Raw genomic sequence first — 57671 nt, forward strand, 5'->3', positions numbered from 1 at the left:
CAATGTTAAGAAAAAATCCTTGCCTTACATATCGTGGTCAAAAGGTACCTGCCAAGGGTCACGATATTGATTGGAATGAAGTGGCATCTAAATACCATAGCTACATCCTTGGGCCTTTTGCAAAAGAAATGGTTTGTAAAGATAAGAAGATAGGTAAGATTAGAAATGAACTATTGAATTATCTTAGTTCAATACCGGATGAGAAACTTAAGGGAATGGAGATTGCCGATTTCGGTTGCGGGCCTGGAAATATTATTGAACATTTAAAAGGCAGGGTTTCAAGGCTAACGGGAATAGACAAAAGCGGGGCCGCGTTGAAAATAGCGTCAACCAGCGCTCGAAAGAACGGCATTGTATTTACTGCGTGCCGCAATGATCTCAAGAAAGTAAAATTGAATCGGCAATTCGATCTAATAATTTCGGTTAATTCAATTTTGCCTAAAGAGCGAAAAGACGTTGTACCAATACTTGAAGGGATTAGAGAACACCTCAAATCTGACGGGGAACTCTTAGCTATACTCCCTTCTTACGACACAACAAAGTATCTCAGAAAGTTATTGAAAAAGTATTATGTCAGCTTTTATAAAGATAAAAGGCAGGCAGAAGAAACCCTTCGCACTTTCGCTAAAATGAAGAAGGTAGATGATACTAAATGCGCGTATGCTGATGATGGTAAGATTCAACAATGCTACCACACTCCAAAAACTATAAAGCACGAATTCAAGAAGGCGGGCCTTAAAATAATTGGAGAACCAAAAAAGGTTTACTATCCATGGGATTTGACTAGAAAATTCGATTACGGATATTTCCCGGAGGCTAAGGAAGAGATATGGGATTGGTTTGTTGTAGCAAAAAGAGCTGAGAAAAGTTAGCAGCTATTACTTTTTTAAGCCCACCTGATTCCCCACAGCCTTAGAAGGAAACCTACCTGAGATTACCTGAATCTATTCATACAAAATTTCTATAAACAAGTAGCCTGTCTCTGGAATTTCATTGCATATACGGGGATGTATGTCTAGAATGATGCCATGTTGGGTAGTGTCCTAATTTGAAGCCCTCATACATTTTGTATTGAAATTATCTCAAGACCCTCTATGTTGTAAGTCGTGTGATTGTTATAAGACATGCACTTATCTGTTGAATTTTCTCTTGACAAGTCATAAGGGTGTGGTATATTACTATTGGGCCTGGGAAGGATAACAAAGCCATCGTCTTGGGCCTGTTCGGCGGGCTCTGTCGCCTGTGGGTGACACCTCGCCATTTTTATTTTAACCCACCTATTAAATATTCCTTAACAGAGAGGTGGTTTGGGTTATGCACCTCTATATAATCTTCACAACCTTCCTTCGGCACAAATGTTTTTAGGTTAACCTTCTCTTTTATAAATACTAAAAGGTCTAATTTGTTTTCATCTCGAGCTTCTCCCCTTCCCCGTTCTTTTCGAAAATCATAGCATATTGCACCTGTAAGAACGTCCACCATTTGGAGAAACACGGACTTCTGAGATTTGAGCATTTCGGCTTTTATGACTGTATGCACATTACCCATCTGCTCCTCATAAGATGTATCCCCTTCTGGTTTCGTGTCTGCATCTGCAATTATATATATCCGTTCACTTTTACTAACATGCTTTTTTATTAACCTCCTAGAATGTTCAAAATAAGTATGATAAGCTCCCCAGCTCTTGTGTAAATCTTTGCCGTGTTTATCGTATATCAAGGCATGAAAACTGTTGTTGTAGATAACAAACTTCTCAATAAATTCTTTGTAATAATCTATATTGCTTAACCCGACCTTATACCACTTAAATTCAAAATTCTTCCTTGTTTGACCAAGTTTATTTCTTGCCCTCTCTCTGATTTTTTCTAATTCTTCCCGTAAGAGATGATAATCGACAACAGACGTTAATTTCAAGAAACCATGACCAAAAACAGTCTGTGTGTCATGTGTTATATTGCCACTGCCGTCAATAAATCCTAAGCACTTTCTCATAGTCAAAATTGGGTAGTACTTTAATTGGCCCCAAAAGATAAAAGCTCCTCCCACGTCCACACGTGGTTACTTATACCTGCTTTCATTGCGGGAGTCATGCCCAAAGTTCTATGAACCCTCATAAAATTGTAATAAGCGAAGTGTAGAGATAGGGCAGCCTTAAGGTTCTCTAGCTTCTTTGAAAAGGCGTTTGTCAACCGTGTGAACCTACGCATCTGCATACGCATGGTAAGATTTTGCCGTTCAATATAGCTTGTAGAGACAAATCTGGCATCAGGATTCCCATTGATTATCGTGGATAACACCCCCCATACTTTTGGTGGGGAATACCTCCCATAGCCAGGAGTTGTAGGCCCAAAAATCTTAGATAACTGCGCATAGTCAACATCATGTCCAAATGCTTCTCTCACTGCCCAACGATACGAGCGGAAAGCATCTGTGGTTATTTGGATTCTCCCATTGCCAGCGAGCCGGTATTTTAACTCTCTCATAAACTTGATTGCTGTCTGCCCGTTTCGTTTACCGATAGTAAATGCAGGAACTAGCTTTGTTTCAGCATCCAGGCCCACAAATACGAATTGGTCTCCAAGTTCAAGATTCGTTTGTTCTTCGGGGGTCAACCGTCTTTCCTTCTTACGAACAAACGTCCAGATTTCGTCAACCTGGATAAGTTTACTATGAAAGCCATGCACGTATTTGTCTAATACCTTTCTCTGGCAATCGTCTCCTGTTTTAACTAACAGCCGCATTACCGTATCCCTATGAGTGCCGGTCATACGCTCAATAGAACGTATAGAATTGCCCTCAACCAAAGCCTTCAAAACTTGTATCTTTCGCTCCATAGGTAAGGTGTTCATTTCGGTCTCCTTGACGGAGACCCTGAAAGGAGTATAATTGAGTTGGGCCTAACGGCCTCGACCTGGTGACTCTTTCAGGGCTTCCAGGTTGGGCCTAGCTGGTGTTAGCGCACCAGCTGGGCCATTAAATTAAGAAGGAAAAACATCGTTGCAGTTTAAACTTGATTTTTGGTGGGCCTCTAGCTACTATACGTAAGAAGCCCCAAGCCGTGAAAACGGTAAACATCTGAGCCTCCAAGTTTGGGTGTTTGGCTTCATACGGCATGCTGAGTTGCAGCTCAGCATGCCGTTTTAATTTGATTCCGCTCTCTTTTCCCCTTTTGTCCTTTTCATTTGAGGTTCCACCTCAGGCTGTGCTTTTTCTTTTACCTTCTTTTTCGACTCAGCCGGATACCATTTTCTCAAACCCCACAAGGTTTCATTCTTACTCTTCTTCACAACGAGTTTGAGTGCTGGGCTTGTGGCGAGACTCGTATACAAATCCTTCTTGGGCGTATAACCGCTCTGTTGCATCAGGTCTGAGATTTCCTCGGTTGTTAAGGGCTTTCTATCTGTTCTTCCTAAAAGGATTGCTGCAACTTGGGCACCCCGCTTCCTCCCAATAAATTCTCCAGGTGTAACGCCCGGTAAAGTAACCCTTCTACTTGCTGTTGATTCTAAAGGTGCAACATTTTCACCGTTATCATCTACCGGCAACTCCAACTCCTTCATAATGCCAGCTATAATAACGTCTATCTCTGCCCTTTTCCTTCTAAACACTTCTAGCGCCGCCTCCAAGGCCTCTTTGTCAGCCATATTGATTTACCTCCGATTGTGTATAAAACAGCAACTTAACTTCACAGAGTGTATCAACTAGCCTGCCACTTGTCAAGTATTATTTTGGATAGTTATCTTAAAACAAGTAAGAAACATCCTAAGTGATGGTGAAACCGTATGTTAGGGTGGCACAAAAACACTTCACTGTGGCTTGCATAGAATGACAGTTAATTGACAGCAACAATTAACAGTGGGTATCAAGGTAAATTTGCGGTGGGTATTTTCTTAGATTCAAGAGTGCTCGTTCTGGGTAGGTCGAGAAGGCTAGAGTTCAAATTAGGACACTACCCCATGTTGCTATATATATGTTGTCACAGTGTGTCATTATGTGGTAATTGGGGCAACTGTGCTGTGGTGCGGTGATGACCGAAGTCCACCGAGTCGAATCCAGCCGTTTTCACCTCGCAGCCTGCCTTATAATCATCATTGCCGGGCTCATCGTCTACTCGAACACCATCCACTCCAGCTTCCAGTTTGACGACTATGAATATATCGTCGACAATCCGTTAATAAGGGATCTTCACAACGTACCAGAATTCTTTCAGAAAAACGGTATTTCATTCGCATCGCGCGGTGTGGTTACGACGAGTTTTGCCATCAATCATTATTTCTCAGGACTGTCTGTCGAAAGCTACCACTGGGTAAATATCTCCATCCACCTGGTGAACGGTATGCTGGTTTACTTCCTCGCGATAATCATCCTGAAACAGTTCTTCCCTTGTGGGAGCGGGGCCGGGAACGGCGGTGGTGGCAGCAGTGTACGTATCCTTGCCCTGTTTGTGGCCCTGTTTTTTGTTACCAGTCCTATCCAGACCCATCAGGTTACTTATATTTTTCAAAGGAACGGCTTGACGGCATCGTTCTTTTATCTCTCGTCGCTTCTGCTGTTTATTAAGGCCGTCAACAGGCCGGGCATAAGGGTCTACCTATATGGAATGAGCGTGGTGAGCTTTCTTTTTGGCATATGGTCCAAGGAGATGGCCTGCACGGCGCCGGTTATTATGTTTTTGTACTATCAATGCTTCATCACCAGAGATTGGCGGTCACCCCGCAGGGGAATTAAGCTGATATTGCCATATATTATGGTATGGGCGGTCTCATTTTATTTTGGCGTGGTGAGGAACGTCACCCTGGAGCAAATCTCCGACTGGACCTTTTGGGAATATCTAGTTACTCAATCCAATGTCCTCATTGCATACATTAAACTACTCCTGTTGCCCCTTCCAGGCAGGTTTAACGTGGACGTCGACTTCCCGCTGGCAGGCACATTATGGGAGTTCCCTACACTGCTCTCAGCGGTGTCTATTGTTGCGATACTCATCACGGCCGTTCTGTATCTAGAGAGGGCGAGGCCGATGGCCTTCTGTATCCTGTGGTTTTTTGTGATATTGGCTCCTACAAGCGGTCTCGTTCCCGTTATGGACATTATGGTCTCGTATCGCCTGTATCTCCCTGGGCTGGGCTTTTACCTGCTCATGGTCGTGGGTATCCATAAGGCACTCTGTTACGCAGGCGAAAAGAACGGATTAGAACCGAAGCTTATTCGTCTTGTGGAGCTGGCAGTATTTATAACCATAGTCCTGTTTTATGGCGTGAGCGCGCACGAGCGGAACAAGGTATGGCAGACGGAGATCACACTATGGACGGACGCAGTGCAGAAATCTCCCGATAAGATAAGACCCCACTTCAACCTTGGCCGCTGCTACCAGAAGGAAGGGCAGACCATGAAGGCGTGGAAACAGTACTTTATATGTAAGACAATCCACGCGAAGATGCCTGAAATAAGGAACGGTAACGAGCTGCGTTGCGCCAGCGCGGCGTGCAACAACCTGGCGATGATTTACTTTGATGCGGGACTGCATGACACGGCCGTAACGATATTAAAAGAAGCCATAAGGATTTATCCGAAAAGTACAAAGGCCCATCGAAATCTGGGTGACGCCTACGTCTATACCGGCAGGTTGGACGAGGCGGAGGCCGAGTATAAGCTGGACATACGCCTGGACCCGCGACACTCGCGTTCGTACTCCGGACTTGGCGTGGTGTATGAGAACAAGGGTATGCTGAACGAGGCGGTAGATGCCTATACAAAGGCCCTCAAGACCGAATCCGATAATACGGAGGTGCGCATCAGGCTGGGTGAACTGTGGCTGAACCACAAAAGGAATCCCGGCAAGGCCATGCGGCATCTGCAGGAGGCGCTGACGCAGAGTACTAACACAGAAGAAAGAAAAGAGATTCTGGGCATGATTGTGTCTATCCGGGATACCAGATCCAACACCCCACCCTAGGGGGTTGATAGTTCCCTCCGGACAAGGTAGATTGGGCATATATGATGACGAGGTGGGGGGAGCTATCTATGGGTTTGAGTGTATCGGACAGAGGGGAGAGACGCTTCCATGGCCTGGCATGCCTTGCCATAGTCCTTACCGGGCTTGTCGTCTACTCGAACACCATCCATTCCAGCTTCCACTTTGACGACTATCATAGTATTGTAGATAATGCCGCAATAAAGGACGTTCGCAACATACCACAGTTTTTGTTTACGCAGCGCGGGGTGGTTCAAGCCAGTTTTGCGCTCAATTATTATTTATCGGGATTGTCTGTAGAGGGCTACCACTGGACAAACATCTGCATCCACCTGCTGAATGGTGTGTTGGTGTACTTCCTTGCGATAATTATCCTCAATCAATACATATCGGAAACTCGCATCAGAGGCACTTCTCGAGTGCCTGTCCTTGCTCTGTTTGTTGCCCTTTTGTTTATTACATCCCCTGTACAGACGCACACAGTTAATTATGTAGTGGAGAGAAATGGTGAGCTGGCCTCAACTTTTTATCTCTTATCCTTTGTATTCTTTGCAAGAGCTGTTTCTATAAGCAGTGTCAGCATACCATTCTACGTGTTGAGCATTGTTTTCTTCCTTATCAGTACCTACTGCAAGGAGTTTGCATATACGAGCTTTATAATGATGTTTTTGTTTTACCTATGCTTTGTGTCGAGGGACTGGCATGGTTGGCCACGTAGTCTTAAATTGGTGCTTCCATATATTGCCTGGGCTTATATGCGCACAAACGGGATGGAGACAATTCCACCGCCGCTTGGTCTAAAAGCAGCTAAAGTAGCTGACGTAGATACGACAACTGCTGCTATAGGGCAACCCTGGGAGTACCTGTTAACTCAGACAGTTGTTATTATGGAATATATTAAACTACTTGCGTGGCCACTGCCTAGCAAGCTGAACATAGATTACGACGTTACGCTGGTAACCACCATCTGGGAGCCCTCCACGGCAATCTCCGCAGTGGTCACTATCGGCCTATTATGTTTTGCGTTTATATTTCTCAATAGAGCAAGGCTTCTGGCATTCTCTATACTCTGGTTTTTAGTGGTATTATTACCCAACAGCGGCTTCTTCCCACAGGGCGTGCGGGAGCTTATGGTCTGTTACAGGCTGTATCTTCCGAGCCTTGCATTTTATCTACTTCTTGTTGTGGGTGTTCATAAGGTATTTCGTTACGTGGGTGAATGGAAGGGAGTAGAACCAAGACGGCTTTATCTGGCAGAACTGGCAACACTTATCGCCATAGTCTTTTTCTACGGCATCTGCACATACGGACATAATAAAGTGTGGAAGACAGAGGTTTCACTGTGGGAGGATACGGTAAGAAAATCTCCCAATAAGATAAGGCCTCGCTATAATCTCGGCAAGGCCTACGAGTTGGATGAACTGCTGGATAAGGCCGAGGTAGAGTACATGAGATGTATAGAGATGTTTAAAGCGACTCCACGTTCTAGGCGACATTTAGGCATGGGGTCTTATTACCATGCCAGCCTTGCCCTGGCGGGTATTTATTCGCAGGGAGGCAAACATACCGAGGCCATAGACCTGTACAGGGAGTGCCTAAAAACTGTTTATTGGAAAGCCGACGGGCATAATAACCTGGGTCTCACCTACTACCGGGCGGGACTTTTAGAGGAAGCAGAAAGGGAATTCAGACTTGCTATAGAGCTTGACCCAGGGCTTAGTATTGCATACGAAAATCTAGGTGCGTTGTGCGAGGTAAAAGGGGAGATGAATGCGGCCCTGGCGGCCTTTACGGAGGCTGTAATGGCCGGCCCCAAAAATGCAAAGGCGCACATAAGATTAGGGCAGCTATGGTGGAATTACAAAAAGAGGCCCGACATGGCACTCATGCACCTGAACGCCGCCCTAAAGTCGGACTTAGACAAAGAGACCTTGAAAAGGGTCTTGCTAGCGATAGATATTATAAAGAAACAAGCATCACAACTACTTAGACCTCACACAGAAAAGGACCCTTGGTAGAAGGTCGTTCGTCTTTGCGAGTTAATATGCTTCCATGACTGGATGCCGGACCCGGCGTGGTGTATGAGAACAAGGGTATGCTGAGCGAGGCGGTAGATGCCTATACAAAGGCCCTCAAGACTGAACCCGATAATACGGAGGTGCGCATCAGGCTGGGCGAACTGTGGCTGAACCACAAAAGGAATCCCGGCAAGGCCATGCACTACCTCCGGGAGGCCCTGAAGGTCAGCGGCGACCGGGAGACCACTGAAAGGATTAAAGAGACCATACGGACTGTAGAGAAACATGGGTTGCCACGCCGTCCCGGTGATATGGTAAAAAACCATTGACATGGCTGCAAGGGTTCTACGGCTGTCTCGCCTCTAATCAAATGTTTATGCCTGTCCCGTCCCGTCAACTTTAGACTTTACATTCTCGATTAATTATTTATTCTAGTTGAGATTGAAAGGAGGCTTTTAGGCCGCCGGTAAGAGGGTGCAATCAGCGGTAGCTGCCGGCTCTGTCCCTTTACATTAAGGAAATAGAAAGATGTCAACTACCAGGACTGTTTTGATGGCACTGGCCGTCATTGCCTGCACCGTATATCCCTATGTTCCCGTTTACGCGGACTGGCAGAGTACCGTAAAGCAGGGAGATGAGCTATACGCAAAGAGGTCTGACAAGGACGGAAGGAAGGAACTCGAAGCGGCAATAAAGCAATATGAAGCGGCCGTAAAGGAAATTCCGGAGAAAGACGAGAAGGCGCGCGCCGGGGTGTACGTTAAGCTTTCCCGCGCCTATTACAAGATTGCGCAGTATTTTTCACAGAGTGATGACGACCGCTCGAACATGTCCGACAAGGGACAGAAGTGGGCCGAAAAAGCGATAGACATAGAGCCGAAAAACGCGGAGGCGCATTATTACATGGGTACGAACCTGGGCTTGTGGAGGAGCATACACAAGGCATCCTTCAGGGGCGGGCTGACGGGTGGCGGCATAAAGAAGGAGTTCCAGAAGGCGGCGGACCTCGACCCGAAGGGCCTCTACGGACAGCCCGACATGCGCACTGCCGAGTATCTGCTGGCCCGGGGTGATTCACAGAAGGCACTGGGTTATGCCAAGAAGGCCGTTGAGATACAGCCAAAACTGCTGATGAACAAGCTTATACTGGCGCAGGCCATGTGGGTGACCAACGACCAGATGGGCTCAAGGAAGGTTCTCGCGGAAATAGCCGCTCAGAGCGATGATATCATACCGTCGGAAATCCTGGAAAACAGAGATACCATTAAAGAGGCAAAACAGATCCAGGGGAATATAGCGAATAACAACGAACCGGACTGGTAGACCGTCCGTACACCGGATTGCTGTAGGCATACAAACGGGGCCTGAAAGCGGTATACCGCCATCTATTATCTTCTAGACAAAGGGGGTTCATAACGATATCATCACGCAATTAAACAGAGAATCTTTTTGAGATGGCAATTACGATACTGCGGAAGAAGAAGAGACGTAGGCCCACGGGAACGAAGTATCCCATTGTGCTGGCTCCGGGTCTCTTTGGTTTTGACAGCAAGGTCATTTCTTACTTCCTGGGCATATCCAAGTATATAACATCGCTCGGCTGCAAGGTTACAACCACTACATCAGAAACCGCCCGAATTGACAAGAGGGCCGCCCTGCTCAAGGCCCAGATTCGCGATTTCATCCAGAAGACCGGGGAAGATAAGGTAAACATCGTTGCCCACAGCATGGGGGGGCTCGACTCCCGGTACGCCATATCCAGCCTGGGCATGCACGACACGGTAGCTTCACTTACCACAATAGCTACACCGCACCACGGAACACCGGCAGCCGACTGGTGCGCAAAGAGGCTGTCAGGGCTGGCCGTCCTGGTGGAAAAATATGTAGGGACGGACGCCAGTAGCTTCCATGACCTCACTACGGATAGTTGCAAGAGGTTCAATGAGGAGGTTAAGAACGTTGAGGGTATAAAGTATTTTACCTACAGCGGGTCTAAGGAAAAGACAAAGGTCTCGCCCCTCCTGTGGCCGCTCTTTGACGTGATAATGAAAAAGGAGGGAGAAAACGACGGCCTGGTATCCGTGCGCTCCGCCAGATGGCAGGACGGCAGCAACGGCGTCAAATACATGGGTAACTCTAATGCCGATCATCTAAACTTCATCGGCTGGAGGTTTGACCTCGAATTCATCGCTAATTTCGACAAGAGACGGTTCTACCGCAGTATCGTAGAAAACCTGAAGAGGAACGAACTGTAACGCCGACGTTTTAGCTCCGTGGAGTTGTTCCAACCGGAAACTGCCTCTGTCGCCGGCACACCTTGCATCTCAGTCCCCGGCGGCCCTTCATCGGCTCACGACCCCTGTGCGGGTGTTTTCTTCCTTAAGTGAATTCAGGATATCCAGACAAAAATCCGTGAGTGTGTCATCGCGCGCGCCCATAACCAGTACGACGTCCCCCGGTACCGCCTCCGAAAGTATGTGCCCTGCGATTTCCCATCGTGCCGGGACGAAGTGCGCTCTGATCCCGTTGGCCGATATGGAGTCAATTATTTCTTTGGATGATATGTCCTTTTTGGCGGTGCCACCGGCATAGAATATCTCCGGCATGTACAGTGCGTCGTCCGCGCACAGCGACTCCGAGAATGTCTGTACAAGCTCCTCCCTGAGAAAGCGTGTGGGACGGTAGCCATGGGGCTGGTATATCGCCAGTATCCTGCGGGAAATGGGCCGCACGGATTCGATAGACGTCCTTATCTTCACCGGGTTGTGGGCAAAGTCGTCTATGACCTTAATGCCGCGTGTTTCCCCTATTACGTCGAGCCTGCGTTTTATACCCCGAAAATCCCTCAACGCCTCCGCCGAGACCTCCAGCGGTATGTCCAGAAGGTGGGCGGTAGATATCGCCGCCAGGGCGTTCATGACGTTGTGCCTGCCGGGGAGGTTCAGCTCAAAGGGTACGCCGCTAACCTTGAATGAAGAGCACAATTCCCTGCTGTCCGTGTCTATGCCGGTGGCAGTGATAAGCGCGCCCCTGTTAAAACCGAAAGTAACGGTCTCAACCGGCAGCGGTTTAATTCTGCCCACCAGGGGGCAGTCGGAGTTGACGGCTAATTTCGAACAACTCGCGACATAGGTGGAAAATAGCTTAAGTAGCTCATCTATGGGCTTATGGTCCTTGGTGATATTCGTGATGACTCCAACCTTTGGCCGGTAGTATATAAGACTGCCGTCGCTTTCATCCGCCTCTATAACGCAGACGTCGGAATGGCCCAGGCGGACGTTGCCCAGCCCGGGGGCCTCAACATAATTTTTCATTATGCCGCCTGCCGTCACGGTGGGGTCGATACCGGTAGTGTCCAGTATCCATCCGACCATGCCGGTTACCGTAGTCTTGCCGTTTGTTCCGGCGACGGCGACACCCCGGAGGTCGTTAAAAAGAACGGCAAGCAGGGCCGCGCGGTTAACTATGGGGATGCCCCTCTCACGCGCCGTCTTGATGTCGGGGTTGGATTCTTCTATCGCTGAGGATACGACGGCTATGTCAACGCCGTTTTCGAGGCCTGAACCGTTCTGAGGATGGCAGCTAATGCCAAGTTGGGAGAGCTTCTGGAAGGTGGCGGCGTTCAACCCTTTATCCAGGCTCCTGTCGGAGCCGCTTACTCTGTGGCCCCTCGCCCGCAGTACCTGGGCAAGGGCACTCATGCCGCTACCGCCGAGCCCTACGAAGTGATAGCTCAAGGAGCCGTTTGTCGTCTTCATTCCCTGGGTTGTATATATCCATGTGCCCCCCTCGCTGAGCGAGTTAATGGCAAAGGTATAACGCAAGTTTAACCCGTTGTCAAGGATTAAGCTTGCTGTGATTCAGACTGCCTTGTGAGATGTTTCTCGGGACGCACCACGCGGGCTCTAGCCATCCAGCTTCTCAACCTCAAACACAAGCAGCGTCTTCGGGTCGGGACAGGCGAATGCGGCCTTGTGGGGGTCATCCGACCAGGGGAAAGAACCGCCGTATCTAAATATATCTATGGCGGGAAACAGGACGTGCATCATCATAGGACAGATCTTACCGCGCTCCGTGTCAAAGTCGAACGTCTCGCCCACCTTGTGCCCCCTGTGACAGGGCGCGGGCCGCACCTGCTCCGTTATGGTAATCTTTATCTTTGGTCTTCTTGCCATATTATTTGAGAATTATATCACATAAATTTAAGGTTCAAGCCGTGAATCTCTCAGCTGCAGGACGCCGCCACAGCCCGTCCATGATATCAAACCTGACCTCGTACATGTTGACTCTTGGGCTTGCTTTCCACCGTGGCGAGGTATATAATTAGTGTTTTATTATATTGTGGAACGTACTTAAGCCGTGATTACTCCCAAAGTTAGGGGCCTTACTTACACAGAAGAGGTATATCCGGTCAATTCTTCTGGCACCTTCGTTCATCCGCAAGCCGGGGAGCGGGACGATGCCGTTAGTGAGCGCAGGGCCCGGTGTGTGAGGGGGCCGGCTTAGATTCATCGGGGGATTTCCGGGAAAATGTCTAGACCTGCCATATCGGTCTGTATAATAACACATAATGAGGAGTCCAAGATTCGCCCTTGTCTGGAGAGTGTAAAATGGGCCGAGGAGATAGTGGTGGTAGATTCCGGCAGTACCGATAACACGGTGGAGATATGCAGGGAGTACACGGACAAGGTTTTTCATAAGCCATTTCCCGGCCATATAGAGCAGAAGAACAATGCCCTGGACCTTGCCAGTCATGATTGGGTCCTGTGTGTCGACGCCGACGAGCGTGTCTCGCCCGAACTCGCAACGGAGATCCAGGAAGAGCTTTCTAAGGATAAGAGTGTCTACGACGGCTACCTGTTGCCCAGACACACGTACTTTATGGGCAGGTGGATAAACCATACCGGCTGGTATCCTGATTACAAGCTGCGGCTTTTTAGAAGAAACCTGGGCAGATGGGGCGGGGTCAACCCGCACGACAGGGTCACACTTGAAAGGGGGCTTATAAAGAACCTGACCGGAGACCTGCAGCACTTTAGCTATGACAATATTTCCGGACAGCTGGCCACCGTAGACAAGTTTACCACCATCTTTGCCGAAGAGATGCAAAAGCAGGGGGTCAGGTTCGGCCTCTTTCACGTGATATTCAGGCCCGTTGGCCGTTTTTTTTCCATGTATTTCTTAAAGCTGGGGTTTCTGGACGGCGTGGCGGGTCTGGTCATATCCGTCATGGGCTCAATGTACTCGTTTCTTAAGTATGCAAAGTGCTGGGAGATGCAAAACACTAAGGACAAAGGCGATGGGCAGGGCGGCGACCATTAGAGATTCTTTTTGTGGGAGTGATTGCCCGTTATAACGGCGATTAGTTTTGCGGGGTGGTGGACATGGAACCGGAATTCTACACGTTTGAGCACAATGACATCAAGTGGACGGCGGCGAGCAAGTACAGCCGCATCATGGAGAGCCGCGTACTGAGGCGGATAGAACAGCTTCCTTCTCTTGAGAAGTGCAGGCTTGTGAAGCGGAATATGTATCGCACGACTTACATGTACAAGCCGGTCCATCCGGCCGCGGCCGGGGTATATATAAAGAGATATCAGATTAGAAACTGGCGGGAAAGATTCCTGACAAAGCTTCGCCAATCGCAGGCCTACAGGGAATGGAAGATGATGATTGTGATGAGGCAGAAGGGTTTTCCTGTGCCGGCGCCCGTCGCACTGGGGGAGAGATGGAACAAAAAAACCATTGAAAACTATCTGGTAAGCCTTGAAATCCTCGGTGCCGTGCCTTTTAGAGAGGCTGGCGGCGTAGATGCAGAGAAGGAGAAGCTCCTGGCCGCTCTCGCTTCGCTGGCCAACGGCTTCCGCAAGGAAAACATCTTCTACAAAGACTTTCAACTCGGCAATATGCTCCTTAAAAAAAGGGGTATTAATTCAGAGCTTTTCGTGGTAGACCTCCACTCTGCAAGATTGCTTACGTCCCTGAGTAAGGGCCAGATTTCATACATGCTGGCGAAACTGATAGATTCCTTCGCACCCACCTTTGATTCACGTGACCAGGACACGTTTCTGAAATTTTATGCCGAAGGGGACCCGCGCTTTACGACGAACCTTAAACAGAAGCTGAAGGCCGTCAAATCCGTGGCAACACGAATAAGACAGACGCATTTAAAGAGCAGGACAAAGAGATGCCTGGTCAAGAGTACGGGCTTTTCTGTGGGAAACTGTGAAGGTCTAAGGCTTTTCCATAGGAAGGAAGTTGACAGACGGGCGATACTGAACGCCTTCAGGGCCTATAAGGAAGCTGCTGAAAAGGGCGGGAAACCCGTGAAGAGTACGAAAAAGACAGACCTCTCCATCGTAGAGACACCTGAGGGGAAGGTTTGCGTCAAACACTACAGGAACGTAAACATGCTCGACCGCATAAAGGGCGGCCTGGGCAAGTCCAGGGCCAGGAGGGCATGGGTCATAGGTAATGGTCTTGTTGTGCGCAACATACCAACGTCAAAACCCCTGGCGCTTTTGGAAGGGGCGGATGAGGCGTTTCTCTTGAGTACGGCCCTGGTGGACATGCCGCGCATAGACTACTATATACTTGAACATTTCAAGGAGCCTGTGGAAGGCCCCAAACTGAAGAGGAAGGACGATTTTATAAGAAGCTTTGCCGGGGCGATAAGGTCCCTGCACGACAAAAATACATACCATGGCGACCTGAAGGCATGTAACATACTCGTAGAGGAACTCCCGGACGGTGGATGGGAGTTCTATTTTATAGATTACGACAAAGTAGTCTTTGACCAGAAGGTTTCCCTCAGACGGAGGATAAAGAACCTTGCGCAGCTACATACGTCAATCCCGTGGTGCATAACGTGGGCGGACAGGATGCGCTTTTTCAAGGCGTACGCGGGCGACGAGACCTATGCCCGTTCCAAGGCCGCGTTCCTGCGCGAGGTGATGAGGGAGAGTAACAAGAGAATACCGGTGGCCATGCACCCGTTGGAATAAGATACCCATGTTCATACTACATCTGTTTAGTAACTGGAAATGGACAGGGCCTGCCGAACATGCGTTGAATCTCTGTCGTATGCTCAAGCTGCGGGGACATAGAGTAGTCTTTGCCTGCGGCATACCGCCTGAGGGAGGTCGCGACAGCGTCAGGAAGAGGGCCGCGGGGTCTGGCGTGGAGACGCTGGATCTGCGTCTCAGAAAGCATCTGAACCTTATTGACAATCTGAGGGATGTCCGTGCTATCTCGAGGTACATACGGGCAGAGGGGCCGGATATCATCCACACCCACATGACCAACGACAACCTGCTTGCCGGGGTTTCGGCCGGTATTGCGAGGTCCTCCGTGCCCGTCGTGCGAACCAGCTACGAGGGAAAAGGCCTGGAAAAGACCTGGCGCAACCGCTTGTTGATGTCATACATGACGTCGACACTGCTGGTGGTGTCGGAGAGTGCGGTTCAAGCGGACGTGGACAATTTCCACCTCTCCAGAGACAACGTGCGGAAGATAGACATAGGGGTGGACACGGACCGTTTCAGCCCCGCTGCAAAAGGCCTGGATGTCAGAAAAACACTGGGCATCGGACCGGAAGACGTGGTGGTCGGCGTGGTCGCCAGGATCCAGTGGCACAGACGGTTTGACGTGTTTTTGGAGGCGCTACGTCTGGCATGCGGCAAGATACCGAATCTTAAGGCGGTGATAGTCGGAAGGGGGACGAACATGGTCCCCGTGGCGGTGGAGCCTGCCCGGAAGATGGGACTGAACGGCAAGGTTGTCTTTACAGGATACAAAGAGAGCGACGAGTACGTGGATACGCTGTCTTCCGTGGACATAAAGGTATTTCTTGTCCCGGGCACGGACGGTTCGTGCAGGGCCGTGAGGGAGGCGATGGCCGTGGGCCTTCCCGTTATAGCGGCCGACCGGGGGATGCTTCCTGAGATAGTGGAGCACGGGAGAAACGGATTTGTGATTGACGATACCCCTGAAAATCTCGCGGGCGCTATCCTGAAGCTGGCGTCTGACAGCACCCTGAGAAGGCGTATGGGAGAGGCCTCACGGCAGATAGCCCTGGAGAGGTTTTCTCTCGATAAAGAGGCGCGAGAGGTAGAGGAAGTATATAAGACATTATTGGGTTAGATAATCGACTGTATGAGACCAGAACTTTCTGTCGTCATCGTTAACTGGAACACAAAGGACCTGCTGAGGGAGTGCCTGCGGTCCCTGTACCGGACGGTTAAGGACCTGTCCTTTGACGTGTATGTGGTCGATAACGGCTCAAGTGACGGCAGTGTGGAGATGGTAGAGAAGGAGTTCCCCGGGGCGACACTTATAAGAAACAGGGAAAACCGGGGTTTTGCCCCCGCAAACAATCAGGCCCTGAGGGAGATACACACGGCGTATGTATTCCTTCTCAATACGGATACCGTGCTTCTGAGCGGTACGGTGGGCGGAATGGTCTCTTTTCTTAAGAAGCATCCTGACGTGGCTATAGTTGCGCCGCAATTCCTCAATAGAGACGGCTCGAAGCAGAATACCTTTGACAACTTCCCCTCGCTGACGACAGAGCTTATGAATAAAAGCATGTTGAGGTTTTTATTTCCCGGCAGCTACCCCAGCAAGCATGTTGACTACAAGGAGCCCCTGGAAGTGGAGTCGGTACTGTGTGCCGGAGTCGTATTGAGACAGGACGTATTCAGGCAGGTAGGTTTCTTCGATGAAGACTACTTTGTGTATTTGGACGATAGCGACATTTGTTTCCGTCTGAAAAGGGCCGGATACAGGTGCTTTTATCTTCCGCAACTCGAGATGTACCATTTCGGCGGTGGCGGGACAAAGGCCAAAGGCAGGGCAAACGCCGTTATTGAATACTACAGGTCGATGTATAAATTTTTCAAGAAGAACAGGAGTGCCCCGGAGTATCTTATTCTCAAGGTCTTAAAACCCTTGAGGCTGGTGCTGAGCCTGTTTTTGTCATTGTTGGGCCTTGCCCTTACACTCTTTCTTCACAAGGGGTTACGGTCAAGGGTATATGCCTACCTGAAAGTGCTTGAGTGGCACGCCAGGGGCTGTCCGTCCTGCATGGGAATAGGGGGCAGGCGGGCGGTTGAATAAGACCCTTGAAGGTGGCGTATTTGTAAAGGGCATGGAGGAGGACGCGCGGCATGATTGAAGGCGTGGTTACTAAAAAGCTGAAGGTCGTCCCTGATGAAAGGGGCTTCTTGATGGAGATGATGCGCTCGGACGACCCGCATTTCGAGAAGTTCGGCCAGGCGTATCTCAGCGTCGGATATCCGGGCGTAATTAAGGGATGGCACTACCATAAGAAGCAAAAGGACAATTTTTTCATAGTCAGGGGCACGGCCAAGGTGGTGCTTTATGACATGCGGGAAAAGTCCGGGACCAGGGGCGAGATTAACGAGTTCTTTATAGGTGAACGGAACCCTCTTATGGTACATATACCGGCTAACGTGGCGCACGGCTTTAAGGCCGTGGGGGACGAAACGGCGTATCTTATAAACATCCCCACTGAGCTGTATAATTACGAGCAGCCTGATGAACATCGCATAGACCCGCACGGCGGCGAGATACCCTACGACTGGGCGTGCAAGGACAGCTGAGGTTGCTTGTGTAAAAAATATCGGTGATTAAGCGAATTGTTTCCTTGACCTGGGGGTGAGGATGGTATTAAGATTTGAGTTTATCTGTCTTGCCGGAGGGCTTACCTTTCCGCTCTGCGTTGCAAATTTGCACTCAATTACAATATGAAGGGCCGTAGCATATGATAAAAGACGTTAAGCTGGTAAAGCTTGAGACCCATGTGGACGACAGGGGCTACCTGATAGAGATTTTACGCGCCAGTGACGAGCATTTCACGAAATACGGTCAGGTATACATTGTAGGCGATCCCGTGCGGGGTGTGATACGGGCATGGCACAAGCACGAGGCGCTCTGGGACTGGTTCTTTATTAGCCACGGCTCGGCGAAGTTTGCCCTCAGGGACGACAGGCCCGACAGCCCGACATACGAAGAAATGAACACCTTTATTCTGGGCGAAAGGAACCCCGCTCTCCTTGTGGTGCCTCCCGGTGTCTTCCACGGATGGATGTCACTCGAGGACGATACGCAGCTCATAAGCACGGCCAGCGAGGTCTATAACCGCGAAAATCCGGATGAGGTAAGAATTCCTCCGGATTCCTTCGGTTACGAGTGGGAGGTAAAGGGTAGATGATACTGGTAACGGGTGGTGCCGGCTACATTGGGAGTATCCTGACGGATGACCTGCTTAGAAAGGGAGAGGCCGTGAGGGTGCTGGACAGGCTGTACTTCGGCGAGGAGGGCCTGGCACACAACAGAAAGAATATAGACCTGGTGCAGGGCGATATACGGAATTTTGACCCGTCCGTGCTTGATGGTGTAGACTCGGTCATCCATCTTGGCGGATTGTCCAATGACCCGACGGCGGAATACAACCCGAAGGCCAATATGGACATAAATTACGGGGGCACGAAGAAGCTGGCCGAGGCATGCAGGGAAAAGGGTGTAAGGCGGTTTGTCTTCGCCTCCAGTTGCTCCCTGTACGACAAAGGCCTGTTCGCAAACGACGTGCTTCAGGACGAGACATCGGAGGTCAACCCAAGGGCCACCTACGCCGTCGCAAAGCATAAGGCCGAGAACCTGCTCCTGGAGATGGCCGGAGACGATTTCTGCCCCGTAATACTGCGGCAGGGAACGGTATACGGGTTCAGCCCGAGGATGAGGTACGACCTGGTGGTCAATACCTTTCTGAAAGATGCCGTAGTGAACAAGAAGCTGAAGGTCTTTTGCGGGGGCGAGATGTGGAGACCGCTTGTGGACGTTACTGACGCGTCAAAGGCATTCATATGCCTGGTAGAAGCCGGCGAAGAAAAGGTGAACGGGCAGATATTTAACCTCTGCCACAAGAACTACCGCATTCTGGAACTGGCCCACGGGGTAAAAGGCGCGCTTGAAGACAGATACCAGCTGGAGATAGAGGTGGACCACAGCGACGTCAAGACAAGAAGCTACCGGGTCAGCTCAAAGAAGATGGAGCAGGTCCTCAATTTCACGCCCCAGGTCTCTGTAAAGGATTCCGTAGAACACATGCTGGTAAAGATAGAAGAAAACGGCTACACTGACTTCCTGAACCCTCACTACTACAACATAAAGTGGATGACGCTGCTGGACGAGATGGAGAAAACAGTCAGGAAGATAGGGCCGGTATTCTAGATGAAAGTCGCACTGATAGGCTCAAACGGCCAGCTGGGCAACGACCTGCTGAAGGTTTTTGGCAAGAAAAATACCGTCCCGCTCACACACGACAAGATAGAGATTACCGACCATGAACAGACCGACGCGGTGCTCAACTCCATAAAACCCGACGTAGTTATAAACACCGCCGCCTTCCACCGGGTGGAGGACTGCGAGACGGAGTACGCAAAGGCCTTCCGGGTAAACGCCATCGGCGCGGCAAACGTCGCGCGAACTTCAGAGAAACTCAATGCGATACTGGTGCACATCAGCACGGATTACGTCTTCGACGGTGAAAAGCGCGAACCCTATACAGAAGACGACCTTCCTAACCCACTTAGCACGTACGGCGTGACAAAGCTCGCGGGTGAATATTACGTGAGGAACCTGTGCTCAAGGCACTATATAATCAGGACGTCCGGCCTCTACGGGCTGGCTTGGTGCAGGGCGAAGGGCGGCAATTTCATAGACACTATGCTGCGCCTTGCGAAAGAACAGCCCGAACTCAAGGTGATTGACGACCAGTTCCTTGTACCGACCTTCACCTGGGACATCGCGGAGAAGATAAAGGAGCTCGTCGCCACGGACCATGAGGACCATTACGGGATATACCACATATCAAATTCCGGCCAGTGCACCTGGTACGAATTTGCCGCGAAAATATTCGAACTCGAAGGACTTCGCAGCGTAAACCTCAGAAAGACCACCCATGAGGAGTTCAGGAGCAAGGTAATGCGCCCCGACTATTCCGTCCTCGGTTCCGACAGGCTCAAGTCCATCGGTCTCGACCCCCTGCGACCCTGGCAGGACGCCCTCCGGGACTACATGTCCCAACGTAAGCGGTAGCTCCGTCCTCATCTTAAATAATCGTGTATCAGGGATTGCGGTGTGTGTTAGTCAGGCATCATGAATTAACCCCACCATTGCAGCATGTGCTCTCCACACCTTTTGCTGATATGGATGTTATGTGAGCATATGCGGCGTGGCCCATTATTGGTGCGCGCAGGTAATTATAGCTCCTTAAGGGGTTGCCTATTAGGGGGATTTCAGTATACTATAAATCCTTACATATCAAGAGGTAGGTATAGTTATGGCGGAAAAGGTGATAAAAATAGGGCTTCTGGGGTCGGGCACCGTCGGTGAAGGCGTCCAGGACATAATTTTTGACGACGACGGCGCAAAAAACCTGGAAAAAAAGCTGGGGTTCAGGCTTGAGATTGAGAAGGTCTATACCCGCTCACCGAAAAAGAAGCGCTGGTATAAAAAATTTCCAGAGAAATTCACCAACCGGCCCGAGGAGGTCATAAACCACCCGGAAATCTCAATTATAACAGAGGCGCTGGGGCTTGATAAGGCGGACGATGTTAAAAAGGTTTCGTCTTATATTGTAAAGGCCCTGGAGGGCGGCAAGTCGGTAGTAACCGCGAACAAGGCGGTACTCGCCGGTTATGGACGGGAAATATATTCCGCCGCCAGCAAGGGCGCTGACACCCAGCTGCGCTACGAGGCAGCCGTAGCCGGCGGTATACCCATCATCCGCTCCCTCGGTGAGGGACTTGCATGTGATGACGTCACCGGGGTTTACGGCATCCTTAACGGCACCTGCAACTATATTCTCTCCGGCATACGCAATGAGGGCATGACCTTCAAAGAGGCGCTCCGTCAGGCCCAGAAACTGGGCTACGCCGAGACAAACCCGGAGGCCGACATAAATGGCGACGATACCAGGGACAAAGTAATCGTCCTCTTGCAGCTCCTCTACGGCATCTTCGTCAAGAAGGAGGACGTGAGCACTGAGGGCATAGAACACCTCGAAAAGATTGACTTCGATTACGCGGCCCAAAAACTCTCTAAGAACATAAAACTCCTGGGCTCTATTACAAAGACGGGAGGTGAAGTAACCGCGGCGGTGTCGCCCATCATGATAAACGATGACCACGTGCTCTCCAGGGTGAACGGCGCCCTGAACGCCGTCCTTGTAGAGAGCAGGAACTGCGATAGCATGTGCCTTGTGGGTAAAGGTGCCGGTGCGGGGCCGACCGCCAACTCGGTTGTGTCAGACATAATCTCCATCGCGAGCGGTGCCCGTCTTCATCCTGTGCCGGCCACCCGGAGCTATAACAAACACCTGGGCGAAGACCAGCCGGGCAGATACTACCTGCGGTTTTTGGTACGGGACGGGGCCGGCATCGTGAGCGACATCCTGAGCCATCTGAAGGAGAACCGGGTAAACGTTGATGAAGTCCTTCAGCTCAGGCACTCGATCGAGGAAAGAAGCTATTTCAGGGAAAAGCTGGGACTCAAGTACAAGCCGGATGAAATACTCCCCTTTATCATCACCCTTGAACCCTGTAAGGAAGCGGCTGTCAGAGAGGCGATACAAGGGGTAAAGGGACACGATTTTATCCTGCTTGACCCCGTGGTAATAAAGATATTGCCGGACCTGCCCGACGTGGTAGGGACCAGTACTTAATAAAGGAGCGTCAAGATGGTTATAAAATTATACCCAGCGTCAAAGAAAAAGTCAGAATCAGGAGCAAAGTCTTCGGCAAAGATAAAACCCGGAAAGATGCTCATCGACGGAAAATGGGTAAACTCCCGCTCCGGCAAGACTCTTAAAACGATAAACCCCGCCACCGGTAAGGTAATTACGAGCATTGCCTGTGGCGACAGGAGGGACGTGAACCTTGCGGTAAAGGCTGCCCGGAGGGCGTTTGAGTCGGGTCCGTGGCCTGCGATGGACGCGCGTGACCGCGGGCGAATACTGGCCAACGTCGCAAAATTGGTGGAAGACAACCATGAGGAACTGGCAAGGCTGGAGACCCTCGATAACGGTAAACCCATTAAAGAGTCCCGCGCCGTAGACGTACCTTACACCGCCGACACATTCTTTTACTATGCGGGCTGGGCCGATAAGATCCACGGCGAGACCATCCCCGTCAGGGGCGACATGCTCAACTACACGCTCAGGGAGCCCGTGGGCGTAATAGGGCAGATTATACCCTGGAACTTCCCTCTGCTGATGGCCGCCTGGAAACTTGGGCCCGCCCTTGCCTGCGGTAACACGGTCGTACTAAAACCGGCCGAAGATACGTCACTCTCCGCCCTCAGGCTTGGCGAACTGTTCATGGAGGCGGGGCTTCCTGCCGGGGTGCTCAACATAGTTACAGGACTCGGTGAAACCGCCGGCGCGGCACTGGCAAGGCACGTCGACGTAGACAAGGTAGCCTTTACCGGTTCGACGACTGTCGGAAAGGACATAGTGCGGGCCTCTGCCGACACTCTGAAGAAGGTCTCGCTGGAGCTTGGGGGCAAGTCACCCAATATAATCTTTGCCGACGCGGACATAGAGGCTGCGGTACAAGGCGCCTTGATGGGCATATTCTTCAACCAGGGGGAGGTCTGCTGCGCCGGGTCCAGGCTCTACGTTGAGAAAAAGATTCACGACAAGTTCATGGACAGAATGGTCTCCTTTGCCTCGAAGATGCGCGTTGGAGACCCTTTTAACCCACGCACGGATATGGGCGCCCTTGTGTCCCAGGTACAGTTCGACAAGGTGATGGGCTACATAGAGGCCGGCAAGGAAGAGGGCGCAGAACTATGCTGCGGCGGCGAAGCCCTTAAAAGTAACGGCTACTTTATCAAGCCCACTATATTTGATAACGTCAAAGGCACGATGAAGATTGCCAGGGAAGAAATCTTCGGGCCCGTGGTATCCACCCTTACATTCAGAAATATCGACGAGGTGGTCAGGGCGGGAAACCAGTCCCGTTACGGCCTCGCGGCCGCCGTATGGACCCGGGACATACAAAAGGCCCACGCGGTCGCCAGGAGGCTCCGCGCCGGCACTGTATGGATAAACACCTACAACGCGTTTGACTGCGGCAGCCCCTTCGGGGGGTACAAGGAGTCCGGCTACGGCCGCGAACTGGGTGAACACTCTCTGGAACTGTACACCCAGGTAAAGAGCGTGTGGGTGAATCTGAGCTGATGGTAATATTACTTGAACACAATGCAACAAAATGAGCGATATAGAAAAAGAGCAAAAAGAGGCTGAAGAGAAGCAGAGAATAAGGGAGCAGGTTGTGCTCCTCAGACCCAGGGCACAACTTGGGTCTAAGCTGGTCTTCGAGATTGCAGAGCGTGGGGCGGATGAACTCTTGAGTAACAAGAGAACTGCGGCCAAGGTAAATAATGACACTGCGTTAATAGTATGGCTCGAACTCGTCGCGTTTGCCCTCTACCTCTTCGACAGGGTGGCCGCGACCAGGCTTAACGACTCCCACCCGATCTACATGAAACTGCTTACGGATTTTGTAATTTCCGGGTTTCCCTCTGAGGTGGCAAAGTTTGGAAAACAGAACCTGAGGTCGGAAGAGGGTTGGGCCGACGATATCAATAGTTCTATCAGCACCCGGTCCATGCAATACTTCAGCCTTGAGCAGGAGATTACCGGCGCCAAAGGCTCTTTGGGACGTGCTCTGCCAAGGGCGCTCTTCTCGGAATTTGCGGACATACTGGCGCAGGAGATAGGATTGCCCGGTGATAAGAACGTCAAAGAACTCCTCGGCCTGCGCACCCGCACGGCAATGGCCGATATCCTCAAAGAATTCAGCCCTGCCGCCGAAGAGCCCACAATGTAGCTACATACGCTGAAGAGGCGGGATTGGCGCTAGAGATTATTAAGGGCAGGCCCGCCCGGTAATGGGTTGACTTTACTAAGCCGGGTAGGTCATGGTCACACCACGACCTGACAAGAATTCATTTGTGTCTTATATTATCAGTTTCGTATCAGGCAACGCCGGTGGCGGCGGGGGCCTGTTTACGCTTCTTCTTCGTTTCTTCTTTGCCAAGTTTCTCTACCCTGACGGCGCAGACCTTATACTCGGCGGTCATGGTGACGTTGTCGTAGGCGGTAATGGTAAGCTTATTGGCGGCGGCTTCGGCAAAGTGCATGGGCATCCAGATGACGCCCTCCTTGATGTCTGTAATCTTCGTCCTGGTCTTCAGCTTCCCGCGCCGGGTGATTACCCTGATCATCTCACCGTCCTCCATGCCGTGCATGTCCGCATCGAAGCGGCTTATCTCCACAAAACACTCCGGCTGTAACTGCACGCTGCCCTTCGAGCGGCGTGTCATCGTACCACCGCCGTAGTGCTGGAGTGTCCGCCCGGTCGAAAGGATGAGAGGATAGTCCTTGTCCGGCTCCTCGGCCGGCCTGCGGCAGGCGGGTGCGAAGAATTCACCCTTGCCACGGGTGAAGTTGCCGTCCTTATGCAGGTACTTGGTCCCGGGGTGGTCCTTGTCCGGACACGGCCACTGGAGCCCGACGTCATCAATTCTTTTATAGTTTATGCCGCCGAAGAATTTGGGAGCCAGCGCCGCGAGTTCATCCCAGATTTCACCGGGGTGTTTATACTCCATCGGGTAGCCCATGAGCGTGGAGAGTTCACAGATAATCTGCCAGTCCGGCTTAGAGTTACCTACCGGCTGTACGGCCGTCCGTACCCTCTGCACCCTGCGCTCAGAGTTTGTGAAGGTGCCGTCCTTCTCGGCGCACGATGAGGCTGGCAGGACGACGTCGGCGTATTTCGCCGTCTCAGACATGAAGATGTCCTGTGCCACCACGAAGTCGCATCTTTCGAGGGCGCTTATCACATGGGCCTGGTCGGGTTCACTCATCACGTTGTCTTCACCCACAAGGTACAGGGCCTTTATGCTGCCGTCGTTTGCGCCCGTGAAACACTCCGGCATCTTAAGTCCGGGTTTTGGGTTCAGCTTTACGCCCCATGCCTTTTCAAATTTTTCGCGCGCTTCAGGGTCTGATACGTACTGATAGCCGTGGAAGCGGTCAGGGTCTGTTCCCATGTCGCACGCGCCCTGTACGTTATTCTGTCCCCGGAGCGGGTTTACCCCGGTACTGGGACGGCCTATCTGCCCGCATAGCATACTAAGATTTGCGATGGTGCGGACGTTTTCCGTACCGCAGACGTGTTCCGTTATGCCCAGGGTGTAGTATATCCCGGCCTTCCCGGCCGTTGCGAACAGCCTCGCCGCCCCTTTTATCTTGTCTGCCGGCACGCCGGTTATCTTCTCCACCCTCTCGGGGGTGACGTCTTTACAGTATTCCTTTAAGGACTCGAAGTTCTCGGTGTATTTCTCTACGAAGTCCTTGTTCTCCAGACCCTCCGATATGATGACGTTCATCATCGCGTTGAGCAACATACAGTCCGAGCCGGGTCTGAGCTGCAGGAAGTAATCCGCGTGTCCGGCGAACCATATCTTGCGGGGGTCGGCCACGATGAATTTTGCGCCCTTCCGGAGCGCCGCCCTCATATGGAGTCCGATAATCGGGTGTGCCTCCGTAGGGTTCGCGCCTATGACGAACAAGACGTCGGCGTCAGGGATTTCGGCGATGGAGTTGGTCATCGCGCCGCTGCCGAAGCTCATGGCCAGACCGGCCACGGTGGGGGCGTGTCAGGTACGGGCGCACTGGTCAAGGTTGTTTGTGCCGATGACCGCCCGGGCGAACTTCATCAGGACGTAGTTCTCTTCGTTGGTGCATCTGGAAGAGCCGAGAATGGCAATGGACTCAGCGCCGTGTTTGTCCTTAGTCTCGGCGAATCTGGTCGCCACGAGCTTGAGGGCCTCGTCCCAGGAGGCCTTTTCGAAGCTTCCGTTTCTCTTGATAAGCGGGTCGGTGAGGCGTTCCTCGTGATGCACGAAGTCGTATCCGAAGCGCCCCTTTATGCACAGGTTGCCGTCATTCGGTACCGTGCCGGGTTTGGAGGTGACCTTTACGAGTTTGCCGGTGTCCTTGTGGACGTTGAGAAAGAGGGTGCAGCCCACTCCGCAGTAGCCGCACACGGTCTTTATCTTGTCTAGCTGCCAGTCACGGCCTTTGCCCTCGGCCTGTTTTTCCCTCAAAGCGCCGACCGGGCACGTTGACACGCACTGTCCGCAGAACTCGCAGCTCGTCCCCAGCAGTGTATGGCCGTAGGCGGGTCCGACGACAGTCTCGAAACCGCGGTTTATAAAGTCGATGGCATGCGCCTGCTCAACTTCATCGCATATCCTGACGCAGCGTCCGCACAGGATACACTTGGAGTCGTCTCGCAGTATCATGGTGTTCGGGTCAGGGGATACACCGCGCTGAGGTTCTTTAAAGAAGCGGCTGCTTTTGATGTCATATTCGTAGGCAAGGTCCTGCAGCGTGCAGCTACCGCACTTGTCGCAGGTCATGCAGTCCAGGGGATGGTCTGACAGGATAAGTTCCAGCACGAACCGCCTTGTCTCATAGACCCGCTCGGTGTCGGTCTTCACCACCATGCCGTCAGCTACCATCGCCGAACAGGCGGTGACCAGGGGTTTTCTGGCGTTTTCAACCTCTACCATGCAGACCCGGCACGCGCTGAACGGCTCGAGACGCGGGTCGTGGCAGAGTGTGGGTATTTTTATGCCCAGCTTTGCCGCTGCCTGGAGGATGGTCTGGCCGGAGCCGGCCTCGACCTCTCTGCCATCTATAGTAAGCTTCAGCTTTTCAGCCGGGGATTTTTCTGTCGAGTTTGTCATCATCAGTTGTCTGCTGTATCATAAGATAAGAATCTCAGAAAATACCATTTTTTTGTGGGGCAGTCAAGCCTTAGAACACTATCCCGGCGTAGCCTACGAAGTCTGAAGGCTCCTCATCTTCGGGCAGTACGTCGTAGCTGGTGGTGTAGTGCAACAACTCCCCTTCCTTTACCCCCAGTGCCCTGGCGTATGCGACGGTCGCGGCCATGGCCCCGCCCCCGCAGGCGTTCAGGTTCTTCGTGGCCTCCGGCACTATTTCCTCGGCGGCCATCTTGAGACAGAGGTCTATAATCCTCTTGTCGTTCTCGTTTTTGACCCACTCAAGGGCCTTTCTCCCGGTTCCATGGTTCTTGAAGGCGTACCGCTGGCCGTAATGGGTGAGGTCGCTGGTACCGACGGTCATTATACTGCCGTCCCGGTCCTTCACGAGCGCCGCCACCCTCTCTCCCAGGACGTGGGCCTGAGCGGTGGGCGGGACCATGACAGGCACTATCCGGGCCTCAGGGTAAAGATACTGTATAAACGGGAGCTGTACCTCCAGTGAATGCTCCATTAGATGGCCTTGCGCGTTTTCCTCCACGATATCACCCGCAGATTTCAGTATCTCGCCCGCCAGGTCGCCGTCTATCTCTATCTCGCCAAGGGGTGTCTTCCATGACCCCTCTCTCATTATGGCTGGTCTGCCTACACCCATCACGTGCACGGAGCCAAAGAGGACAAAGACATCCGGCACGGATGATAACCTGTTTATGGTGCGGAAAACGGCCGCCGCGGTATCGCCTGAGTACGTCCAGCCCGCATGAGGCACAATACCTGCTACAACGCTGGTTTTCCTGGTGCCGGGATGAATGCTGGAACAATTGTCAAGGTGCCGCTGGACGGCCACCTTGCACACACCGCCTGTCTCCGGATAAAAGCCTTGGGCTATAGGACTTCTGATAAACATCTTAGCGCCAGCCTGACGTAAAAGTTTCCACCGGGATTGTTGGAGAATTTATGGGATAAAAATCAAGTCTATCAGCGGCTGTAATTGTTGTCAAAGAATCTTTTTCTACTTTGATTCCTGCGTGATTTTGCTATCATTACAAATCAGGGTAACTAAGTAAGTAAATAAGAAAACAAGAATGAAAGACAGGAAGGACGAAGGCCGGTGCTGGAGCTAAACGGTATAACAATAACGTGGCTTGGCCATGATTCTATCAAGATAGAGGGCGATAACAAGGTCATATACATTGACCCCTGGAAATTAACGGACGCAGGACCTGCCGACGCCGATATAGTACTTGTGACACACGAACACTATGACCACTGTTCCCCGCCGGACGTGGCGAAGGTCTCGAAGAAAGGCACCAGGATAATGACCACGGCCGACACCGCCAGGAAACTGAAGGGAGACGTCATGGTGGTTAAATCGGGAGATACGGTAGAGATAGACGGGGTCACGGTGGAGGCTGTACCGGCGTATAATACAAATAAGAGTTTCCACCCGAAGAACTCTAACTGGATAGGCTTTATCGTTACCGTGGGGGGTAATAAACGGATATACCACGCGGGCGACACCGACCGCATACCGGAGATGGACGACTTTAAGGTGGACGTGGCGCTCGTACCCGTAAGCGGCACATACGTTATGACCGCGGAGGAGGCGGCTGACGCGGTAAACCGCATGAAGCCTAAGATTGCCGTCCCCATGCACTATGGCGCCATAGTCGGCACTGAGGCGGACGCCGAGAGGTTTAAGACGCTTGTTTCGGATGATATAGAGGTAAGGATTTTATGACAGATACATTAACTGACAGCGGCACGGCAGTAGACACGAGGCCGGCCGCCGCTCCCGGCGCGGCCGAGGCTGCTGAGACGGGCAGGGACAGTGACAAGAAGGTGAAGGCGGTGGCCCTGCTTTCCGGCGGCCTGGACAGCACGCTGGCCATAAACGTGATAAAGGCGCAGGGTATAGACGTGGTGGCCCTGAATTTCTCGACCGTCTTCTGTCTCTGCAACCGCACCGATAGCTGCAAGTCAGAGGCCCGGAAGGTCTCCGAGGCCATCGGCATACCGATAAAGGTACTCAACATAACGGACAGCTTCCTGGAGATTGTGAAAAAGCCAAGGCACGGCTACGGCAAGAACATGAACCCCTGCATCGACTGCCGTATAAACATGTTCAGGATGGCGGGGGAGTATATGCGGGAGATTGGCGCGTCTTTTATTGTTACCGGTGAGGTACTTGGCCAGAGGCCCATGTCCCAGCGAAAGGTAGCCATGAGGACCATTGAACGCGAGGCGGGGCTGGAGGGCCTTATAGTGAGACCCCTGTGTGCGAAGCATCTGGAACCGACCGTTCCGGAGAAAGAGGGCCTGGTGGACCGGCAAAAACTCCTGGCCATTAAGGGGCGTTCTCGGAAGGAGCAGATGCAGCTTGCAGACGTCTTTGAGATGAAGGACTACCCGTGCTCTGCCGGGGGATGCCTGCTTACCGACCCGGGATTCGCCGTGCGGATAAAGGAGTTGTTTGAGCACGATATAGACTGCGACCTGAGGGACGTAAAACTGCTAAAGCTGGGCAGGCACTACAGGCTTGACGCCGAGACCAAGGCCATAGTGGGCAGGAACGATGAGGAAAACCAGAGGCTTGAGACCCTTGTGCGGACTGAAGACGCCCGGCTTTACCTCGCTGATATCCCGGGACCGCTGTGTCTTGTGCGCGGCAACCTGACAGACGAGAATCTACGGGCGGCGGCCAGTCTTACGGCGCGCAGCAGCAAGGCCCAGGACATGCCACTTGTCCGGGTTGTCCTGCACCGGGGAGACGTGGAAGGCGTGCTGGAGGTTGCCCCCGCGGACGACGTCTGGGCCAAAGAGCGTATTATTGTCAGGAAAAAATAAGCAAAGGGCGTGATTAGTATAAGATGGGTGAGTCAGCACCTTCCCTACCGGCCAAAACTTTCCCCTTTAATCGCGGTATATATCTGCTGGCCGCAGAGCTCCGGCGGGATTACCGGCTAAGGATTGGCAGACTTGGCAAACACCTCTTCCCTCAAGGTTGTTATCTTTATGTCGGCAGCGCGCAAAGAAACCTGCGACAGCGGCTGACGCGGCATCTCACAAGAAAATCTCCCGGCAAAAAACCCCACTGGCATGTTGACTACCTGCTTGCCCACGCGCGAGTTAAGCATATCTGGGGGTTTGACGCCCCGAAGGAATGGGAATGCAGGCTGGGACGGCGTCTGGCGGGCGTTAGCGGCCTGGAGACGCCGCTCAAGAGATTTGGCTCCTCAGATTGTCACTGCAATACGCACCTGTACTACATGCCGGGAGACGAATCTCCCGCAGTATCTATTACTACCTTAGGGGCGCTTGGTCCCGACGGGTATCCATCCTTTTATTATGGAAATGCTTGAAGTAGATAAGACATGAAGGCCCCGGCGGACATGACACCCATGATGAGGCAGTATCACTCCTTCAAGGAGAGATGCAAGGACGCCGTACTATTCTTCCGGATGGGTGACTTTTATGAGATGTTTTACGAAGATGCCCGGATTGCGTCCCGGGTGCTGGGTATAGCGCTTACGTCGCGCGCCAAGGGTGAGAAGGCCGTGCCCATGGCTGGCGTGCCGCATCACGCGGCGGGCCCCTATATACAGCGCCTCATAAAGGCCGGGCATAAAGTGGCCGTGTGTGAGCAGGTGCAGGACCCGCGTGAGGCCAAGGGGGTGGTGGACAGGGATATTACCCGGATAATCACGCCGGGCACCCTTACCGACGAGAACCTCCTTGAGGACAAGCGGAACAACTATCTTGTTGGCATACTCCCAGGCAGTGACACGGCGGGTATCTCGTGGGTGGATCTCTCTACGGGGAGATTTGAGCTTACTGACGTACCGCGTGGACGACTGATGGATGAACTGTACCGGCTCAGGCCGTCCGAGTGCATAATACCGGAGTACGCACACGATGACGAACTGATGAGTGGACTGGGCGTCGGTCTGGGGATTACGGTAACCCGGAGGCCGGGCTGGGAGTTTTCACAAGACTCTGCCTACAAGACACTGCTTGAGCACTTCGGGACCACCAGCCTGGAGGGCTTCGGTTGTGAGGGGTTGGGACCGGCCATACGTGCCGGCGGGGCGGTAGTGCAATATCTCAAAGAGACGCAGAATAATTCCCTGGGGCATATCGTCAACCTGAGACGCTTCAACAGCGGAGACACCCTGCTGATAGACGCTGCTACGCAGATGGGGCTTGAACTCGTTGAGACGGTCAGGACGAGGCAGGTCGAGGGGTCGCTGTTGTGGGTACTTGATAAGACCCGAACGGCGATGGGCGCGAGGCTCCTCAAGGAATGGATACTCTTCCCGCTGGTCTCCTCCGAAAAGATACGCTTTCGCCAGGAGGGCGTGAGCGAACTGCACGGTAATCACACGCAGAGAGAGTCCCTCCGCACGCTTCTAAAGGAGGTGTCCGACTTAGAACGTATATCTACGCGGATTAGCACGGGGCGTACGAACGCCAGGGACCTGGTCTCACTGAAGAATTCGCTGGAGGTGCTGCCCGGACTGAAGGAGGGACTTTCCGGCGCCGGGTCGGGTATTCTGGAGTCTGTCCGCGACGGACTTGATGATGTTAAGGAGGTAAGGGTGCTGACAGCGACTGCGTTCGTTGACAGCCCGCCTCAGACCGTGCGAGACGGCGGAATGATAAGAGAAGGTTACAGCCCTGAACTGGACGAATTGAGAAATATCCGAAGAAACGGACGGGAATGGATAAAAAACTTCCAGGCCGTGGAGATGCGCCGGACGGGCATACCGTCCCTTAAGGTACACTACAACAAGGTCTTCGGGTACTATATAGAGGTTACAAATACCCACAAGGACCGTATACCGGGGGACTATATCCGTAAACAGACGCTTAAGAATGCGGAACGCTATATTACCCCCGAGCTAAAGGATTATGAGTCACGGGTGCTGACGGCGGAGGAGAGGTCTAAGGAGCTGGAATATCAGCTCTTTGAGAAGGTTAGGTCCGAGGTTGCCGGCTATACGCCCGTGATTCAAAGGGTGGCAGGCAAAGTAGCGCAACTTGACGTGTTGCTCAGTTTTGCAACTGCCGCCGCCGAGAACGATTACACCTGTCCTGAAATAACCGAAGGAGATGAACTGCGGATATCCGACGGCAGGCATCCCGTGCTCGAAAAGACTCTGGGCAGGGGAAGATTTGTACCCAACAGTATAGACATGGACGACAGGTCAACCCGTGTCATGGTCATTACCGGGCCCAACATGGCAGGTAAAAGCACCTACATTCGCCAGGTGGCCCTAATCACGCTTATGGCCCAGATGGGGAGTTTCATCCCTGCGAAAGAGGCAAAGATTAGCGTGGTTGACAGGATATTTACGCGCATCGGGGCATCGGATGAACTACACCGCGGACAGAGTACCTTTATGGTGGAGATGCACGAGGCGGCAAATATACTCAATAATGCCACCGACCGAAGCCTTATAATACTCGATGAGATAGGCAGGGGTACCAGTACATTTGACGGCCTCAGTATAGCCTGGGCCATGACCGAGTATATATTCAGGAACGTCAGGGCAAGGACGCTGTTCGCCACCCACTACCATGAACTTACAGGGCTCGCAGCCCTCTTCCCGGGGATAAAGAACTACAATGTTGCGGTGAGGGAGTGGGGGAACAAGGTGATATTTCTCAGAAAAATTGTTGAGGGTGGTTCAGATAAAAGCTATGGTATACATGTGGCGCGGATGGCCGGGGTACCGGGAGAAGTGATTAAAAGGGCCGGGCACATCCTGGAACAGCTTGAGACCAACTCCCTGGACGTTTATCAGAGACCCAGGCTGGGCCAGCCGGCGACAAAAGGAGGAAAAGACGTTCAGCTGTCCCTCTTTGTGCCAAAAGAACAGGCCGTACTGGAGGAGCTACAATCATTGGATATTACGGGACTCACACCTCTAGAGGCACTGAATAAACTGGAAGAGCTAAGGCGCGGGCTCACGGAAACTGAAGGTGAACAGGCATAAGGGTGGATTGCAAAGAGAGTTAAAAATTTCGGTCTGAACGCCGGATTCTTGGTTGACATTCTGGCTATTGCTTATATAATAAGGAGTTAGGAAAATACATTGATGTCTTTAAGCCCGGGAAAGAACGATGCAAAAGGACTTTGAAGGAAGACGCCGATTTAAGAGGCGTATATCCGTAAAGTGGATAATACTAATCTCGTTTATAGTAGTATCGCTGGGGATAGGGTCTTTCTTTGTCGTCAGGAATCTTGGTTACTATAATGTGCAGCCTTCCGAGGTTGGAATTGTAGTAAACAACCTGACGGGAAACGTAAAGGCGATCGACCGTGCGGGCGTAATTATCTACATACCAATCCTCCAGGATATATATATCCTCGACAAGGAGGAGCAGGTCCTGTATTTGTCCTTCGACAACATCACTCCTGACTACCCGAAGGGCAACCCCTTATGGGTCAAGTCAATAGATGGTGGTGACGTTTCCCTCGACCTGCTTATACGTTACGTAATGATTCCAGAGAAGGCGGCCTTCGTTATCCTGGATTCAGGTCCGGGTGCCGCCTACAAGAAGAAATGGACCTTCGATTACATCAGGGCGGTAATGCGATATAACATGGGCGAACTTTTGATAGAAGACTTCCCGAACTCGGCCAAGCGCGACAGGAAGGCGCAACAGGCGATCGATGAAATAAACGAGGTTATAGAACCGCGCGGGATCAAGATAACTGCCATAAACGTCCTGGACTATCGATACTATCAGGAATACTGGGAGAAGATCCTGGCAAGGAGGCTTGCGGATAAAGAGGTGGAAGTGCAGATAGACAGGGCGGAGGCTGCCAGGGAGAACCGAAGGCGTGTAAAGGTTGAAGAGGGCAGGAGGATGGACACGGAGGTATCCAGATACAGGGGCGACCTCAACAAGAGAGAGCTGGGGGCCGACGCCAAGGCCGAACAGACGCGGCGCGACGCAGATGCGTATTACAAAAAGGTAACTATTGAGGGTGATGCGGAATTCGAGAGACTGAGACAGAAGTCAATTGGCGTCCTGGCGGAGAAGCAGTCTGAGGCAGGAGGTATCATGGCCCTTCGCCGCGCACTCGAACGTCCGGGAGGCCGGCAGTTGGTGAAGCTGGAGTACGCAAAGAGGCTCAAGGAAGCAACTGTACAGGGAACCCCCGTCTTAAAGGCCAATCGGGAGATTCCGCAGCTCCTGAGGGAAAGTGAGAGAATCGAGAGGATCGAGCCAAGACCGGCTGTGGCTGCCGGCGAGGAAAGATGATTATAGAGGATCAAATCTGTGGGATCTAAGAGAAGCATATACGCCTACGGCGGGATAATTGGTTTTTTTGTCGTATTTTTTGGTATAGCGGTTCCATTTTGTATTTTCAAGGTACAGGTGAACCAGATAGGAGTATGGACGAAGGTATGGCCTGTAGGCGTCACGGATTTCACAAGGGGAGTAGTGGAGGAGGACTATTTTGTAGGCTGGCACAGGGGCATTCCGATTGTGGACTATTGGGACGTGTATGACGCCACGGTCCAGACGTTGAACAGGACGTCGGACAAGGTAGGCGGCAGGCGCATGGAGCCTATCCAGGTGAGGACGGTTGACGATTATGACGTGAGTGTGGAGTTGATTTTGAAGTACAAGATACGGAGGGGTTCGGCGTGGCGTTTGAGGAAGTTGCTTGGGCCCGGCAAGGCTGGCAGTCCGAAGGGCAAGGTCAGGTACCAGGTTATTTTAGAGAACGAGATGGTGGACGTGGCACGAAGTGTATTTGGTAAGATGACGGAGAAGCATCTTTACGACCCGTATGAGAAGCGCAAGCGTGCGAAGCAGGCGTTGGTGGAGCTTCAGAAGAGGATGGACGACAGGTTTTTGGACATGATAGACGTGTTGTTATTGGATTTGAAGTTTGACCCGAAGCTTGACAGGAAGATTAAGAACGTGAAGCTTGCGGAGTTGGACATTTTGCTGAACATATCTCAGGCGAAGGCTGCGGACTACAGGGGCATAACGAACATAATAGACGCAGACACGGAGGCCTGGGTGGAGCGTATAGAGGGTGACCGCAAGGCGAAGTTTACCATTCTGGAGGCCCTTTTGAACCAGCGGATAGCGGAGATAATGGCGGCTGCGGGTAAATACATGGTGGAGAAGAAGGCCAACGCGGACCGTTACAAGGCCGACGAAACGGCGGCCGGGAGGCTTCTGGTGAGGAAGGCGCTTGCCGAGGGGCAGAACCTGAAACGTGCAGCTATGATAGGCGTTGGAGGCGATCTCATTGTTGCCCTGGAGGCCGCGAAGAACATCAACCTCGGCTATCTGGAATTCACCACACAGCGGGTTGACCTGCTCGAGATAGAACAGATGGTGCAGAAGTTCGGCGTGGCACCACTGAAGGCGACAGAGTAGCCCCTGCGTTTAAAACCGTTGGGTGTTAAACCCCTGAAAGAACACCTTCCCTGTATAACACTCCTTTAAGATTGTGACACCCTTTTGAGTCTTATTACGTACTTACTAATGTCTTCCGGGTTGGTTCCTGTCAGGGTCTCATTGAAGTTCTTAACCATGCCTATTTTAATGCCCTTGATTATAAAATCACGGTCTGTGACCAGGATGTTGTCAAGGTTGTAGACCATTATGTTGAAGACGACAAGCCGGTAATCCCTCTCGGAGAGATTTTTTATCTCTCCCGTAACCTTCGCAGAAGAACCAAAGCGCTTAAAGCTCACGTCTCTGACATAAAAACCTTCACCAACACCCTCATAGCCCTCTTCCTCCGGGGTCTTTGGTCTGGCCTCTTCCTCTGTGGCCACCTGCTTGGCTTCCGCAGTCTCCTTCTCGGTAAAGAGTTCTTCCGGAGGGGCCACACCCGTATTAGTTTCAATATTTTTTACCCTGCCCAGCAGGACGGCGAGGGTCCTTGACTGCTTTTCCGAGGCGGCCAGGAAATCTTCCAGGATGGTGAGCCGGTCTACCAATAATGATTCCAGAGCGCCCAGCTTTTCCTTTTGCCCGGAGGACTCCTTCAGCAGGGTATCGATGTCTTCCCTCTGCTTGGCCAATGTCTTCTTTATCGGGTCCAGCGGCCTCATGAAGTCTGCGTATCTGTTTGCGAGCACGGCAGTAATGGCTGCTTGTTCTTTTATTTCTTTCGATAACCCGGCGGTGCTCTTTTTAAGTATATTTAACGTGCGCCCGAACTTCACCATCGGGTTGTCCTCGGTAGCCCCGCCGAGGGCCGTCTCCACCTTGGTCATACGTGCATTTATTGAGGATAAGCTGCCGCGCAGCGCGCCGACGCTGTCTGCGATTTCCTGAAGGCTCTTTTTCAGTTCCGGATTTACGCCTGTAGTTTGATTTACCTTTTTCTCAAGTTCATCCAGCTTATTAGACATTGCCGCGGTAGAGCGCATCCACTCCATAAGTGAGCGCTGGAACGCGTTGAAGTCCTCCGCGACGTCGTCCCGCGATGCGCCGGTAAATAACGCAAGGGAAAGAAACGCCACACACAAGCTTTGTGTCAATTTCATACCGCAGTATCCTTTCAAGTAACACCTGCCGCCTGGCACGTGCGGTAAAACATTTATGTTTACATATAGCAGTATACAACTTTGACCCGGTTTGTCAACTTTGTGGCTTCGAGTAACTATTCAGGTTTGCCGGCATTACCGGTGAGCCTGACGAGGTGGGCATATTCCTGGAGAAGTGTTTTTCTGCCCGTTGGGAAATCTACCACAACCATTAGAGATTTCCCGTAGCCTCGTGTCTCTACCACACGGCCTACGCCGAACGTTGAATGTCTGACCAGCTCACCGGCGGCGGGCCGGTCGGCCTCGGCCACGTAATCAGCCCCGGCCTCTTTAATAAATTGAGTCGTCGAAATAGTCTTATCTTCCTTCGCGATAACGTCCGCAGGAAGTTCGTCAAGGAAGCGTGAGGGTATAGACGGTACTATTGAGCCGTATCTTAAGCGTCTGCCGGCATGGCTCAGTCGAAGCTCCTCCATGGCGCGGGTGATACCGACGTAAAAGAGCCTGCGCTCCTCCTCAAGTTCTTCCGTCGTATCCATGGACTGGGCATGAGGCAGCAAACCCTCCTCCAGTCCGGCGATGAAGACGACGGGGAATTCAAGACCTTTTGCCGAGTGCAGTGTCATAAGAGCCACGGCCTCCGTACTACCGTCCCACGCGTCTATGTCCTGCACCAGGGCAACCGTCTCAAGATAATCATTAAGCGAGCCTTCCGGGTGGTCCCTGTCGTACTCCTCTGCGGCATTTACCAGTTCCTCTACGTTAGCCACACGCTCCAGCCCGCGCTCCCCGGATGATTGCTCCAGGTAGGTTATGTATTTTGTCTGGGCCAGCATCTCTGTCACCAGTGGCGCAACGGGATAGCCGGGCATCTTCCTCAACTTCGAGAAGAGTCCCGCAAATGACCGAATACCGCTGGCCGCCTTGCCCCTTATGCCGGGGACATCAGATTCAGCGGCCTCAAGCATCTTTTTCCCGTTAGCGGCAGCCCATGCCTTTAGCCTGGAAAGAGAGGTCCGCCCTATGCCCCGGGGGGGGGTATTGACTACCCGTTCAAATGCGACCTGGTCATCGGGGTTTACCAGCAGCTTCAGGTAGGCCAGGACGTCTCTTATCTCCGCTCGCTTATAGAATTCCACAGCCCCTATAATCACGTACGGTATCCCGGCCTTCATCAAGGCGGCCTCCAGGACTCGTGACTGGGCGTTTGTACGGTAAAATACCGCGATCTCCGAACACTTGCGCCCTGAGTTCATGAGGTCCTGGATATGAGAGGTTATTTGCTCGGCCTCGTAGCGTTCATCGTGGGTGTAAACCAGTGATATGTTTTCGCCCGCGGGGTTTTCGGTCCACAGGCCCTTCGTCTTTCTTAACTTGTTGTGTTCAATCAGTTCAGAGGCGGCCCGGAGTATGTGTTTTGTGGAGCGGTAGTTTTGTTCCAGCAGTACCACCTTTGTGTCCGGGTAATCGTTCTCAAAGTCAAGGATATTGCCGAGGTTCGCGCCTCTCCAGCCGTAGATAGACTGGTCGGGGTCCCCGGTGACACAGATGTTTCTGTATTTACCTGCCAGGAGTTTTTGCAATACATACTGCGCGAAGTTGGTGTCCTGGTACTCGTCTATCAGTATGAACAGAAATGTATTCTGGTACCGTTCCAGGACGTCCGGGTATTCGTTGAAGAGTTTTATGAGCTTTACCAGCAGGTCGTCAAAGTCAAGGGCGTTGTTAGCCTGAAGGATGGCCTGGTATCTTGTGTACACCTTGGCCGCGGTCTGGTGATAGTAGTCCGACCTTTCCTTAAGGAGGCCGTCCGGTCCCAGGAGTTTATTCTTGGCCACGCTTATTGTGGCGGCCAGGGAGGCCGGTTTCCAGTGGGTCGAGTCAAGTTCCAGTTCGTTCAGGGCGGTCTTGACAACGCCCAGTGTGTCGGCGGTGTCGTAGATACTGAAGTACCGGGTAAAGCCTAACCTTTCCACGTTGCCGTCCATCCGCAGTATGCGGGTACACATGGAGTGGAACGTTGATATCCACATGCCGGGATGCGAGTAGTGCTGTGCCACCCGGTCCTTCATCTCCTTAGCGGCCTTGTTGGTGAACGTAAGGGCGAGGATGCTGTAGGGGTCGATTCCTTCCTCTATCATGTAGCAGACCCTTCTGGTAATGACCCTTGTCTTGCCGCTGCCTGCCCCTGCCAGTACCAGCAGGGGGCCTTCGACCTGAGTAATGGCCGCGCGCTGCGGCTCGGTAACGTCATCCAGGAGATTGCTTGGGGATTTTTTTGGCGTCATAGTATGTTATTTTACTTTCTGAGCGATTATGCTGGCAATGGCCTTTTCACCGTCTATTACCGTCTCGCGGTAGAAGATTATCTTCATGCCCAGGTCCAAAAACAGGTGTAACAGTTCGTTTTCCTCAAGTAAGTACTCCCTGTTCTTCGGCCCGTGCAGACCTATGTTCAGGTTTTCGACGGTATAAGTCTCCATTATGACCATTCCGCCGGGTCTGAGCGCGGCCTTCATCTGCGCTATAAGGTCCCGCTGCAGATAATAGAAGCAGGCAATAAGGTCGTACCCTTCCTGCTCCAGCGTATAATCTTCCAGGTCGGCCTCAAAGGCATTTATCCGGACGCCTCTCTCAGCGGCCAGGCGCCTTGCCTTCTTTACCGCTACCGGTGAGATGTCGCAGCCGTCAACATCATAGCCCTGTTCTGCCAGAAAGACTGCATTGCGTCCCTCTCCCATGGCCAGTACCAGCGCCCTGCCCCCGGGCAGCAGGCTGACATTGCCGCTGAGGAACTTAAGAGGGTCCCTGCCGTAAACGTATTCTCCGCCGGCATAGCGCTCGTCCCAGCGCTCGCGGTCATCTGCCCCGCCATAGCCCTCGTCAATACCGAGGGCGACCCCGAAAAAGAACGCAGCCAGTACGCCTACACAGATAAGGCCTGCCGGTCCGCCCATGTTACCTATAACTGCCGCCATGAGACAAACGCCTCCAGGGACATGAAACACAGCGCCGCAAAGAGTAGTGTCGGCCAGAGTCTTTTGCCTTCTACCGCGCCTTCCGCACCCTTCATCGGGGTGGATATGCTGAAGCTTACATTTTCACGCCCCAACGCCCCTTCCAGTTGACTCCTGTCAATCTTGGTCAGGTCGCCTTCGCCGGGGTCCACGTTGACGGTGAAGGAGACCCTGGCACCCGCTCCACGGACGGTGTAAACCCCGGGGAAATGGGTTTCCGAGAATACAAGCGGCGCATGCGGCACAGAGTCGTCGATAATCGGCGCGCTCAGATTTCCCTTCGGGTCCAGCACTTCTACATTCCCCGCCTTATCACGTTCATAAACGGGCAGCTCGCAGTCCTCACCCACCAGCACGTCTTCACTCATCGATTCTATCAGATTGTCCGTCATGTAGCGGCATATCTGCTGCACGAGCGGCAGAAAGAGCGGTTTTACCGGCAGGTCCGTCCAGTCCCTGTTGATGGTAGAGGTAATGGTAAGAGCGCGTCCTTTGCCGTACGGGAGTTCAATGAGGGCCGGTGCGCCGTTGGAATAGCTGATTATACTGGTAGCGCTGCCGTCCATCTCGGGCTCTACCAGGAAGACCTTATGGAAGTGAGGTGAGCTGAGGACGTCCTTCCTCTCCCCGGCGAAAACCCTTAGCAGGCTGTGGGTGGTATCGAGAGGGGCGAATTCAAGGGGCTTTCCATCAGGACTGTCTACCGCCATACGCAGCCTGGGAACGAGCCCCGCAAAGGTAGAATTGTAGTACTCCGGAGTGACCCTGTCGCCCAGGCAGAAGAAGATATTGCCACCCTCTGCGGCATAGGTCTTCAATTCGGATATTTTTGTGCCGTCAAGCTTTTCAACGTTGGCGAGTACGACCATGTCATAGTCCCTAAACCTCGCCGCCCGAACCTCATTTGTGTTCATCAGCGTGGGATGTATGTGCGACGTGTGGAGCCGGGCCGGGTTCAGGGCCTTTTCCAGGTAGAACGTTGCGCCCTGGTAAATGTTTATACTTGGCGCGCCGTCTATCAGAAGCACCTTTATGTCCCTGACGTCGGGTAGTGAGAAAAACCTTTTGTTGTCGGCAGGCAAGGGGTCTTCCGGTATTTCCACGCTCACCTGCGTGCCGCCCTGCCCCGACACGTCCAGCAGGAATTCCTTTGTAGACGACTCCCAGGGTTCAAGCTGGAGAAAACCCTGTGCCACGTCCTTTCCATCTATCCAGGCCCTTACCAGGAGGTCTTTGAGCGGGGTGTCGGAGAAATTCGCGACTGTTGTGCTGAGCAGGACCTGTTCGTCCTTCCTTGTCCAGTCGTATTCGTATCGAAGACCGGTGACGGCGGTGTTGGGCAGTGGTTTTCCCTCTGAGACGTCGACTATATGCAGTCTTACCTGGTCCTTTTCAATCATATTTTTTTGCACCTCTTGCATCCCGTCACGTTCCCAGCCGTGTTTTGTAAGGTCCGTGAAGAGAAAAACCCTTTTACTCTGTTTACTGGATGAACCGAGTGCGCGAAGCGCGTCGTCCAGGCATGACGATACATCTGTAGAATAGTACGATGGTTCGATGCGGTCAATGGCGTCCAGGGCCTCGCTTTTATCGGTATTTGGCCTGGGCGGCGCCTCCGGGACTGGGAACACGGTTATAACGCAGCTCTCGTCCGAGGGCGAAAGTGAGCCCACAAACTGCCGCGCCCAGTCTTTGGCCCTTTCGAGAAGGGTTTCCCCTGCGACGGTATACCCCATACTGTATGAGTTGTCTATTATGAGCACGTTGCACGAGGGTGCGTCAGGGGCGAGTGCGGGTCCGGCATTGAGCAGGGGCTTTGCCAGAGCCATTGCGACGAACGCTATTATCGCCGCCCTCAGTAAGAGCAGAAGCAACTGCTCGAGCTTGAGCCGCGCAGCCACCTTTTTTTGAGAGCGGAGGATAAACTCCATTGCTGAGAATCGATAGGACGGGGCACGCCTTCTTCCCATCATGTGTATAATTATGGGAAGGCTTACGGCCAACAAACCCAGAAGGAAGATAGGACTGATGAAATTCATTATTACAACCTGGCGGTGATTCTCGAACGGGCAAGCTTTTCTCTGCTGCTCAGACACTCAAGGAGCGCGCGGTCTAACGGCGTAGAGGTGTTAATAAGCCAGTAGTCTATCTGGTTTTCAAGGCAGCCCTGGCGAAGAGTCTCTGTAAAGCCGGCAAACTCTGAGAGGTAACTGTCCCGCATGGCTCTGGGCTCCGCCAGCACGGTGCTGTGGTCTTCCATAGATTCAAAAAGTGTGAGTTCGTTGAAGGGAAACTTCAGTTCGTCGCTGTCCAGCACCTGGAGCATTATTACGTCATTTCTGCGCTTCCTCAGTTGCCGTAGTTTTTTTACGATCTCGTTCGGGTTGTCAAACAGGTCCGAGATGATTATCACCAGAGAGCGCCTTGATGTCTTTTCCGCCAGTTTTTCCAGGACACCGGGTATGTCCGCCTTTCCCCGCGCCTCAAGACCCTCCAGGGCCTGCAGCAAGGCCTGAAGGTGTGAGGATTTGGTGCGTGGCGGGACGTAATTCAAGATGTCTTCACAAAATACCGCCAGACCGGTAGCGTCTGACTGCATAAGCAACAGGTATGACAGGCAGGCGGCCAGCGTTGCCGAGTACTCCAGCTTTGTCATGGCGCCGGAGCCGTAGCCCATTGAACCGCTCGTGTCCAAGGCGATATAGGCCTTGAGGTTTGTCTCGTCTTCAAACTGTTTAAGGTGGTACTTGTCCGACCTGCCAAAGACTTTCCAGTCTATGTGTTTTATCTCGTCGCCGGGGGTGTATAGCTTATGTTCGAGAAACTCTATGCTTGAGCCCTTGTGAGGCCTCTTATGAATGCCGGAAAACGTTCCTTCCACTACGGTCCTGGCCCTGAGTGTCATATTGGAAATCCTGCTCAGTGTCGCGGGGTCGTATCTGCTGGTTGTATCAGGTTCTTTCACGACTAACCGCCCTCTTTTCTTGCTTCTTCAAGCAGCCTGTCTACTATCTCTCTGGACGTTACGCCTTCGGCCTCTGCGTGGAAGTTGGTTATGATACGGTGCTGGAGTATGGGGTGGCACAATGAATGAATATCGTCGGTGGTAACGGCGTATCGGCCCTGCAGTATAGCCCTGGCCTTTCCACCCAGTATCATGCTTTGCGAGGCCCGTGGCCCGGCGCCCCAGCTCACCCACTTCTTCACGAAGTCAGGGGCGTTTGGGTCTGTGGGGCGCGAGTTTCTTACTATCCTTACGGCGTAAGACAGCACATGGTCCGCCACCGGCACCCTGAGTACCAGGTCCTGCATCGCACAGATATCTTTCGCGCTGAATGCCTTTTCCAGCTCGGGTGTGTAGGAGGAGGTTGTGTTTCTGACTATGTCCATCTCCTCATGCTCTTTCGGATAGTCTATGTTTATCTGGAACATAAAGCGGTCCAGCTGTGCCTCCGGCAGGGGATAAGTGCCTTCCTGCTCTATAGGGTTCTGTGTGGCAAACACGAGAAACGGCAGGTCGAGAGGGTAGGTATGCCCGCTCGCGGTAATCTTGTATTCCTGCATGGACTGTAGCAGTGCGGCCTGTGTCTTGGGCGGTGTGCGGTTTATCTCGTCGGCCAGGAGGATATTGGCAAATAAAGGCCCTTTGATAAAGCGGAAGAAGCGCCGGCCCGTGTGAGTGTCCTGTTCGAGCACGTCTGTGCCCGTTATGTCGGCGGGCATTAGATCGGGAGTAAACTGTATCCGGCTGAATTTCAGGTTCAGCACGTCGGCCAGTGTGCTGACGAGCATGGTCTTTGCAAGCCCGGGCACGCCCACGAACAGACAGTGTCCTCTACAGAAGAGGGCAATCAACATGTGGTCAATTACCTCAACTTGCCCCACAATGACCTTTGAAATCTCTCGCCGTATCTTTTCCCTGCCTTCGGCTATCCTTTCCACCGCCTGCAGGTCAGTTTTTTCCGTCTCCTGGGCTGTGCCGCTCATGGCTTCTCCTCACAACATTAAGGGGACACGAAGGTTGAAATAAAGTGTAAGGTCTTGTTACTTACAGGCTTATGTCCCCATGTAATAACCTATCAAATGACGTGCTTTATTGCAAGGTAAACTTGTGGCGGTGTTAGCCGGTGCGGTTTGTCGAGGACGAGTTTGAAATCTGGGCGCAGCGGATACCGTCCGGGGAAAAACACTGGTTGCAGGAGATACACGCGGCTGCGGTGGAAATCCCCTTCCTCAGCTTTTTTACAAGATCAGGTTCTCTTATAAATGGGCGGCTCATGGAGATAAGGTCTGCCTTCTTGTCTTCTACAATGGATTCCATCACCCCGATTGACCTGATGCCGCCCACTACAATAATCGGCACGGAGACCGCCCTCTTTACCCTCTCTGCGTTAGAGACAAAAAAACCTTCCTTTTCAGGGGAGTCTATATCCGTCTGGCAGGCGCTTGGAAAACTCTCTGTGATGCCGCCGCTTGTCTCGATGGCGTCTATCCCCGTCTCGGCAAGCATTGTCGCCACCTCGACCGCGTCGTCCACACTCAGGCCGCCTTCCACAAAGTCATAGGTCTGGAGCTTTACAAATATGGGATAATCTTCCGCGGTCTGGCGTCTGCATGCCTTTAGGACCTCAAGCAGCATCCTTGCCCTGTTCTCAATGCATCCGCCCCATTCGTCATTGCGCCTGTTTGTATAGGGTGACAAAAACTCACTCAGCAGGTAGCCGTGAGCGGCGTGGATCTGTACGCCGTCGAACCCCGCCTCTCTGGCTCTTCCCGCGGCCTGGCCGAAATCGTTGATGATATCCAGTATGTCATCATGTATAAGCTCTCTTGGTGTCACGCCAGTGCTCTTATCCGTTACGGCCGAAGGGGCGACGGGCGTAGAGCCGCATATCTCAGGCTTAGTCTGCCGGCCTCCGTGGTTTATCTGGAGCATCATCTTTGTGTCGTATGGCCTGAGCCGCTCAAGAAGCCGCCGGTAGGCCGGTATAAACCTGTCGTCGTATATTGCCGCCTGTTTTTTGCTGGCCTTGCCGTTTTCTTTGACGTAGGAGTGGCCTGTTATTATGAGTCCGACCTCTCCGCGGGCGAGCTGTTCATAAAGCTCAGCCTGTCTATCGGTAACGAAATCGTTCTCATCCGTCATGTACTCGTTCGTAGCGGAACGCACAAAACGATTTGGCAGCGTTAGCGTGTTTATGTTTACAGGAGTGAACAGTGGTTTAGTCATGAACGCGGTCTTTGAAGAGAAGTTTTATAGAGAATGGTGACGGGAAGTTTTTTTGGCAGAAAAAGCGGGGGTGACCCGCCAGGGCCACCCCCATTGTATACGATATGTTTACAATTCCGGCCATCAGTACATCCGGCCCTGACAATTCCTGATTAATGGCACCTCTTCTTACTGGGTATCATACAGAGCAGCGTAAAAGCGCTTTTACCGGCATTTTTAAATTGGTGTCGCTCGCCTTTGGGGATAAACACCACATCTCCCTCCTTAAGTGCCTTTTCGCCCTCACCGTTGACAACGGCACCCTCGCCGCTAAGGACGAATATCTCGTGCTCCCAGGCATGGGTGTGCATCGGAGTGTGGCCGTTTGGGTCAATTTCAAAGTGTCTCATCACAAAGTTATCCGCGCCTTTATCCTCATTTATCATCCAGCGAATCTTTACCTCTCTTGCGCCTTCGATAACAGGTTCAGCGGAAAAATCTCTCAAATTAGATATGAACATTAGCCGCCTCCTATATAAAAAACATGCTAAAGGTAAGCTGCAATCTTATCCAAATCCTTGTAACTTGAGATAGGGGTTGCGCCCTGACTGAGTAAGGTTTCATTGCCCATGGCGCTTCCGGGTGGATTGGTATACTTGAGGGCAAAAGTCTTTCTGCCAAGGGCCCTGGCATGAGAGAATGTATGGGCTGCACCCCCACCGACTTCAGTCTCTACAACAAGCACCGCGTCACTCAGACCTGCAATCAGCCTGTTCCTGGACAGAGCGGTACCCACAGACCATTGTTGATTGGGAAAACTTTCGGAGATAATCGTATAGCCCCCGCTATTACCGGCATGCGGTCTGAGTGTCTTGTTCCACACAAAATGGTCGAAGCCTGTCGGTATTGCCATTATAGTGTGGCCAGCTCCGCTGGCCGCAAAGGTCTCCATCGCCCCCAGGTGTGCCGCAGTGTCGATGCCGCGCGCATATCCACTAATTATCGCGACGCCCCTTTGTGCCAGTATCCTGGCGGCATCTGCGGCGATCCGGTAGCCTTTCTCGGAAGGCCTGGAGGAACCAACGATTGCTACTGCCCTCTCATTCGTTTTCAAACAATTTCCTCTAGAATATAATACCACAGATGCATTTTTTATCATCCTAATTTTTGAGGGATACGCCTTATCAGCAAGCGTCAGCACACGCACATTTTTGGAAGTCAGTTGATTTACAGTGCTTACGAAATACCGCAACATTTTCTTTGCTTTAAAAATACCTTTTATCAGGTCCTGTTTCAGCCATTTTATCGAATTGAGGTCACGCCTTGAGGCCTCAAGCAGTACGGTCTGCGGATTGCCGAATTTTTCCAGCAGTCTCCGGTAGGTTACCGGGCCAAGACCGGGCACACTGTGCAGGGCCACCCAGTACACGGCGGGTTCAACATCCCGCATGGCATTCTGTCTATGCCTCAAGGGCATCACGCAACCCGTCCCCGAGAAAATTGAGGGCGAACAATGTGGAGGCCAGTGCCGCTCCCGGAAACACTACCAGCCACCAAACCGTCTTTACAGGAGTGATATGTATCATACCATCGGCGGCCAGGTTGCCCCAGCTGGATGCTGGGGGCTGCACGCCCAGCCCCAGAAAACTTAGAAATGCCTCCTCCAGCATCACCGCCGGCACGGTCAGGGTGGCGTAGACGATTATCGGCCCCATGAGATTCGGCAGGAGGTGGAAGATTATTATGCGGGCGTTACTGGCGCCAAGCGCCCTCGCGGCCTCCACAAACTCCCTTTCCTTCAGCATCAGCATTTGCCCCCTGACGATCCTGGCCATGGTGAGCCATTGTACCGCCCCCAGTGCGATAAACAGCACTAAAACGCTCCTGCCAACGATAGTCATGATTAGTATCACGAAGAACAAGAACGGCAGGCCGTAAAAGATGTCCACAATGCGCATCATTATGTTGTCTGTCCTTCCACCCGCAAAGCCTGCCACACAGCCGTAGGTCACGCCGATTATGAGGCTCACCGCGGCACCGGCCAGCCCCACCGCCATTGATATCCTGCCCCCGTACAACACCCTTGTCATCAGGTCGCGCCCTTTACTGTCCGTGCCCATCCAGTGGCTGAAGCTGGGGCTTTGATACTGCTCCTCAAGGTTCTGTTCTTCGTAGGAGTAAGGCATTATTACGGGTGTCAGGAGGATTATTATTCCGAAGACGATTAGAAATGCGGCCCCTGCGAGCGCGGGCCTGCTCTTCATGAAGCGTTTTAAGAACGTTCGCCTGTATCTTTGCTCGCTCATATGTCCCTAAATTCTTACCCTCGGGTCCAGGAATGAATAAATGATGTCCACCGCAAGGTTGAAGATTACAAGGAGAAGACTGTACAGCAGCACGGTGCCCATGACCAATGTGTAATCCCTGTTGAGTGCGGCATTCACAAAGTGTGTGCCGAGACCGGGTATCGCAAAGGTCTTCTCAATTACTACCGAGCCCGTGAGTATCGCGGCGGCGGCAGGGCCCATAAACGATACCACCGGAGTGATGGCGTTCTTCATGGCATGGCGTAAGACCACCTGAAATTCTGAAAGGCCCTTCGCCCTGGCCGTTTGTATATAGGGCTGAGAGAGTACGTCAAGCATACCGGCCCTCATCAGCCGGGCGATATACGCGGTGAACGGGGCTGCCAGGGACAGAACCGGCAATACCATCTGTCCCGGACTCCCCCACCCGGCCGCCGGAAAAAGCGGGAGTTTAAAACAGAATATTAATAACAGGATTAAGCCGATAAAGAAACTGGGCAGAGATATTCCCAGCATGGCCACAAACATGGTGGTAAAATCGAGGGCGGAGTGTTTCTTAACGGCGGCAAACGTTCCGGCACTCACGCCCACGATGAATGCCAGAGAGAGGGCGTAGATCCCCAGCGTAAGTGATATGGGGAAGGACTGGGCGATGATGTCGTTAACAGTCCGGTTTCTGTACTTGAAGGAAGGCCCCAGGTCGCCCTTGACAAGCCCCCCCATGTAGATGAGGTACTGGACGCCGAGCGACCGGTCGAGATGGTACTTGGCATTCAGGTTTTTCTCGATGGCCTGGGGCAGACTCCGCTCCTTATCGAACGGCCCCCCCGGGGCAAACCTCATCAGGAAGAAGCTGGCTGTCGCTATTATAAACAGGACGATAATCAGCCATGCGCATCTACGGAGTATATAGGAGGTTAATGATTGTCCCATTCCCAACTAGCCGGACCCCCCCGCGTTATCTACCCGGATATATTTCCAGGGGTGAATGTTAAGGAGATTGGGGAATATACCCATTATGTCGGACCTGTACATGTTCAGGCTTGAGTAGTAATAAACGGGCAGGATCGGCAGCTCGTCGACTACAAGGATCTTTTCCGCCTCACGGAAGAGTTCCATGCGTCTCTTACTGTCGGGCTCTCCTGCCGCGGCCTTAATTAGCTCATCGTAACGCCGGTTGCCCCAGCCCGTGCGGTTATTACCGCCGTCGGTGACAAACATGTCCAGAAAGGTGTTGGGGTCTATATAATCTCCTATCCAGTTGCCCCTGCAGATCTGGTAATCCAGGTTTTTCATGGTGGAGAGGAAGACCTTCCATTCCTGGTTCACCAGCGTGATGTGTACCCCGAGGTTTGTTTTCCACATCTGTTGAATTACTTCGGCTATGTCTTTGTTGGCCTCACTCGTGTTGAACAGGTACTCGGCATACGGAAACCCGCGCCCCCCCGGATACCCCGCATCCGCCAGCAGTCTCCGGGCCTCCTCAGGATTAAACGGCAGCCCCGTTGGCGGCTGATAGCCGGGCATCCCCGGAGGAACCAGCGTGGTAGCCGGCACCTCTCCCCCCTTTGTGACGTATCTGACAATCCTCTCCTTGTCAATGGCCATGTCAAAGGCCTTTCTGACGCGGACGTCGTCAAAGGGCGGAACGGTCACGTTAAAGCGGATAAAAGAGGTGGCGAGAAAGACGTATGTATGGAAGTCATCGCGGCCCCTGAGTACGTCTATAAGTGACAGGGGCAGGCCGTAGAGCATGTCCGCGTCCCCGGTTTCGTATACGTTAAAGCCGGTGTTTATACTCTCTATACTCAGTGCGTCTACAGACTTGAGCTTGACACGCTGCGCGTCCCAGTACAGGGGGTTCTTCTCCATATAAATTTTGTTATTTATCTTCCACTCAACCAGATGAAACGGGCCGTTACAGACCATGTTCTCAGGGCGGGTCCAATACTCCCCGTATGTCTCCAGGCACTTCCTGTTGACGGGCATCAGTGTCGGGAAGCTGGTAAGGTCCAGGAAAAAGGCCGTCGGGGTTTCAAGGCGTACCTGGAGGGTATAATCATCCAGCGCGCGAACCCCCACCTCTGAGAATTCAGTAAGTATGCCCTCGTTGAACGGACGCGCATTTTTGAGGTAATAAAGCTGGTATGCGTAATCCGCGGCGGTCATCGGGTGGAGCGCCCGCTTCCATGAGTATACAAAGTCGTGGGCGGTGAGCCGTTCGCCGTTACTCCACCGTGACTCCCTCAGGTAAAATGTGTACGTCAGCAGATCCTCGGAGACGGACCATGACTTGGCAACGCCGGGTGTGGGCGACAGGTCTTTGGGCTGGTACTGGGTAAGCCCCTCAAAGAGCGCGGCCACAATCCTTCCCTCAACAAAACCGGTCAGGAGCGCCGGGTCAAGGGTCTCCGGTTCCGGGCCGTTTACGTAGGTAAACTCGGCCCGCTCGTACCTGTGAGTGGCAAAGGTGATTACGGTACACAGGATGATGGGTACTAAGACTATGGGGAGAAGTATCTTAAGCATACACGGCAACCTCTGTCACGCCCGCAAGGACTGTCATTCTGAGGGAATGAAATGACCGAAGAATCTAGACTCTTCGCTGCCCCTTCGCTACGCTCAGGGCTTTGGCTCAGAGTGACACATAGCGTTTGAGGACTTTTGCAGAGCCCTCACCTGGTAAAGAACGGCCTTTACGGTAGTAAGATGAGTTGATATTATATCTCCGCGGCTATTTTATCAGTTTCTTTGCCATTTTCTAATAGAGAATCCACATTATTTTATTGCAAAGGATGCAGGTAGCAAAGGCCCTGGAACTGTCCCTGAGAATAACTCATCCGTCATTACCGGTAAAGTGGGGCACTGAATATTGGAGACGATTGTGCGCGGGAAGCTTATTGCGATAGAGGGTATAGACGGGAGCGGCAAGACGGTGCAGGCCCACCTGCTCATGGAGGAGCTTAAGAAGGCGGGCCGTCCGGCGGTAGACGTGCGGTTTCCGCATCGCCGGCAGGGGTTCTTCGGGAAGATGATTCACAGGTATCTTAACGGGGAGTTTGGCAGCTCCAGTGAGGTAAACCCGTACCTTGCGGCCACACTCTACGCGGGGGAGCGTTTTGAGGCAAAGAATATGCTGGAGGACTGGCTGGCGGAAGGAAAGATTGTGATAGCAAGACGCTACGTCCCCTCAAACCAGGCGCACCAGGGAGGTAAACTGGCCGAGCCGCACCAGAAACGGAAATTCTTCGAGTGGGTGGAGGAACTGGAGTATGAGGTTTACGGCAACCCCAGACCCGACGTTATTATCTACCTGGAACTTTCCACAGAGACCGCAATGGAACTAATCAGAAAGAGATACAGGGAGAAGACCAGGCAGGAGGTGGCAAGGGACATACACGAGGAAGACCCGTCACACCTGAAGGCGGCTGAGGATTCTTACAGGGAGCTGGCCTCAGGAGGCGCCCCGTGGGAGACCATACCCTGCACCGGCAACGGCACACTGCTGCATGAGGGAGAGATAGCCGAAAAGGTATGGGCCGCGGTCAGCAGGGCCATCATCTGACCCGGCCTCTACCCGCTGCCGCCTGTCCTCCGTCTTCTGTTAAAGAACGGGAAGGTGCCGTAACAGTCAACCCCGGACGTCTTAGGGAATTTTATGCCGAAACAAACGCCCCTTTATTCCGTGCACAAGGCACTTGGAGCCAGCCTGACGGAGTTCCACGGCTTCCTGCTCCCCCTTGAATATACTACCATTACGGAAGAGCATATGGCCGTCAGGAACCGCGCGGGCATCTTTGACCTCTCACACATGGGGGAGATTGAGATATCCGGCGGCGCGGCGCTTGAATTTATTCAAGGGATTATTGCCAACGATGCGGAAGGACTGTCGGACGGGAAGGCCCTGTATACGCCCATCTGTAACGAACGCGGCGGCATAGTTGACGACGTAATGCTGTACCGCTTCAGCGCCGAAAGGTTTGTGCTTGTAGTAAACGCCGGTAATATACAGAAGATGTTCGACTGGCTGGTGGGCAATCAAACGAAGAACGTCACGATAAATGACCTGAGTGACGGTCTCGGGATGATTGCGGTGCAGGGTCCCGCATCCGCCTCTATTATAGAAGAAGCGCTGGGCAGGGATGAGGCGAATATCAGACGCTTCCACTTTCTTGTAAACGAACAGGCGGCGGCAGACCCTGTAACAGTCTCCCGGACCGGATACACGGGGGAGGATGGTTTTGAGATGTACGTGCCCGTCGCACAGTGTGAGACTATATGGAATAGGATTATGGGCGCGGGCACGAAGAAAGGACTCCAGCCCGCGGGGCTTGGAGCCAGAGACACACTCAGAGTTGAGGCCGGTCTGCTGCTCTACGGGAATGACATAGACGACCATACCACACCCCTGGAGGCCGGTATAGACTGGACGGTAAAATTCGATAAGGGAGATTTTATCGGCAGGGCGGCCCTGCTGGACCAGAAGGCATCGGGCATCCGGATGAGGCTTGTCGGTCTTGAACTTGTGGAAAGGGGAATCCCCAGGGCGGGATGCCGGATATTCGCAGGCTCTAATATCGTGGGCAAGGTTACAAGCGGTACCCACAGCCCTTTTTTTAAGAAGGGTATCGCCATGGGATACGTATACGCAGAGGAGAGGTGTTCCAACGTGGGCAGCCTGGTCCACGTGGACGTCAGGGGCACGAGACTGGCTGCCCGGATTATCAAGCTGCCGTTTTATCGTGTCAAGTATCACGGAAAACACTTTAATTAGGAGGCCAGATGGATTTCCCGGCGGATGTATCATACACAGACAGCCATGAATGGGTAAGGCCGGATAAAAATTCGGCGCAGGTAGTGGTGGGGCTTACGGCCTATGCCCAGGAGCAGCTAAGGGACGTTGTGTTTATAGAGCTGCCTAAAGTCGGTAAGACGTTTGCCGTGAAAGACCCGTGCGCCGTGGTTGAGTCCGTGAAGGCCGCCTTTGACATCTACGCCCCGGTGTCGGGAACAATTTCGGGCGTTAATGCTGAGCTGGAAGACGCGCCGGAACTTGTTAATAAGGACCCGTACGGGAAGGGCTGGCTCTTTACCATAAAGATGAGCAACCCGGATGAACTAAAGGGCCTGATGACCACCGAGGAATACAGGACGTTGTGTGAAAAAGAGGGGCGTTAGTATGGACTACGTGCCGCACACGGATACGGACAAGAAAGAGATGCTCAGGGAAATCGGCGTGGGTTCGACCGACGACCTGTTTAAAATAGTGCCGGAGGAATTTAAAAACGTCTCGCTCGACCTGCCCGGGCCAATATCCGAGCAGGAGCTTGTTGCCCGGCTCAAGACGCTTGGCAAAAAGAACTGCAACCTTGACGAGTATATCTCCTTTCTGGGTGCGGGCACGTATGAACACTTCTGCCCGAGCTTAATAGACTATCTCTCATCCAGGGGCGAGTTTCTTACCTGCTACACGCCCTATCAGGCGGAGGCAAGTCAGGGCACGCTTCAGGTGATATACGAGTTCCAGACACTGATGGCCGAGCTTACCGGTATGGACGTGGCCAACGCATCGCTATACGACGGCGCCACCGCCCTGGCTGAGGCCGCGCTCCTTGCCCTGCGATATACAGAGCGTAAGAAGGTAGTTGTGTCAAAGGCCATTCACCCTGAGTACAGGGAGGTTCTGTGTACATATTTGCGTCCACTGAGGATGAACGTGGCCGAGGTAGATGTGCCGCATGGCGTTACGGAGGCCGGGGCCGTGGGGGCCGTAGTGGACTCAGAGACGGCGGCAGTGCTGGTTCAGAATCCGAATTTTTTCGGATGCCTTGAAAATGTGGACGAACTCTCCGCGCTGGCGCATGATAAGGGCGCGCTGCTGATTAGCTGTGTAAACCCCATAAGCCTCGGCATCATAAAACCTCCGGGCGAATACGGGGCGGACATAGCGGTCGGAGACGCACAGCCGCTGGGTAACTATCCGAATTTCGGTGGTTCTCACATTGGCTTCTTTGCGGTGAAGAAGGAATTCATGAGGAAGATACCCGGCAGGCTCGCCGGGCTTACCAATGATTCGAAGGGGCGAAGGGGTTTTGTGCTGACGCTCCAGGCCCGCGAACAGCACATAAGACGTGAACGGGCCACATCCAATATATGCACCAACCAGAACCTCCTCGCCCTGCGCGCGTGCATATACCTGTCGGCCCTGGGGAAGGAGGGATTGAGAGAGCTGGCGGAACTAAATATACAGAAGAGCCACTACGCCTTTGAGCAGGTCTGCGCCCTCGAAGGATTTAGACCGCTCTTTAACACCACCGGCCACTTCTTTAACGAATTTGCCATAAAACTCCCAAAAGGGCTGGAATCCCGCGTAAACAGCCTGCTCTTCAGTAACGGTATCATCGGCGGCCTGCCGCTTGGAAGGTTTTACCGGGAATTTAATGGAGCCATGCTATTTTGCGTGACTGAAATGAGGACAAAGGCCGATATAGACAAACTGGTACAATCCCTTAGCGGTGTATCGGGAGATTCGTAGGGGCACGCTACACGTCGCGTGCAAGCTGGCGCATAGGAGCGGACTGTGACCGAGAAACTTATATTTGAGATATCATCGCCGGGCCGCAGATGTGTGCGTATGCCCGATGCGGACGTGCCCGTAAAACCCCTTGCTGACATGCTCCCGACTGTACTTCAGAGGGCAACCCCGCCTAAACTGCCTGAGGTCTCTGAGCTGGACGTGGTCAGGCACTATACGAGGCTTTCACAGCTCAACTACTCTGTTGACGGTAATTTCTGTCCCCTGGGTTCCTGCACCATGAAGTATAATCCCAGGGTACACGAGGCCATTGTGTCTCAAGACGGCTTCAGAAAACTCCACCCCTATCAGCCTCATGGGCAGACCCAGGGCACGTTGCAGTTATTGTATGAATTTATTGAGACCTTAAAACATGTCTGCGGCATGGCGGATTTCACGCTGCAACCCGCGGCGGGAGCCCACGCGGAGATGCTGGGGATGATGATTGTAAGGGCATATTATGAGAAGAAGGGGGAAGCGAGAAAGAAGATATTAATCCCGGACACCGCGCATGGCACCAATCCGGCATCCGCGGCGCTATGCGGATTTGACGTGGTCGAGGTGGAGTCAAACCGGCAGGGCATGATGGATACCGGCGCTCTCAGGAAGGCCGTGTCGTCCGACGTGGCCGCCCTGATGCTTACAAACCCGAACACACTGGGGATTTTCGAGAAGGACGTTGCGGAGAGCTGCCACATCCTCCATGAGGCGGGAGGGCTTGTGTACTGCGACGGCGCCAACATGAACGCCATGCTGGGCAGGATGAGGCCCGGCGATATGGGGATAGATTTGCTGCACCTTAATCTGCACAAGACGTTCACGGGACCTCACGGCGGCGGCGGGCCGGGCTCGGGACCCCTTGGTGTTACGGCGGCCCTGCGGCCGTTCCTACCCGTCCCCAGAATTGAGCAAAAGCACGGTACGTACATGTTCAATTACAATTTCCCCAATTCTATCGGCCGGGTCAAACCCTACTACGGTAACATAGGGGTGATAATAAAGGCCTACTCCTACATCCTTGCCATAGGGAAGGAGGGGCTTTCAAGGGTGAGTGAGGCGGCCGTGATAAACGCGAATTATCTGAAGAAAAAGCTTTCAGGACACTACGACATCCCTTACCCGGAGGGCTGCATGCACGAGTTTGTGGTCTCCGGCAGGAGGCAAAAAAAACTCGGCGTTACGACGCTTGATATTGCGAAGAGGCTGCTCGATTACGGGTTCTATGCCCCGACCACTTATTTCCCCCTTACCGTAGAAGAGGCCATGATGATAGAACCTACCGAGACGGAGAGCAGGGAGACCCTCGATGCCTTTGCCGAAGCCTTGATAAAGATAGCCGAGGAGACGGAAAAAACTCCGGAGCTGGTAAAAGGCGCGCCGCATAATACGCCCGTTGGAAGGCTAGACGAGGTGAAGGCCGCCAGAAAACCTGACCTGAGATGGGATTTCAGTTAGCATTATGGCGTGGGCCTGAATGTTACAGAACGTAATGTGGAAACATATATGAAGGTTATTTTTTTATTAATTATTTTTCTAGTTCTTACGGGGTGTTCCTCCGGGCCAGACCCGGAACACCCTGAAGCGGCTGACACGTTAAGCTCCGAGAGGAATGAGAGTGTGGGCGAATCGCTCGGCTCTACAGAGGATGGCGAGACGTCGGGGGTGGAGGGCGAATTATTTCCGCAGGAACCCAGGCCGTTGTTCTCAAACTAACAGAACAGACTGATTATGAATTACGAAAAGACCTGGCGGCTGATACACGATCCGCCGCAAGAGGCGTATACTAATATGGCTGTAGACGAGGCCCTCGCCAGGACGATTGCGAGCCCTGCCAATGGTGATGTGCCAACGCTGCGTATATATTCCTGGGAACCCGGTTCCGTATCTATCGGTTATTTTCAGCAAAGTTCTCGTGTGATGGATTCTCTGGGGCTGGATGCCGGCAAAAGGGATTTTGCGCTCGTGCGGAGGCCCACGGGTGGCTCGGCCGTGCTTCATAACGGCGGCCCAAGTTTTTCGCTGACCGTGAAGAACGGCCTGCATAATTCTCCTCGTGCAAGGATCAGGGTCACAGAGCTGTACGGTTTGCTGGGCCGGTGTGTTGTAGAAACGTCCCGGCGGCTGGGCATACCGGCAGGCCTTTGTGACGGAGCAGGGAAACCCAACGATAATCCGAACCTGTGCGTCTCTACCCTCTGCACATATGATGTAGTGTCCGATGGGAGGAAGGTGGCAGGTTACGCGGCCAGGCGTCTTCGGGATGTCACGCTCCTGCAGGGGTATATCACCCTTCCGGACGGTTTGAGCGCGCGGGAATTGTACCATGCCATAACAGGGGCGGTAGCGGACGTAGCGGGCGTAAGCCTTATAGAAGGGACTCTAACACGGGAAGAAAGCGCTGTAGCGGCCAAACTAGAGGTGGAAAAGTATACGCGCAGGGAGTGGAATTATAAGAGGTAGGCTGGTTGTTGGAGCGGATAGACCATTACACACGGCCAGCATGTTTTCCTGCACGGCCTTTTATCAGGGTTTATTTAACCACCGATTCTATCACCTCAAGGGCATAGTCTATATCCTGGTCGCTGACGTCGTGATGAGTCACCATCCTGCCGCGGCTGCCATACAGGTGTATGGCGAGGACGCCCCTTTCAGACATTTTCTCCAGTATGGTCTTACAGTCCGTGTCTTGTGCTTCGATATCAAAGCAGACGATATTTGTTTGTACCGTATCGAGGTTGACAGAATTGGCACCCATTATCCCCCTAAAACCCTCGGCCAGCCGGCGGGCCTTTTTGTGGTCCTCTGACAATCTTGTTATCATCCCGTGATTTTCGTCGAGGGCAACGATGGCGCAAGCGGCTATGACGCCGGCTTGCCGCATGGTGCCGCCCAGCATCTTCCGCATCCTTCGGGCCTCCTTTATAAAATCCACTGGCCCGACGAGCACCGAACCTACGGGGCAGCACAGGCCCTTGGAGAGACAGAACATGGCCGTGTCGCAGTCGTTTGTAAGTTCTTTCACGTCCACACCCTGCGCCCGTGCGGAATTAAATATCCTCGCGCCGTCAAGGTATACAGGTAAGCCGTGTTTTCTGGAGACACGGGCAATCTCCCCGGTCTCCCGGGGGGTAAGTACTGTTCCCCCCGCCAGATTATTGGTATTCTCGATTACCACCAGGTTGGAGCGCGGAAAGTGCGGGCCCATGTTTATTGTGGATTCTACCTGGGCGGGACTGAAGCGGCCCAGGGCGTCAGTGCGCTGCGGCAGTATTGTTACGCCGGCGAAGGTAGAGGTGCCGCCCAGTGTGAGCTTGTACAGGTGGGCGTTCTCGTCGCATATAACGGCGTCTCCGGGGCGCGTGTGAACGAGTACGGCAACAAGGTTGGCCATAGTGCCACTCGGCAGGAAGAGTCCGGCCTCTTTACCCAACATCGCCGCGGAGAGTTCCTCAAGTTGCTTGACCGTCGGGTCGTCGCCAAACCCGTCATCGCCCACGGCCGCCTTCTGCATGGCCTCCATCATCGCCGGGGTGGGTTTTGTGACGGTGTCACTCCGCAGGTCGACTACCCTCATGTGTCCGCAGGGCCTTCAGCAGTCTTCTCGGAAGCGATTACCTCGTCTGCCAGGCTTTCATAGTCCTTTGCCCCGGCGCATCCCGGCGCATAGAGGTGTATGGGGAGTTCCGAGATGGGGCACTCTGCCAGCCGGATATTTTCTCGTATCACGGTTTTAAATACCTTGTTGCCGAAATGTGCCCTGAGTTTTTCAACCACCTCACGGCTAAGGTTTGTCCTTCCGTCGTACATGCAGGCTACAATACCGGTCACTTCCAGGGACGGGTTTACCTTGTCCTTTATCAGCTGGATGGTGTGTGTCAGCGTCACAAGGCCGTTGAGGGCCAGGATCTTCGTCTCCACGGGAATGAAGACCTCTTTAGCGGCAGCGAGGGCGTTTATAGTGATGACACCAAGTGAGGGGGGGCAGTCGAATAACACGTAATCATAGTCCCCCGGCAACTCGGCAAGCTTTCTTTTCAATATGGTATCTCTACCCGTTTCATTGGACAGGAGCCTTTCCGCGCCTGCCAGTTCAACCACCGAGGGCGCGACACGAAGCCCGTTCATCCGGTAGTCCACTAAAACTTCATTCAGGCC

50 protein-coding genes (1 of these 50 running past the window's edge) are annotated in these 57671 nt (G+C 52.8%); 29 read left to right on the forward strand and 21 right to left on the reverse strand.

Features of this window, described 5'->3' with window-relative positions; all coding sequences use genetic code 11:
- Nucleotides 1–872, forward strand: an 872-nt coding sequence (locus NOU37_05910) for a methyltransferase domain-containing protein (protein MCQ4574765.1), incomplete at its 5' end; no start/stop codon positions are given.
- Between the two features lie 391 nt (nt 873–1263).
- Here NOU37_05910 and NOU37_05915 read toward each other — a convergent pair.
- From NOU37_05915 to NOU37_05925, 3 genes are all read right to left on the reverse strand, one after another.
- On the reverse strand, nt 1264–2052 hold the full coding sequence (locus tag NOU37_05915) for a DUF3800 domain-containing protein (GenBank protein ID MCQ4574766.1): 789 nt from the start codon (nt 2050–2052) through the stop codon (nt 1264–1266).
- The gene (locus NOU37_05920) at nt 2013–2834 is read right to left on the reverse strand and encodes an IS1 family transposase (GenBank protein ID MCQ4574767.1); all 822 of its coding nucleotides are present in this window, start codon (nt 2832–2834) and stop codon (nt 2013–2015) included. Before NOU37_05920 ends, NOU37_05915 begins: the two co-directional genes overlap by 40 nt.
- A gap of 306 nt (nt 2835–3140) precedes the next feature.
- Complete coding sequence (locus NOU37_05925) at nt 3141–3644, reverse strand: hypothetical protein (protein ID MCQ4574768.1); 504 nt, start codon at nt 3642–3644, stop codon at nt 3141–3143.
- Nucleotides 3645–4027: 383 nt separating this feature from the next.
- Here NOU37_05925 and NOU37_05930 point away from each other — a divergent pair, with 383 nt between their 5' ends.
- The 5 genes from NOU37_05930 to NOU37_05950 all read left to right on the forward strand — a co-directional run bounded on the left by NOU37_05930 (nt 4028) and on the right by NOU37_05950 (nt 10247).
- Nucleotides 4028–5956 (forward strand): tetratricopeptide repeat protein, encoded by a 1929-nt coding sequence (locus tag NOU37_05930; GenBank protein ID MCQ4574769.1) that lies wholly within the window; start codon nt 4028–4030, stop codon nt 5954–5956.
- A 41-nt stretch (nt 5957–5997) separates the two neighbouring features.
- On the forward strand, nt 5998–7992 hold the full coding sequence (locus NOU37_05935) for a tetratricopeptide repeat protein (GenBank protein ID MCQ4574770.1): 1995 nt from the start codon (nt 5998–6000) through the stop codon (nt 7990–7992).
- A gap of 56 nt (nt 7993–8048) precedes the next feature.
- On the forward strand, nt 8049–8321 hold the full coding sequence (locus NOU37_05940) for a tetratricopeptide repeat protein (GenBank protein ID MCQ4574771.1): 273 nt from the start codon (nt 8049–8051) through the stop codon (nt 8319–8321).
- 199 nt (nt 8322–8520) lie between these two features.
- Nucleotides 8521–9315: a hypothetical protein gene (locus NOU37_05945; protein MCQ4574772.1), complete on the forward strand. Its 795-nt coding sequence runs from the start codon at nt 8521–8523 to the stop codon at nt 9313–9315.
- A gap of 131 nt (nt 9316–9446) precedes the next feature.
- Nucleotides 9447–10247: a hypothetical protein gene (locus tag NOU37_05950; GenBank protein MCQ4574773.1), complete on the forward strand. Its 801-nt coding sequence runs from the start codon at nt 9447–9449 to the stop codon at nt 10245–10247.
- An 87-nt stretch (nt 10248–10334) separates the two neighbouring features.
- Here NOU37_05950 and murC read toward each other — a convergent pair whose 3' ends face one another.
- Nucleotides 10335–11816: a UDP-N-acetylmuramate--L-alanine ligase gene (gene murC / locus NOU37_05955; GenBank protein MCQ4574774.1), complete on the reverse strand. Its 1482-nt coding sequence runs from the start codon at nt 11814–11816 to the stop codon at nt 10335–10337.
- 81 nt (nt 11817–11897) lie between these two features.
- The gene (locus NOU37_05960; GenBank protein ID MCQ4574775.1) at nt 11898–12167 is read right to left on the reverse strand and encodes a TIGR04076 family protein; all 270 of its coding nucleotides are present in this window, start codon (nt 12165–12167) and stop codon (nt 11898–11900) included.
- A gap of 355 nt (nt 12168–12522) precedes the next feature.
- Between NOU37_05960 and NOU37_05965 the strand changes: the two genes are divergently transcribed.
- From NOU37_05965 to NOU37_06015, 11 genes are all read left to right on the forward strand, one after another.
- Nucleotides 12523–13314, forward strand: coding sequence for a glycosyltransferase family 2 protein (locus NOU37_05965; protein ID MCQ4574776.1), 792 nt, complete (start codon nt 12523–12525; stop codon nt 13312–13314).
- Between the two features lie 62 nt (nt 13315–13376).
- Entirely contained in the window at nt 13377–14996 is a 1620-nt protein-coding gene (locus tag NOU37_05970; GenBank protein ID MCQ4574777.1) for a hypothetical protein, read from the forward strand.
- A gap of 7 nt (nt 14997–15003) precedes the next feature.
- Complete coding sequence (locus NOU37_05975) at nt 15004–16134, forward strand: glycosyltransferase family 4 protein (protein MCQ4574778.1); 1131 nt, start codon at nt 15004–15006, stop codon at nt 16132–16134.
- Nucleotides 16135–16146: 12 nt separating this feature from the next.
- Nucleotides 16147–17109, forward strand: a complete 963-nt coding sequence (locus NOU37_05980; GenBank protein MCQ4574779.1) for a glycosyltransferase family 2 protein — start codon at nt 16147–16149, stop codon at nt 17107–17109.
- 50 nt (nt 17110–17159) lie between these two features.
- Nucleotides 17160–17615: a dTDP-4-dehydrorhamnose 3,5-epimerase family protein gene (locus NOU37_05985; protein MCQ4574780.1), complete on the forward strand. Its 456-nt coding sequence runs from the start codon at nt 17160–17162 to the stop codon at nt 17613–17615.
- A 161-nt stretch (nt 17616–17776) separates the two neighbouring features.
- Entirely contained in the window at nt 17777–18226 is a 450-nt protein-coding gene (locus NOU37_05990; protein MCQ4574781.1) for a dTDP-4-dehydrorhamnose 3,5-epimerase family protein, read from the forward strand.
- Nucleotides 18223–19245 (forward strand): SDR family oxidoreductase, encoded by a 1023-nt coding sequence (locus tag NOU37_05995; protein MCQ4574782.1) that lies wholly within the window; start codon nt 18223–18225, stop codon nt 19243–19245. Before NOU37_05990 ends, NOU37_05995 begins: the two co-directional genes overlap by 4 nt.
- Complete coding sequence (rfbD, locus tag NOU37_06000; GenBank protein ID MCQ4574783.1) at nt 19246–20112, forward strand: dTDP-4-dehydrorhamnose reductase; 867 nt, start codon at nt 19246–19248, stop codon at nt 20110–20112. It begins immediately after the preceding gene.
- Between the two features lie 244 nt (nt 20113–20356).
- Entirely contained in the window at nt 20357–21739 is a 1383-nt protein-coding gene (locus tag NOU37_06005; protein ID MCQ4574784.1) for a homoserine dehydrogenase, read from the forward strand.
- 15 nt (nt 21740–21754) lie between these two features.
- Entirely contained in the window at nt 21755–23257 is a 1503-nt protein-coding gene (locus tag NOU37_06010; protein MCQ4574785.1) for an aldehyde dehydrogenase family protein, read from the forward strand.
- A 31-nt stretch (nt 23258–23288) separates the two neighbouring features.
- Nucleotides 23289–23909 (forward strand): hypothetical protein, encoded by a 621-nt coding sequence (locus NOU37_06015; GenBank protein MCQ4574786.1) that lies wholly within the window; start codon nt 23289–23291, stop codon nt 23907–23909.
- Nucleotides 23910–24057: 148 nt separating this feature from the next.
- On the opposite strand, the gene fdhF is transcribed toward NOU37_06015, so the two are convergent.
- Together fdhF and amrB are read right to left on the reverse strand one after the other, a co-directional pair.
- Nucleotides 24058–26838, reverse strand: coding sequence for a formate dehydrogenase subunit alpha (gene fdhF / locus NOU37_06020; protein MCQ4574787.1), 2781 nt, complete (start codon nt 26836–26838; stop codon nt 24058–24060).
- Nucleotides 26839–26908: 70 nt separating this feature from the next.
- On the reverse strand, nt 26909–27784 hold the full coding sequence (gene amrB / locus NOU37_06025) for an AmmeMemoRadiSam system protein B (protein ID MCQ4574788.1): 876 nt from the start codon (nt 27782–27784) through the stop codon (nt 26909–26911).
- 204 nt (nt 27785–27988) lie between these two features.
- On the opposite strand from amrB, the gene NOU37_06030 reads away from it, so the two are divergent.
- The 6 genes from NOU37_06030 (at nt 27989) to NOU37_06055 (ending at nt 35289) form a co-directional block, all read left to right on the forward strand.
- Nucleotides 27989–28618 carry an MBL fold metallo-hydrolase gene (locus NOU37_06030; protein MCQ4574789.1) on the forward strand — a complete coding sequence of 210 codons (630 nt, stop codon included), beginning with the start codon at nt 27989–27991 and terminating at the stop codon, nt 28616–28618.
- Nucleotides 28615–29724 (forward strand): 7-cyano-7-deazaguanine synthase, encoded by a 1110-nt coding sequence (locus NOU37_06035; GenBank protein ID MCQ4574790.1) that lies wholly within the window; start codon nt 28615–28617, stop codon nt 29722–29724. Before NOU37_06030 ends, NOU37_06035 begins: the two co-directional genes overlap by 4 nt.
- 23 nt (nt 29725–29747) lie before the next feature.
- Complete coding sequence (locus NOU37_06040; GenBank protein MCQ4574791.1) at nt 29748–30239, forward strand: GIY-YIG nuclease family protein; 492 nt, start codon at nt 29748–29750, stop codon at nt 30237–30239.
- A gap of 12 nt (nt 30240–30251) precedes the next feature.
- On the forward strand, nt 30252–32876 hold the full coding sequence (gene mutS / locus NOU37_06045) for a DNA mismatch repair protein MutS (GenBank protein ID MCQ4574792.1): 2625 nt from the start codon (nt 30252–30254) through the stop codon (nt 32874–32876).
- A gap of 127 nt (nt 32877–33003) precedes the next feature.
- The gene (locus NOU37_06050) at nt 33004–34152 is read left to right on the forward strand and encodes an SPFH domain-containing protein (GenBank protein ID MCQ4574793.1); all 1149 of its coding nucleotides are present in this window, start codon (nt 33004–33006) and stop codon (nt 34150–34152) included.
- A gap of 18 nt (nt 34153–34170) precedes the next feature.
- Nucleotides 34171–35289: an SPFH domain-containing protein gene (locus NOU37_06055; GenBank protein MCQ4574794.1), complete on the forward strand. Its 1119-nt coding sequence runs from the start codon at nt 34171–34173 to the stop codon at nt 35287–35289.
- A 65-nt stretch (nt 35290–35354) separates the two neighbouring features.
- Here NOU37_06055 and NOU37_06060 read toward each other — a convergent pair whose 3' ends face one another.
- The 12 genes from NOU37_06060 to NOU37_06115 form a co-directional block, all read right to left on the reverse strand.
- Nucleotides 35355–36410 carry a hypothetical protein gene (locus tag NOU37_06060; protein MCQ4574795.1) on the reverse strand — a complete coding sequence of 352 codons (1056 nt, stop codon included), beginning with the start codon at nt 36408–36410 and terminating at the stop codon, nt 35355–35357.
- A 116-nt stretch (nt 36411–36526) separates the two neighbouring features.
- Complete coding sequence (locus NOU37_06065; protein ID MCQ4574796.1) at nt 36527–38698, reverse strand: UvrD-helicase domain-containing protein; 2172 nt, start codon at nt 38696–38698, stop codon at nt 36527–36529.
- 6 nt (nt 38699–38704) lie between these two features.
- A complete protein-coding gene (locus NOU37_06070) occupies nt 38705–39388 on the reverse strand; it encodes a methyltransferase domain-containing protein (GenBank protein ID MCQ4574797.1) in 684 nt (227 codons plus the stop codon).
- Nucleotides 39373–41466, reverse strand: coding sequence for a BatA domain-containing protein (locus tag NOU37_06075; GenBank protein ID MCQ4574798.1), 2094 nt, complete (start codon nt 41464–41466; stop codon nt 39373–39375). The genes NOU37_06070 and NOU37_06075 overlap by 16 nt, the downstream gene beginning before the upstream one ends.
- Before the next feature lie 2 nt (nt 41467–41468).
- Entirely contained in the window at nt 41469–42392 is a 924-nt protein-coding gene (locus NOU37_06080; GenBank protein ID MCQ4574799.1) for a DUF58 domain-containing protein, read from the reverse strand.
- A gap of 2 nt (nt 42393–42394) precedes the next feature.
- A complete protein-coding gene (locus NOU37_06085; GenBank protein MCQ4574800.1) occupies nt 42395–43414 on the reverse strand; it encodes a MoxR family ATPase in 1020 nt (339 codons plus the stop codon).
- 133 nt (nt 43415–43547) lie between these two features.
- Complete coding sequence (locus NOU37_06090; GenBank protein ID MCQ4574801.1) at nt 43548–44657, reverse strand: NADH:flavin oxidoreductase; 1110 nt, start codon at nt 44655–44657, stop codon at nt 43548–43550.
- Between the two features lie 152 nt (nt 44658–44809).
- Nucleotides 44810–45157 carry a cupin domain-containing protein gene (locus tag NOU37_06095; GenBank protein MCQ4574802.1) on the reverse strand — a complete coding sequence of 116 codons (348 nt, stop codon included), beginning with the start codon at nt 45155–45157 and terminating at the stop codon, nt 44810–44812.
- 26 nt (nt 45158–45183) lie between these two features.
- Nucleotides 45184–46086 carry a DNA-protecting protein DprA gene (locus tag NOU37_06100; GenBank protein MCQ4574803.1) on the reverse strand — a complete coding sequence of 301 codons (903 nt, stop codon included), beginning with the start codon at nt 46084–46086 and terminating at the stop codon, nt 45184–45186.
- A 10-nt stretch (nt 46087–46096) separates the two neighbouring features.
- Entirely contained in the window at nt 46097–46942 is an 846-nt protein-coding gene (locus NOU37_06105; protein MCQ4574804.1) for an ABC transporter permease, read from the reverse strand.
- A 6-nt stretch (nt 46943–46948) separates the two neighbouring features.
- On the reverse strand, nt 46949–47875 hold the full coding sequence (locus tag NOU37_06110) for an ABC transporter permease (protein MCQ4574805.1): 927 nt from the start codon (nt 47873–47875) through the stop codon (nt 46949–46951).
- 6 nt (nt 47876–47881) lie between these two features.
- The gene (locus NOU37_06115) at nt 47882–49471 is read right to left on the reverse strand and encodes a peptide ABC transporter substrate-binding protein (GenBank protein ID MCQ4574806.1); all 1590 of its coding nucleotides are present in this window, start codon (nt 49469–49471) and stop codon (nt 47882–47884) included.
- Between the two features lie 355 nt (nt 49472–49826).
- Here NOU37_06115 and tmk point away from each other — a divergent pair, with 355 nt between their 5' ends.
- The 6 genes from tmk to NOU37_06145 all read left to right on the forward strand — a co-directional run bounded on the left by tmk (nt 49827) and on the right by NOU37_06145 (nt 55976).
- Nucleotides 49827–50507: a dTMP kinase gene (tmk, locus tag NOU37_06120; protein ID MCQ4574807.1), complete on the forward strand. Its 681-nt coding sequence runs from the start codon at nt 49827–49829 to the stop codon at nt 50505–50507.
- Between the two features lie 93 nt (nt 50508–50600).
- A complete protein-coding gene (gcvT, locus tag NOU37_06125) occupies nt 50601–51716 on the forward strand; it encodes a glycine cleavage system aminomethyltransferase GcvT (GenBank protein ID MCQ4574808.1) in 1116 nt (371 codons plus the stop codon).
- A gap of 8 nt (nt 51717–51724) precedes the next feature.
- Entirely contained in the window at nt 51725–52120 is a 396-nt protein-coding gene (gene gcvH, locus NOU37_06130) for a glycine cleavage system protein GcvH (protein ID MCQ4574809.1), read from the forward strand.
- Nucleotides 52101–53477, forward strand: coding sequence for an aminomethyl-transferring glycine dehydrogenase subunit GcvPA (gene gcvPA / locus NOU37_06135; GenBank protein ID MCQ4574810.1), 1377 nt, complete (start codon nt 52101–52103; stop codon nt 53475–53477). The genes gcvH and gcvPA overlap by 20 nt, the downstream gene beginning before the upstream one ends.
- A 45-nt stretch (nt 53478–53522) precedes the next feature.
- Complete coding sequence (gcvPB, locus tag NOU37_06140) at nt 53523–54971, forward strand: aminomethyl-transferring glycine dehydrogenase subunit GcvPB (protein MCQ4574811.1); 1449 nt, start codon at nt 53523–53525, stop codon at nt 54969–54971.
- A 273-nt stretch (nt 54972–55244) separates the two neighbouring features.
- Nucleotides 55245–55976: a lipoate--protein ligase family protein gene (locus NOU37_06145; protein ID MCQ4574812.1), complete on the forward strand. Its 732-nt coding sequence runs from the start codon at nt 55245–55247 to the stop codon at nt 55974–55976.
- 70 nt (nt 55977–56046) lie between these two features.
- On the opposite strand, the gene NOU37_06150 is transcribed toward NOU37_06145, so the two are convergent.
- Complete coding sequence (locus NOU37_06150; protein ID MCQ4574813.1) at nt 56047–57090, reverse strand: aminotransferase class I/II-fold pyridoxal phosphate-dependent enzyme; 1044 nt, start codon at nt 57088–57090, stop codon at nt 56047–56049.
- On the reverse strand, nt 57087–57671 hold the 3' portion of the coding sequence (locus NOU37_06155; protein ID MCQ4574814.1) for an AAA family ATPase. Its footprint extends 201 nt past the window's final position; the window shows 585 of its 786 coding nt (coding positions 202–786); the start codon falls outside the window, past its right edge; its stop codon occupies nt 57087–57089. Before NOU37_06155 ends, NOU37_06150 begins: the two co-directional genes overlap by 4 nt.

Source organism: Candidatus Bathyanammoxibius amoris (assembly GCA_024451685.1).
Taxonomy (GTDB): Bacteria; Planctomycetota; Brocadiia; order Brocadiales; family Bathyanammoxibiaceae; genus Bathyanammoxibius; species Bathyanammoxibius amoris.

Excerpts from the sequence above, each read along its gene's own strand:
- NOU37_05920 (MCQ4574767.1), bottom strand. The coding sequence starts at position 2,834 with ATGGAGCGAAAGATACAAGTTTTGAAGGCTTTGGTTGAGGGCAATTCT.
- NOU37_05925 (MCQ4574768.1), bottom strand. The coding sequence starts at position 3,644 with ATGGCTGACAAAGAGGCCTTGGAGGCGGCGCTAGAAGTGTTTAGAAGG.
- NOU37_05930 (MCQ4574769.1), top strand. The coding sequence starts at position 4,028 with ATGACCGAAGTCCACCGAGTCGAATCCAGCCGTTTTCACCTCGCAGCC.
- NOU37_05935 (MCQ4574770.1), top strand. The coding sequence starts at position 5,998 with ATGATGACGAGGTGGGGGGAGCTATCTATGGGTTTGAGTGTATCGGAC.
- NOU37_05945 (MCQ4574772.1), top strand. The coding sequence starts at position 8,521 with ATGTCAACTACCAGGACTGTTTTGATGGCACTGGCCGTCATTGCCTGC.
- NOU37_05950 (MCQ4574773.1), top strand. The coding sequence starts at position 9,447 with ATGGCAATTACGATACTGCGGAAGAAGAAGAGACGTAGGCCCACGGGA.
- NOU37_05960 (MCQ4574775.1), bottom strand. The coding sequence starts at position 12,167 with ATGGCAAGAAGACCAAAGATAAAGATTACCATAACGGAGCAGGTGCGG.
- NOU37_05965 (MCQ4574776.1), top strand. The coding sequence starts at position 12,523 with ATGTCTAGACCTGCCATATCGGTCTGTATAATAACACATAATGAGGAG.
- NOU37_05970 (MCQ4574777.1), top strand. The coding sequence starts at position 13,377 with ATGGAACCGGAATTCTACACGTTTGAGCACAATGACATCAAGTGGACG.
- NOU37_05975 (MCQ4574778.1), top strand. The coding sequence starts at position 15,004 with ATGTTCATACTACATCTGTTTAGTAACTGGAAATGGACAGGGCCTGCC.
- NOU37_05980 (MCQ4574779.1), top strand. The coding sequence starts at position 16,147 with ATGAGACCAGAACTTTCTGTCGTCATCGTTAACTGGAACACAAAGGAC.
- NOU37_05985 (MCQ4574780.1), top strand. The coding sequence starts at position 17,160 with ATGATTGAAGGCGTGGTTACTAAAAAGCTGAAGGTCGTCCCTGATGAA.
- NOU37_05990 (MCQ4574781.1), top strand. The coding sequence starts at position 17,777 with ATGATAAAAGACGTTAAGCTGGTAAAGCTTGAGACCCATGTGGACGAC.
- NOU37_05995 (MCQ4574782.1), top strand. The coding sequence starts at position 18,223 with ATGATACTGGTAACGGGTGGTGCCGGCTACATTGGGAGTATCCTGACG.
- rfbD (MCQ4574783.1), top strand. The coding sequence starts at position 19,246 with ATGAAAGTCGCACTGATAGGCTCAAACGGCCAGCTGGGCAACGACCTG.
- NOU37_06005 (MCQ4574784.1), top strand. The coding sequence starts at position 20,357 with ATGGCGGAAAAGGTGATAAAAATAGGGCTTCTGGGGTCGGGCACCGTC.
- NOU37_06010 (MCQ4574785.1), top strand. The coding sequence starts at position 21,755 with ATGGTTATAAAATTATACCCAGCGTCAAAGAAAAAGTCAGAATCAGGA.
- NOU37_06015 (MCQ4574786.1), top strand. The coding sequence starts at position 23,289 with ATGAGCGATATAGAAAAAGAGCAAAAAGAGGCTGAAGAGAAGCAGAGA.
- amrB (MCQ4574788.1), bottom strand. The coding sequence starts at position 27,784 with ATGTTTATCAGAAGTCCTATAGCCCAAGGCTTTTATCCGGAGACAGGC.
- NOU37_06035 (MCQ4574790.1), top strand. The coding sequence starts at position 28,615 with ATGACAGATACATTAACTGACAGCGGCACGGCAGTAGACACGAGGCCG.
- NOU37_06040 (MCQ4574791.1), top strand. The coding sequence starts at position 29,748 with ATGGGTGAGTCAGCACCTTCCCTACCGGCCAAAACTTTCCCCTTTAAT.
- mutS (MCQ4574792.1), top strand. The coding sequence starts at position 30,252 with ATGAAGGCCCCGGCGGACATGACACCCATGATGAGGCAGTATCACTCC.
- NOU37_06050 (MCQ4574793.1), top strand. The coding sequence starts at position 33,004 with ATGCAAAAGGACTTTGAAGGAAGACGCCGATTTAAGAGGCGTATATCC.
- NOU37_06060 (MCQ4574795.1), bottom strand. The coding sequence starts at position 36,410 with ATGAAATTGACACAAAGCTTGTGTGTGGCGTTTCTTTCCCTTGCGTTA.
- NOU37_06065 (MCQ4574796.1), bottom strand. The coding sequence starts at position 38,698 with ATGACGCCAAAAAAATCCCCAAGCAATCTCCTGGATGACGTTACCGAG.
- NOU37_06070 (MCQ4574797.1), bottom strand. The coding sequence starts at position 39,388 with ATGGCGGCAGTTATAGGTAACATGGGCGGACCGGCAGGCCTTATCTGT.
- NOU37_06075 (MCQ4574798.1), bottom strand. The coding sequence starts at position 41,466 with ATGAATTTCATCAGTCCTATCTTCCTTCTGGGTTTGTTGGCCGTAAGC.
- NOU37_06085 (MCQ4574800.1), bottom strand. The coding sequence starts at position 43,414 with ATGAGCGGCACAGCCCAGGAGACGGAAAAAACTGACCTGCAGGCGGTG.
- NOU37_06090 (MCQ4574801.1), bottom strand. The coding sequence starts at position 44,657 with ATGACTAAACCACTGTTCACTCCTGTAAACATAAACACGCTAACGCTG.
- NOU37_06095 (MCQ4574802.1), bottom strand. The coding sequence starts at position 45,157 with ATGTTCATATCTAATTTGAGAGATTTTTCCGCTGAACCTGTTATCGAA.
- NOU37_06100 (MCQ4574803.1), bottom strand. The coding sequence starts at position 46,086 with ATGCGGGATGTTGAACCCGCCGTGTACTGGGTGGCCCTGCACAGTGTG.
- NOU37_06105 (MCQ4574804.1), bottom strand. The coding sequence starts at position 46,942 with ATGAGCGAGCAAAGATACAGGCGAACGTTCTTAAAACGCTTCATGAAG.
- NOU37_06110 (MCQ4574805.1), bottom strand. The coding sequence starts at position 47,875 with ATGGGACAATCATTAACCTCCTATATACTCCGTAGATGCGCATGGCTG.
- NOU37_06115 (MCQ4574806.1), bottom strand. The coding sequence starts at position 49,471 with ATGCTTAAGATACTTCTCCCCATAGTCTTAGTACCCATCATCCTGTGT.
- gcvT (MCQ4574808.1), top strand. The coding sequence starts at position 50,601 with ATGCCGAAACAAACGCCCCTTTATTCCGTGCACAAGGCACTTGGAGCC.
- gcvH (MCQ4574809.1), top strand. The coding sequence starts at position 51,725 with ATGGATTTCCCGGCGGATGTATCATACACAGACAGCCATGAATGGGTA.
- NOU37_06145 (MCQ4574812.1), top strand. The coding sequence starts at position 55,245 with ATGAATTACGAAAAGACCTGGCGGCTGATACACGATCCGCCGCAAGAG.
- NOU37_06150 (MCQ4574813.1), bottom strand. The coding sequence starts at position 57,090 with ATGAGGGTAGTCGACCTGCGGAGTGACACCGTCACAAAACCCACCCCG.